This is a genomic window from Actinomyces israelii (assembly GCF_030253495.1).
GTDB classification, from domain to species: domain Bacteria; phylum Actinomycetota; class Actinomycetes; order Actinomycetales; family Actinomycetaceae; genus Actinomyces; species Actinomyces israelii.
Genome location: NZ_CP124548.1, coordinates 2,005,368 through 2,063,038 on the forward strand (window position 1 = coordinate 2,005,368; position 57,671 = coordinate 2,063,038).

At 72.3% G+C, this 57,671-nt stretch carries 49 protein-coding genes and 1 riboswitch (2 of these 50 cut by a window edge); of the genes, 37 read left to right on the plus strand and 12 right to left on the minus strand.

Translation table 11 applies throughout. The features are described 5' to 3' along the window. The 10 genes from AIF0345_RS08230 to AIF0345_RS08275 form a co-directional block, all read left to right on the plus strand. Positions 1-4,904, plus strand: partial view of a type I polyketide synthase gene (locus tag AIF0345_RS08230; RefSeq protein WP_285297910.1) — the 3' portion only. Its footprint begins 4,564 nt before the window's first position; only the last 4,904 of its 9,468 coding nucleotides appear in the window; its start codon lies off the left edge, out of view; the stop codon is at positions 4,902-4,904. 124 nt (positions 4,905-5,028) lie between these two features. Beyond that, on the plus strand, positions 5,029-5,523 hold the full coding sequence (gene acpS, locus AIF0345_RS08235; RefSeq protein WP_285295852.1) for a holo-ACP synthase AcpS: 495 nt from the start codon (positions 5,029-5,031) through the stop codon (positions 5,521-5,523). A 108-nt stretch (positions 5,524-5,631) separates the two neighbouring features. Further along, a complete protein-coding gene (gene dhaK / locus AIF0345_RS08240; RefSeq protein WP_268917150.1) occupies positions 5,632-6,636 on the plus strand; it encodes a dihydroxyacetone kinase subunit DhaK in 1,005 nt (334 codons plus the stop codon). After that, the gene (dhaL, locus tag AIF0345_RS08245; protein WP_285295853.1) at positions 6,633-7,286 is read left to right on the plus strand and encodes a dihydroxyacetone kinase subunit DhaL; all 654 of its coding nucleotides are present in this window, start codon (positions 6,633-6,635) and stop codon (positions 7,284-7,286) included. The genes dhaK and dhaL overlap by 4 nt, the downstream gene beginning before the upstream one ends. After that, positions 7,283-7,690 (plus strand): PTS-dependent dihydroxyacetone kinase phosphotransferase subunit DhaM, encoded by a 408-nt coding sequence (locus AIF0345_RS08250; RefSeq protein ID WP_268917152.1) that lies wholly within the window; start codon positions 7,283-7,285, stop codon positions 7,688-7,690. The genes dhaL and AIF0345_RS08250 overlap by 4 nt, the downstream gene beginning before the upstream one ends. Positions 7,691-7,823: 133 nt before the next feature. Beyond that, entirely contained in the window at positions 7,824-9,305 is a 1,482-nt protein-coding gene (gene putP / locus AIF0345_RS08255; protein WP_043559571.1) for a sodium/proline symporter PutP, read from the plus strand. Positions 9,306-9,400: 95 nt separating this feature from the next. Then, positions 9,401-9,543, plus strand: a riboswitch (FMN riboswitch). A 149-nt stretch (positions 9,544-9,692) separates the two neighbouring features. Then, on the plus strand, positions 9,693-10,571 hold the full coding sequence (locus AIF0345_RS08260; RefSeq protein ID WP_273166340.1) for an ABC transporter permease: 879 nt from the start codon (positions 9,693-9,695) through the stop codon (positions 10,569-10,571). A gap of 92 nt (positions 10,572-10,663) precedes the next feature. Continuing rightward, the gene (locus tag AIF0345_RS08265) at positions 10,664-11,674 is read left to right on the plus strand and encodes an ABC transporter substrate-binding protein (RefSeq protein ID WP_285295854.1); all 1,011 of its coding nucleotides are present in this window, start codon (positions 10,664-10,666) and stop codon (positions 11,672-11,674) included. Positions 11,675-11,750: 76 nt separating this feature from the next. Continuing rightward, positions 11,751-12,986 (plus strand): PASTA domain-containing protein, encoded by a 1,236-nt coding sequence (locus AIF0345_RS08270; protein ID WP_285295855.1) that lies wholly within the window; start codon positions 11,751-11,753, stop codon positions 12,984-12,986. Then, entirely contained in the window at positions 12,983-15,511 is a 2,529-nt protein-coding gene (locus AIF0345_RS08275; RefSeq protein WP_285295856.1) for a GDSL-type esterase/lipase family protein, read from the plus strand. The genes AIF0345_RS08270 and AIF0345_RS08275 overlap by 4 nt, the downstream gene beginning before the upstream one ends. Here the strand turns inward: AIF0345_RS08275 and hisG are convergent. Both hisG and AIF0345_RS08285 read right to left on the minus strand, forming a co-directional pair. Next, positions 15,454-16,299 (minus strand): ATP phosphoribosyltransferase, encoded by an 846-nt coding sequence (gene hisG / locus AIF0345_RS08280; protein ID WP_043559560.1) that lies wholly within the window; start codon positions 16,297-16,299, stop codon positions 15,454-15,456. The genes AIF0345_RS08275 and hisG overlap by 58 nt on opposite strands. A gap of 82 nt (positions 16,300-16,381) precedes the next feature. After that, the gene (locus tag AIF0345_RS08285; protein WP_043559559.1) at positions 16,382-16,645 is read right to left on the minus strand and encodes a phosphoribosyl-ATP diphosphatase; all 264 of its coding nucleotides are present in this window, start codon (positions 16,643-16,645) and stop codon (positions 16,382-16,384) included. Positions 16,646-16,820: 175 nt separating this feature from the next. Here AIF0345_RS08285 and AIF0345_RS08290 point away from each other — a divergent pair, with 175 nt between their 5' ends. From AIF0345_RS08290 to AIF0345_RS08315, 6 genes are all read left to right on the plus strand, one after another. Beyond that, positions 16,821-17,585, plus strand: a complete 765-nt coding sequence (locus AIF0345_RS08290) for a DeoR/GlpR family DNA-binding transcription regulator (protein WP_285295857.1) — start codon at positions 16,821-16,823, stop codon at positions 17,583-17,585. Positions 17,586-17,628: 43 nt separating this feature from the next. Continuing rightward, positions 17,629-19,044 carry a PTS galactitol transporter subunit IIC gene (locus AIF0345_RS08295; protein ID WP_285295858.1) on the plus strand — a complete coding sequence of 472 codons (1,416 nt, stop codon included), beginning with the start codon at positions 17,629-17,631 and terminating at the stop codon, positions 19,042-19,044. A 35-nt stretch (positions 19,045-19,079) separates the two neighbouring features. After that, positions 19,080-20,171 (plus strand): galactitol-1-phosphate 5-dehydrogenase, encoded by a 1,092-nt coding sequence (locus AIF0345_RS08300; RefSeq protein ID WP_285295859.1) that lies wholly within the window; start codon positions 19,080-19,082, stop codon positions 20,169-20,171. Between the two features lie 37 nt (positions 20,172-20,208). Further along, complete coding sequence (locus AIF0345_RS08305; RefSeq protein ID WP_285295860.1) at positions 20,209-21,180, plus strand: 1-phosphofructokinase family hexose kinase; 972 nt, start codon at positions 20,209-20,211, stop codon at positions 21,178-21,180. Next, a complete protein-coding gene (locus AIF0345_RS08310; protein WP_285295861.1) occupies positions 21,167-22,018 on the plus strand; it encodes a class II fructose-bisphosphate aldolase in 852 nt (283 codons plus the stop codon). The genes AIF0345_RS08305 and AIF0345_RS08310 overlap by 14 nt, the downstream gene beginning before the upstream one ends. A 70-nt stretch (positions 22,019-22,088) precedes the next feature. After that, the gene (locus AIF0345_RS08315; protein ID WP_285295862.1) at positions 22,089-23,627 is read left to right on the plus strand and encodes a xylulokinase; all 1,539 of its coding nucleotides are present in this window, start codon (positions 22,089-22,091) and stop codon (positions 23,625-23,627) included. A gap of 60 nt (positions 23,628-23,687) precedes the next feature. Here the strand turns inward: AIF0345_RS08315 and AIF0345_RS08320 are convergent, their stop codons facing one another. After that, the gene (locus tag AIF0345_RS08320) at positions 23,688-24,848 is read right to left on the minus strand and encodes a DUF3866 family protein (RefSeq protein ID WP_285295863.1); all 1,161 of its coding nucleotides are present in this window, start codon (positions 24,846-24,848) and stop codon (positions 23,688-23,690) included. Between the two features lie 63 nt (positions 24,849-24,911). Here AIF0345_RS08320 and AIF0345_RS08325 point away from each other — a divergent pair, with 63 nt between their 5' ends. The 9 genes from AIF0345_RS08325 (at position 24,912) to AIF0345_RS08365 (ending at position 35,766) form a co-directional block, all read left to right on the plus strand. Then, positions 24,912-25,865 (plus strand): helix-turn-helix transcriptional regulator, encoded by a 954-nt coding sequence (locus AIF0345_RS08325; RefSeq protein ID WP_285295864.1) that lies wholly within the window; start codon positions 24,912-24,914, stop codon positions 25,863-25,865. 1 nt (position 25,866) lies between these two features. Continuing rightward, a complete protein-coding gene (locus AIF0345_RS08330) occupies positions 25,867-26,943 on the plus strand; it encodes a helix-turn-helix transcriptional regulator (RefSeq protein ID WP_285295865.1) in 1,077 nt (358 codons plus the stop codon). 4 nt (positions 26,944-26,947) lie between these two features. Continuing rightward, positions 26,948-27,211 carry a Sec-independent protein translocase subunit TatA gene (gene tatA, locus AIF0345_RS08335; RefSeq protein WP_285295866.1) on the plus strand — a complete coding sequence of 88 codons (264 nt, stop codon included), beginning with the start codon at positions 26,948-26,950 and terminating at the stop codon, positions 27,209-27,211. A gap of 54 nt (positions 27,212-27,265) precedes the next feature. Further along, positions 27,266-28,168, plus strand: coding sequence for a twin-arginine translocase subunit TatC (gene tatC, locus AIF0345_RS08340; protein WP_285295867.1), 903 nt, complete (start codon positions 27,266-27,268; stop codon positions 28,166-28,168). Positions 28,169-28,214: 46 nt separating this feature from the next. Beyond that, the gene (locus AIF0345_RS08345; protein ID WP_285295868.1) at positions 28,215-29,162 is read left to right on the plus strand and encodes a diacylglycerol/lipid kinase family protein; all 948 of its coding nucleotides are present in this window, start codon (positions 28,215-28,217) and stop codon (positions 29,160-29,162) included. A 92-nt stretch (positions 29,163-29,254) separates the two neighbouring features. Further along, entirely contained in the window at positions 29,255-32,155 is a 2,901-nt protein-coding gene (locus tag AIF0345_RS08350; protein ID WP_285295869.1) for a DEAD/DEAH box helicase, read from the plus strand. A gap of 144 nt (positions 32,156-32,299) precedes the next feature. Beyond that, a complete protein-coding gene (locus AIF0345_RS08355; RefSeq protein WP_285295870.1) occupies positions 32,300-33,238 on the plus strand; it encodes a DUF808 family protein in 939 nt (312 codons plus the stop codon). Between the two features lie 132 nt (positions 33,239-33,370). Beyond that, positions 33,371-34,930 carry an apolipoprotein N-acyltransferase gene (gene lnt, locus AIF0345_RS08360; protein WP_285297911.1) on the plus strand — a complete coding sequence of 520 codons (1,560 nt, stop codon included), beginning with the start codon at positions 33,371-33,373 and terminating at the stop codon, positions 34,928-34,930. Between the two features lie 29 nt (positions 34,931-34,959). Beyond that, entirely contained in the window at positions 34,960-35,766 is an 807-nt protein-coding gene (locus AIF0345_RS08365; protein WP_285295871.1) for a polyprenol monophosphomannose synthase, read from the plus strand. A 27-nt stretch (positions 35,767-35,793) separates the two neighbouring features. Here AIF0345_RS08365 and AIF0345_RS08370 read toward each other — a convergent pair whose 3' ends face one another. Next, the gene (locus tag AIF0345_RS08370) at positions 35,794-36,147 is read right to left on the minus strand and encodes an RNA polymerase-binding protein RbpA (RefSeq protein ID WP_043559525.1); all 354 of its coding nucleotides are present in this window, start codon (positions 36,145-36,147) and stop codon (positions 35,794-35,796) included. 194 nt (positions 36,148-36,341) lie between these two features. Here AIF0345_RS08370 and AIF0345_RS08375 point away from each other — a divergent pair, with 194 nt between their 5' ends. Beyond that, positions 36,342-37,466 (plus strand): 6-phosphofructokinase, encoded by a 1,125-nt coding sequence (locus tag AIF0345_RS08375; RefSeq protein ID WP_268917169.1) that lies wholly within the window; start codon positions 36,342-36,344, stop codon positions 37,464-37,466. A 142-nt stretch (positions 37,467-37,608) separates the two neighbouring features. After that, a complete protein-coding gene (locus AIF0345_RS08380; RefSeq protein ID WP_285295872.1) occupies positions 37,609-38,259 on the plus strand; it encodes an alpha/beta fold hydrolase in 651 nt (216 codons plus the stop codon). A 519-nt stretch (positions 38,260-38,778) separates the two neighbouring features. Here the strand turns inward: AIF0345_RS08380 and AIF0345_RS08385 are convergent. Further along, on the minus strand, positions 38,779-39,405 hold the full coding sequence (locus AIF0345_RS08385) for an HAD family hydrolase (RefSeq protein WP_052374581.1): 627 nt from the start codon (positions 39,403-39,405) through the stop codon (positions 38,779-38,781). Positions 39,406-39,664: 259 nt separating this feature from the next. Here AIF0345_RS08385 and AIF0345_RS08390 point away from each other — a divergent pair, with 259 nt between their 5' ends. The 7 genes from AIF0345_RS08390 to AIF0345_RS08420 all read left to right on the plus strand — a co-directional run bounded on the left by AIF0345_RS08390 (position 39,665) and on the right by AIF0345_RS08420 (position 46,691). Next, complete coding sequence (locus tag AIF0345_RS08390) at positions 39,665-39,970, plus strand: nucleotidyltransferase family protein (RefSeq protein ID WP_268917172.1); 306 nt, start codon at positions 39,665-39,667, stop codon at positions 39,968-39,970. 197 nt (positions 39,971-40,167) lie between these two features. Further along, positions 40,168-40,305, plus strand: coding sequence for a hypothetical protein (locus AIF0345_RS08395; RefSeq protein ID WP_268917173.1), 138 nt, complete (start codon positions 40,168-40,170; stop codon positions 40,303-40,305). 120 nt (positions 40,306-40,425) lie between these two features. Then, complete coding sequence (locus tag AIF0345_RS08400) at positions 40,426-41,493, plus strand: LacI family DNA-binding transcriptional regulator (protein ID WP_268917174.1); 1,068 nt, start codon at positions 40,426-40,428, stop codon at positions 41,491-41,493. A gap of 101 nt (positions 41,494-41,594) precedes the next feature. Further along, complete coding sequence (locus tag AIF0345_RS08405; RefSeq protein WP_268917175.1) at positions 41,595-42,923, plus strand: ABC transporter substrate-binding protein; 1,329 nt, start codon at positions 41,595-41,597, stop codon at positions 42,921-42,923. Between the two features lie 6 nt (positions 42,924-42,929). Beyond that, a complete protein-coding gene (locus AIF0345_RS08410; RefSeq protein ID WP_043559512.1) occupies positions 42,930-43,886 on the plus strand; it encodes a carbohydrate ABC transporter permease in 957 nt (318 codons plus the stop codon). After that, complete coding sequence (locus tag AIF0345_RS08415) at positions 43,879-44,718, plus strand: carbohydrate ABC transporter permease (RefSeq protein WP_043559508.1); 840 nt, start codon at positions 43,879-43,881, stop codon at positions 44,716-44,718. Before AIF0345_RS08410 ends, AIF0345_RS08415 begins: the two co-directional genes overlap by 8 nt. 56 nt (positions 44,719-44,774) lie before the next feature. Beyond that, positions 44,775-46,691, plus strand: coding sequence for a cellulase family glycosylhydrolase (locus AIF0345_RS08420; RefSeq protein WP_268917176.1), 1,917 nt, complete (start codon positions 44,775-44,777; stop codon positions 46,689-46,691). 64 nt (positions 46,692-46,755) lie between these two features. Here AIF0345_RS08420 and AIF0345_RS08425 read toward each other — a convergent pair whose 3' ends face one another. Beyond that, a complete protein-coding gene (locus AIF0345_RS08425; RefSeq protein WP_285295873.1) occupies positions 46,756-47,190 on the minus strand; it encodes a hypothetical protein in 435 nt (144 codons plus the stop codon). Positions 47,191-47,332: 142 nt separating this feature from the next. Between AIF0345_RS08425 and AIF0345_RS08430 the strand changes: the two genes are divergently transcribed. Together AIF0345_RS08430 and AIF0345_RS08435 are read left to right on the plus strand one after the other, a co-directional pair. Then, positions 47,333-47,965, plus strand: coding sequence for an SGNH/GDSL hydrolase family protein (locus AIF0345_RS08430; RefSeq protein WP_285295874.1), 633 nt, complete (start codon positions 47,333-47,335; stop codon positions 47,963-47,965). 99 nt (positions 47,966-48,064) lie between these two features. Continuing rightward, complete coding sequence (locus AIF0345_RS08435; RefSeq protein WP_268917207.1) at positions 48,065-49,084, plus strand: LacI family DNA-binding transcriptional regulator; 1,020 nt, start codon at positions 48,065-48,067, stop codon at positions 49,082-49,084. 75 nt (positions 49,085-49,159) lie between these two features. On the opposite strand, the gene AIF0345_RS08440 is transcribed toward AIF0345_RS08435, so the two are convergent. The 4 genes from AIF0345_RS08440 to AIF0345_RS08455 form a co-directional block, all read right to left on the minus strand. Next, positions 49,160-51,247: a PTS beta-glucoside transporter subunit IIBCA gene (locus tag AIF0345_RS08440; protein ID WP_285297912.1), complete on the minus strand. Its 2,088-nt coding sequence runs from the start codon at positions 51,245-51,247 to the stop codon at positions 49,160-49,162. Positions 51,248-51,453: 206 nt separating this feature from the next. Then, positions 51,454-53,004: a glycoside hydrolase family 32 protein gene (locus tag AIF0345_RS08445; protein WP_285295875.1), complete on the minus strand. Its 1,551-nt coding sequence runs from the start codon at positions 53,002-53,004 to the stop codon at positions 51,454-51,456. 96 nt (positions 53,005-53,100) lie between these two features. Beyond that, positions 53,101-53,337 carry a hypothetical protein gene (locus AIF0345_RS08450; protein WP_268917180.1) on the minus strand — a complete coding sequence of 79 codons (237 nt, stop codon included), beginning with the start codon at positions 53,335-53,337 and terminating at the stop codon, positions 53,101-53,103. Further along, positions 53,334-54,572, minus strand: a complete 1,239-nt coding sequence (locus AIF0345_RS08455) for an inorganic phosphate transporter (RefSeq protein WP_285295876.1) — start codon at positions 54,570-54,572, stop codon at positions 53,334-53,336. Before AIF0345_RS08455 ends, AIF0345_RS08450 begins: the two co-directional genes overlap by 4 nt. Before the next feature lie 305 nt (positions 54,573-54,877). Between AIF0345_RS08455 and AIF0345_RS08460 the strand changes: the two genes are divergently transcribed. Beyond that, a complete protein-coding gene (locus AIF0345_RS08460) occupies positions 54,878-56,470 on the plus strand; it encodes an Hsp70 family protein (RefSeq protein ID WP_285295877.1) in 1,593 nt (530 codons plus the stop codon). A gap of 82 nt (positions 56,471-56,552) precedes the next feature. On the opposite strand, the gene AIF0345_RS08465 is transcribed toward AIF0345_RS08460, so the two are convergent. Beyond that, entirely contained in the window at positions 56,553-57,494 is a 942-nt protein-coding gene (locus tag AIF0345_RS08465; protein ID WP_268917182.1) for an aldo/keto reductase, read from the minus strand. Between the two features lie 87 nt (positions 57,495-57,581). Then, positions 57,582-57,671, minus strand: partial view of a MerR family transcriptional regulator gene (locus AIF0345_RS08470; protein ID WP_285297913.1) — the 3' portion only. It continues 429 nt past the right edge of the window; only the last 90 of its 519 coding nucleotides appear in the window; the start codon falls outside the window, past its right edge — the gene reads right to left on this strand; its stop codon occupies positions 57,582-57,584.

Consider the following 57,671-nt stretch of genomic DNA (forward strand, 5'->3'; position numbering starts at 1 on the left):
TGGGAGCGCTGCGCCCCAACCAGGCGGGCATTAAGGCGGCCGACGTCGAGGACTACGTCGACCAGATCTCCCGGACCAGCGGCGAGTTCCTCCAGATCGTCAACTACAACCTCGCCGGCGTGCAGTACGCCGTGGCGGGCACCATCAAGGGGCTGGACGCCCTGGCCGCCGACTCGCGAGCCAGGGCCGAGGCGCGCGGCGGCAAGAACCCGTTCATGCTCGTGCCCGGCATTGACGTGCCCTTCCACTCCAGGGTCCTGCGCCCCGGCGTGCCCGAGTTCCGCGAGCGCCTGGCCGCGCTCGTCCCGACCGACCTGGACGCCGACCGCCTGGTGGGCCGCTACGTGCCCAACCTGGTGGCGCGCCCCTTCGAGCTGACCCCCGAGTTCGCCCGCGCGATCCTCGACGTCGTGCCCTCCGAGCCGGTTCGGGCCATTGTCGAGGACTGGGCCGCCTGGCAGAAGCGGCCCGTCGAGCTGGCCCGCCGGCTGCTCATCGAGCTGCTCGCCTGGCAGTTCGCCTCCCCGGTGCGCTGGATCGAGACTCAGGACGTCCTGCTGTCCGCCCCCGATCAGGGCGGCCTGGGCGTGGAGCACATTATCGAGGTCGGCCTGGCCGCCTCCCCGACGCTGGCCAACCTGGCCTCCAGGACGCTCATGCTGCCCCAGCACCACGGGCGCCACGTGACGGTCCACAACGCCCGCCGCGACGAGGCGCGCGTCCTGGCCACCGACACCGACCCGGCCGTGGAGCCGGAGGAGGAGAGCTTCGAGCTGCCGACCGGCGAGCAGGCCGCCCCCGTCGAGGCCGCCGCACCGGCTCCCGTCGAGGCGTCCGCCGCGCCGGCGGAGGCCCCGGCCGCGCCGCCGGCCGCCTCCGGTCCCGTGGACGACCTGCCCTTCACCGCCACGGACGCCCTGACCGTGCTCCTGGCGCACGCCGCGCGCATCCGGCCCGAGCAGATCGGCGCCACCGACACCACCGAGACCCTGACCAACGGCGTGTCCTCGCGGCGCAACCAGCTGCTCATGGACATGGGCACCGAGCTCCAGCTCGCCAGCATCGACGGCGCCGCGGACGCCGACATGACGGCGCTGGCGGCCACGGTCGCCAAGGGGGCCCCCGGCTACAAGGCCTTCGGCCCGGTCCTCACCGACGCCGTCCGCACCGCCCTGGGCCGCCTCCTCGGCCCGTCCGGCGTACGCCCCGCGCGCGTCGCCGAGCGCGTCACGGGCACCTGGGGCCTGGGCGAGGGGTGGGTCTCCCACGTCACCGCCGAGCTGTTCCTGGGCACCCGCGAGGGCGCCTCCATGCGCGGGGAGGACCTCGCCTCCCTGGGGACCTCGGCCCCGGTTGGCAGCGCCGGCGCGGTGGACGCCCTCATCGACAGGGCCGTCCAGGACGTGGCCTCGGCCCACGGCGTCTCCGTGGCCAGGCCCAGCGCCGCGGGCGGCGCCGGGGGCGCGGTGGTGGACTCCGCCGCCCTGGACGCCTTCGCCGCCGCCGTCACCGGCGCCGACGGCGTGCTGGCCACCACGGCGCGCACCGTGCTGTCTGCCCTGGGCCTGTCGGAGCGGGTCACCGTCCCCGCCGACGCGGACGACGAGGCGGCGGCCGCGCGCGCCCTGGTCGAGGCCGTCGACGCCGAGCTGGGCGCCGGCTGGCTGCGCTCGGTCACGCCCGCCTTCGACGCCGACCGCGCCGTCCTCATCGACGACCGCTGGGCCACGGCGCGCGAGGACCTGGCCCGCCTGGGCAACGGCGAGACGCCGCTGGACCGGGCGCGCGCGCTCCTGGCCCCGGAGCGCTTCACCGGACTGGGGCGGGCCGTCGCCGACCAGGCCGCCTGGTGGGTGCGCGCCCTGCGCGAGGCCGGCGCCCCCGAGGCCGCCGAGCGCGCGGGCATTGCCGAAGCCATCGCGACCGCGGCGGCGCGGCCCCCCGTGGCCGGCGCCGACTCGGTCCGCTGGGCCGACGACGTCGCCGTCGTCACCGGCGTGGCCCCGCGCTCCATCGCCGCCGCGGTCGTCGGCGAGCTGCTGGCCGGCGGCGCCACCGTGGTGGCGACCAGCTCGCGCCTGACGCACGAGCGCCTGGCCTTCGCCAAGGACCTGTACCGCGAGCACGCCGCCGCCGGCGCGCGCCTGTGGATGGTCCCGGCGAACCTGGCCTCCTACCGGGACGTGGACGCCCTGGCCGACTGGATCGGCCACGACCAGGTCATCACCTCCGGCGGCTCGACCAGGCTCGTCAAGGAGGCCCTTGTCCCGACCCTCCTGTTCCCCTTCGCGGCGCCGCGCGTGTCCGGGACCCTGGCCGACGCCGGCCCCGACACCGAGTCGCAGACGCGCCTGCTGCTGTGGAGCGTGGAGCGCACCATCGCGGCGCTGAGCGCTATCGGCACCGACACCCATGTGGACCACCGCCTCCACGTCGTGCTGCCCGGCTCGCCCAACCGCGGCACCTTCGGCGGGGACGGCGCCTACGGCGAGGTCAAGTCCGCCCTGGACGCCATCGTCAACCGGTGGCGCTCCGAGCGGGCCTGGGCGCAGCGAGTGACGCTCGCCCACCCGCGCATCGGCTGGGTGCGGGGCACCGGCCTCATGGGCGCCAACGACCCGCTCGTGGCGGCCGTCGAGGCCGCCGGGGTGCGCACCTGGGCCACCCCGGAGATCGCCGCCGAGCTGGTGGGGCTGTGCACCACCGACGTGCGCGCCCAGGCGGCCACCGCCCCGGTCCTGGCGGACCTGACCGGGGGCCTGGGCGAGGGCGTGGACCTGGTCGCCCTGCGCGAGCAGGCCGTGGCCCAGGCGGCCGAGAACGCGGACGCCGCCGACGGGGAGCCGGCCCCGGCCACCATCAAGGCCCTGCCGACCCCGGTGGTGCCCACCCAGCCGACCGCCCCCCACTGGGGCGGTGTGGACGCCTCCCTGGACGACATGGTCGTCGTGGTGTCCACCGGCGAGGTCTCCACGTGGGGGTCGGGGCGCACGCGCCGCGAGGCCGAGCTGGGCATGAGCGGCGGCGACGACGTCGAGCTGACCGCCGCCGGCGTGCTGGAGCTCGCCTGGGGCATGGGCCTGCTCACCTGGCACGACTCGCCGAAGGCCGGCTGGTACGACGCCGACGGCGAGATGGTCGAGGAGTCCGACATCCTCGAGCGCTACCGCGACGAGGTCGTGGCGCGCTGCGGCATCCGCGAGTTCGTCGACGACGGGGTCATCGCCCCCGACGCCGAGGAGGACGTGGCCGTCTACCTCGACCACGACATCACGCTGACCGTGGCCGACGAGGCCACCGCCCGCACCCTGGAGGCGACCGACCCCGAGCACACGCTCGTGGCGCCCGACGCCGAGACGGGGGAGTGGACCGTCACCCGCCTGGCCGGGTCGCTCGCCCGCGTTCCGCGCCGTGCGGCCCTGTCGCGCACGGTCGGCGGCCAGTTCCCGGTCGACTTCGACCCGCAGCGCTGGGGCATTCCGGCGGCCATGGCCGAGGGCATGGACCCGATCGCCTCGTGGAACCTCGTCACGGCGGTCGACGCCTTCCTGTCGGCCGGCTTCTCGCCCGCCGAGCTGCTGGCGGCCGTCCACCCCAGCGACGTCGCCTCCACGCAGGGAACCGGCTTCGGCGGCATGGACGCCATGCGCAAGATGTTCGTGGGCCGCCTGCTCGGCGAGGACCGCCCCAGCGACATCCTCCAGGAGGCCCTGCCCAACGTCGTGGCCGCGCACGTCATGCAGTCCTACATCGGCGGCTACGGGTCGATGGTCCAGCCGGTGAGCGCCTGCGCCACCGCCGCGGTGTCCATCGAGGAGGGCTGGGACAAGATCGCCCTGGGCAAGGCCGACGTGGTCGTCGCCGGCGCCATCGACGACATCTCGGTGGAGTCCGTGGTCGGCTTCGGCAACATGAGCGCCACCGCGGAGGCGGCCGCCATGTACGCCAAGGGCATCTCCGCCCGCCACTTCTCCCGGGCCAACGACCGCCGCCGAGGCGGCTTCGTGGAGGCCGAGGGCGGCGGCACGGTGATCCTGGCGCGCGCCTCCGTGGCCGCCCGGCTGGGGCTGCCGGTCGCCGGCGTGATCGGCTTCGTGTCCTCCTACGCCGACGGCGCCCACACCTCCATCCCGGCGCCCGGCCTGGGCGCCCTGGGGGCCGGGCGCGGCGGGGGGGACTCCCGCCTGGCGCGCTCCCTGCGCGCCCTGGGCGTCGAGGCCGACGACATCGCCGTGGTCTCCAAGCACGACACGTCCACGGGCGCCAACGACCCCAACGAGTCCGAGCTGCACACGCGCCTGGCGCGCGCACTGGGCCGCTCCGAGGGCAACCCGCTGGTGGCCGTCTCCCAGAAGACGATCACCGGTCACGCCAAGGGCGGAGCCGCGGTCTTCCAGGTCTCCGGCCTGGCCGAGATCCTCGCCACCGGCGTGGCCCCGGGCAACGCCAGCCTCGACGTGGTCGACGCGCCGCTGGCCAAGGACGCCTTCTGGGTCTGGCCGCGCACGCCCATCCGCCTGGCCGGGCGCGGCGGGGAGTCCGGACGCGTTCCGGGCGCCGGCCCGGTGCGCGCGGGCCTGCTGACCTCGCTGGGCTTCGGGCACGTCAGCGGCCTGATCGCCCTGGTCCACCCCGGCGCCTTCGAGTCCGCCCTGCGCCAGTCGGGCGGCCAGGAGGCGGTGGACGCGTGGCTGGCCGGCGCCAACGCCCGCCTCGCCGCGGGCACGCGCCGTCGTCGGGCCGGCATGATCGGCCGGGCGCCGCTGTTCGAGCAGGTCGAGGGCCGCCGACTCGGCCAGGAGACCGGGCACCGCGACCCGCACGAGGTCGAGGCCGCCATGCTCCTGGACCCCCGGGCGCGGCTGGGCGCCGACGGCGTCTACCACGCCGGGGAGAGCGCCTGACCCGCTCCCACCCGTCGGCGGTGGTGGGCGGGAGCGCGGCCGCGGGCCCGCCCACCACCGCCCTTCGCCGAGATCGGTAGGTCTCCGGCGCGAGATCGGTCGTACGACCCATGGAGGTGTTGCTGTGACGGCCCCTGCTCTGCCGCCCCTGCCCGACTGCGGCGCCCGCGTGCTCGGGGTGGGCCTCGACCTCGTCCACGTGCCCGGCGTCGTCGAGCAGCTGGCGGTGCCCGGCACCGTCTTCGCCGAGCGCGCCTTCACCGCCCGCGAGCGCCGCGAGGCCAGGCGCCGCGCCGAGACGAGCCGCTCCCACGAGGCCGAGCACCTGGCCGCCCGCTGGGCCGCCAAGGAGGCCTTCGTCAAGGCCTGGTCGACGGCCGTCAACGCCCTCACCGGGCGCGTCTGCCCCCCCGTCCTGAGAATCGAGGAGGTCGACTGGCGCGGCATCGAGGTCGTCAACGACCGCTGGGGGCGCCCCTCGCTGCGCCTCGGCGACGCCGTCGCCGGCGCGGTCGAGGCGAGCCTGGGGGAGGGGGCCGACCGGCCGGGCCGGTGGCCGGTCTCCCTGACCCACGACGGCGGCTGGGCGGCCGCCGTCGTGCTGGCCCTGACCGGCTGAGAGCCCGCACGGGCCTTCGCGCCCGCCGCACCGGCGCACCGCACCCGGTCAGCAGGACCCCGAGGATCCTTCCTGTGACCGGGGACTCATTCGACGTACCATTGGTGCATGAAGAAGCTCATCAATGCCGCCGACGCCGTCGTCGCGGACGCCCTGGCCGGCATGGCCGCAGCCCACCCGAACACGCTCCGCGTCGATCTCGACCGGCGCATCGTCTACCGCGCAACCCCCAAGGACGAGGGCAAGGTCGCCATCGTCTCCGGCGGCGGCAGCGGCCACGAGCCCCTTCACGGCGGCTTCGTGGGCGCCGGCATGCTGGACGCCGCCTGCGCGGGCGAGATCTTCACCTCGCCCGTGCCCGACCAGATCGCCGCCGCCACCGCCGCCGTCGACCGCGGAGCCGGCGTCCTCCACATCGTGAAGAACTACACCGGCGACGTCATGAACTTCGAGATGGCCGCAGAGCTCGTCGCCGCCGAGTCCGGCACCCCGGTCGCCACCGTCGTCACCGCCGACGACGTGGCCGTCGAGGACTCCCTCTACACGGCAGGTCGCCGCGGCGTGGGCGTGACCGTCATTGTTGAGAAGGTCGCCGGAGCCGCCGCCGAGGAGGGCAGGAGCCTCGACGAGGTCGCGGCCCTCGCCCGCCGGGTGAGCGAGGGCGGCCGCTCCATGGGAGCGGCCCTGACCTCCTGCACCGTTCCCGCCAACGGCAGGCCCTCCTTCGACCTGGCGGACGACGAGATGGAGATCGGCATCGGCATCCACGGCGAGCCCGGCCGCCGCCGCGAGAAGATCGCCTCCGCCCGCGAGATCGCCGAGCGGCTCGCCGGGCCGGTCCTGGCCGAGCTGCCAGCCGGCGACGGCACCGGCGTCATCGCCCTCCTCAACGGCATGGGCGCGAGCCCCCTCATCGAGCTGTACGTCATGTACGCCGAGGTCGCCGGGCAGCTGGAGGCGGCCGGCGTCACCGTTGAGCGCAGCCTGGTCGGCAACTACATCACGAGCCTTGACATGGCCGGCTGCTCCCTGACCCTCGTGCGCGCCGACGAGGAGATCCTGCGCCTGTGGGACGCCCCGGTGTCCGCTCCCGGCCTGCGCTGGGGGCGATGACCATGGCGCCGACCGGACTGACCGAGCTGACCGCGACCGACCTGGCGGCCTGGGTCCGCCGCGCCGGCGACCTCATCGCCGAGCACGCCGATGAGCTCACCGAGCTGGACGCCGCCATCGGCGACGCCGACCACGGGGCGAACATGAAGCGGGGCATGGAGGCAGCCATGGCGGCTGTGGCGGCCCCGGTCCCCGGCACCGCGGACGCCGTCCTGAAGAAGGCCGCCACGGCGCTGATCTCCAAGGTCGGCGGCGCCTCGGGGCCCCTGTACGGCACCTTCTTCCTGCGCATGGCCGCGGCGACCGCCGGGCGCAGCGCCCTGGACCTGGACGCGCTCACCGCCGCCGTCGAGGCCGGCGTCGGCGGCATCATGCAGCGGGGCAGGGCCGAGGCGGGGGAGAAGACCATGCTCGACGCCTGGCTGCCGGCCCTGGAGGCGCTGCGCGCGGGCACGAGCATGCAGGCGGCGCTGCGGGAGGCGGCCGCGGCCGCCGACGCCGGTCGGGCGGCCACCGAGCCGATGCTCGCCAGGAAGGGGCGGGCCTCCTACCTCGGGGAGCGCTCCATCGGGCACGTCGATCCCGGGGCCTCCTCCACCGCCCTGATCGTGCGCGCCCTCGCAGACGTCGCCGACGGGACCGCCTCGTGACCGGCCTCGTCCTGGTCTCGCACTCCGCCGAGCTCGCGCGGGCGGCTCTCGGGCTCGCCGCCGGACTCGTCCCCGGCCTCGACGTACGGGTCGAGCTGGCCGCCGGGCTGCCCGACGGCGGTCTGGGCACCGACGCGACCGAGGTCGCCGCCGCCATCGGGAGGGCCGACGACGGCGGGGGCGTCCTCGTGCTGGCGGACCTGGGCAGCGGGATCATGAGCGCGGAGACGGCCCTCGAGCTGGTCGACCCGGGCCTGGGCGCCCGGGTGCGCCTGAGCCCGGCGCCGTTCGTCGAGGGCCTCATCGGCGCCTACGCGGCCGCCGGCATCGGCAAGCGGCTCGACGACGTCGCCGGCGAGGCCGAGGCCGCCACCGAGGCCAAGCGCATCCAGATGACGCACTAGGGGCGAGGGGGCCGCCCGGGCCGCGGCGCCCAGGTGATGCAGAAGAACTACACCCCCAATGAAGACAGGCTGTACCCGCGGCCGCACATCGACTAAGGTGAGTAGGACTAACGTCCCTACGTAGAGGAGAGCCATGTCTCCCACGACCTTCTCCGCCATCTCCATGATCATCTACTTCGTCGGCATGATCATGATCGGCCTGTGGGCCTATGCGCGCACATCCGATCTCGACGACTACATGCTCGCCGGACGCGACCTCAACCCCTTCGTGGCCGCCCTGTCCGCGGGCGCCTCGGACATGTCCGGATGGCTGCTCATGGGGCTGCCCGGCGCCCTGTACGCCTCGGGGCTGATGGAGTCCTGGATCGCCGTCGGGCTGACGGTGGGGGCCCTGGTCAACTGGCTCACGGTGGCGCCGCGTCTGCGCAGCTACACCGAGGTGGCCGGCAACTCCATCACCATCCCCAGCTTCCTGGACAACCGCCTGCACGACTCCCGTCGCCTCATGCGCTGGACCAGCGGCCTGATCATCCTGGTGTTCTTCACCTTCTACGTCTCCTCCGGGATGGTGGCCGGCGGCACCTTCTTCGAGTCGTCCTTCGGCATGGACTACCGCCTGGGCATGACACTGGTCGCCGCCATCACCGTGATGTACACGCTGGTGGGCGGCTTCCTGGCGGTCTCCTGGACCGACCTGGTCCAGGGGCTCATGATGGTCGCGGCGCTCGTCGCGGTCCCCGTCGTCGGCATCATCCGCCTGGGCGGCATCGGCGCCACCATTGACGCCGTCAGCGCGGTCGACCCGCGCTACTGGGCGATGGCCGGCGCCACCACCTCGGTCATCGGCGTCGTCAGCTCGCTGGCCTGGGGGCTGGGCTACTTCGGCCAGCCGCACATCATCGTGCGCTTCATGGCGATCCGCTCCCCGCGCGAGGCGGTGCAGGGCGCCGTTATCGGCATCAGCTGGATGCTCTTCGCGGTGCTCGGCGCCATCGGCACCGCCGTGGTGGGGGTGGCCATGTATCAGCGCGACAGCAGCCGGCTGGACAACCCCGAGGCTGTCTTCATCTCGCTGGGCCGGCTCCTCTTCCACCCCTTCGTCGCGGGCTTCATGCTCGCCGCGATTCTGGCCGCGATCATGTCGACCATCTCCAGCCAGCTGCTGGTCACCTCCTCGGCCCTGGTCGAGGACCTCTACCGCATCGTGCGCAAGAAGGAGCTCTCCCCCGGCCACCTGGTCATCGCCTCGCGCACCGCCGTGCTCATCGTCGCGCTGACCGCCGCCGCCATGGCGTGGACGCCCAACGACACGATCCTGGCCCTGGTGGCCTTCGCCTGGGCGGGCTTCGGGGCCTCCTTCGGGCCGACCGTCCTGCTGTGCCTGTACTGGCGGCGGCTGACGGCGCTCGGCGCGGTCGCCGGCATGATCACCGGGGCGGTCGTGGTCGCCGTCTGGGGCAGCCTCGACGGCGGCCCCGGCGGGATCCTCGACCTGTACGAGCTCGCTCCGGGCTTCGCGGCCAACCTGCTCGTCGCCTGGGCCGTCTCGCGCGCCGGCCGTCCGGACCCCGGGGTCGAGGCCGAGTTCCGGGCCGCCGTCGCCGGAGCCCGCTGACCCGCCCGGCCGCGGCGTACCGGCCCTGCGTGTGACCCGCCCGTCACCGTGGCGTGTTGTCCTACTCACTGCCATCGGCTAGGGTCGCTGCCAGCAACGTGCTCCGGGGTCGGTGAAAGTCCGAGCCGGCGGTGATAGTCCGCGACCCGGTTGCACCGGCCCGTCGGGACGGCGCAACCGGTTGAGCCGGTGGAACTCCGGCACCGACGGTGAAAGTCCGGATGGGAGGAGGCACGCGGCACTCGGCCCGGGGCGCTCCCCGGAGCCCCCGGCTCGCCCGCGCGGGCCGCCGGTGACGCTCGAGTGCCGAAGGGGCGCGAGCCTGCGGCCGCCCACCACCCCGGAGCCCCCGGGGCGCCTGCTCCGGGTGACCGGAGAGGACACCGCGTGAGCACCGCCATCGCCCATCGCCCAGCACCCCGGTTGGCTCAGATGCTGGCCGACGGCCGGACGGGCCCCGGCCGGGCCGCGCCGCCGACGTCGGAGCGCCCCGCCCGGCCCCGTCGGGCTCCCGGCCCCGCACTCGCCCTGGGCCTGGCGATCCTCGCCGCCTGGTGGGCCGTGACGCGCGCCGGCCTCGTCATGCCCGTCTTCCTGCCCGGTCCCGCCGACGTCGTCCGCCGCCTGTGGCTGGGCGTGAGCCAGGGCGGCCTGCTCGGCTACGCCCGGGTGACCCTGACCGAGGCCGCACTGGGCTGCCTGGCCGCGGCCGCACTGTCCCTGCCCCTGGCATGGGCCCTGTTCCACTGGCGCCCGTTCTCCCGCGCCGTGCTGCCCTACGTCGCCGCCTCCCAGGCGGTGCCGGCCATCGCCATCGCCCCGCTGCTGGTCGTGTGGATCGGCTACGGCACCGCGCCGACCGTGGTGCTGTGCGTCCTCATGGTCTTCTTCCCGATCACCGTGACCGTCCTGCTCGGCCTGCGCGGCCTGGACGCCGACGTCATCGACGCCGCCCGCCTCGACGGGGCCCACGGCGCCTCCATGGTCGCCTACATGGAGCTGCCCATGGCGCTGCCCGCCGTCCTCTCCGGCCTGCGCACCGGCTTCACCCTGTCGATCACCGGAGCGGTCATCGGGGAGATGACCATGGGCGGCAAGGGCCTGGGCATGGTGCTCGCCTCCCAGCGCCAGAGCGTGGACACCACCGGGCTGTTCTCCACCATCGTCGTCCTGTGCGTCATGGCGACGACCATCCACTGGTGCCTGCACGAGCTCGAGCGCCGCAGCCGCGTCGTGGACTCCCTGCGCGGGCGCCGGGCGACCTGAGGCCCGGCCCCGGCCGCCCGCGCGCCGACAGCACGCGCCACCCCCTCCACCGCACCTGTCACAGTCAACGCACTCATCGGAAAGGCACCACCATGATCCCCCTGTCCCGCCGCCATCTGCTGTCCACCGCCTCCCTGGGTGCGCTGGCGGGCCTCGCCGCCTGCGGCTCCGGCACTGGCGCCCAGAAGGCGTCCGCCGACGCCGCCGGAGGCCTGGTCATCGGCCTGACCTACACGCCCAACATCCAGTTCGCCCCCTTCTACATGGCGGTGGCCGACGGCCAGTACGCCGCGGACGTCTCCCTGCGCCACCACGGCGAGCAGGAGGGCCAGTTCGACGCCCTCCTGGCCGGCACGGAGCAGATCGTGGTCGGCGGCGCGGACGAGGCGGTCGTGGCCGCCTCCAACGGGAACGGCCTGGTCGTCATCGGCGGCTTCTACCAGCGCTACCCCGGCTGCGTCATCGTGCCCGAGAGCTCCGACATCACCGACCTGGCCGCCCTGAGGGGCCGATCCATCGGCACCCCCGGCAGGACGGGGGAGACCTGGTACACCGTCCTGGTGGCGCTGTCCACGGCCGGGCTCAGCCAGGACGAGGTCAGCATTCAGGAGATCGGCTACACGCAGCAGGCGGCCCTGGCCTCGGGCAAGGTCGACGCCGTCGCCGGGTTCTCCAACAACGACGCCGTCCAGCTCGTCCAGAACGGCACCCCCGTGCGCACCCTCGCCATCAGCGGGGACGTGCCGCTGGTGGGCGCCTCCCTGGTCACCACGCCCGACGTCCTGGACGCCCGCCGCGAGGAGCTGACCGCCGCCGTCACGGCCTCGGCCACGGGCATGACGGCCTTCGTGGAGGACCCGGACGCCGCCGTCGAGGCCGCCAAGGAGTACGTGCCCGACCTGGCCGACACCACCCAGGCCGCGCACGCCCGCGAGGTCGCCGTGGCCACCGGCGAGCTGATCCGCCCCGCCGCGGACACCGCGGTCGGCTCTCTGGACCCGGGCAGGGTCGCCGCGACGATCAGCTTCCTCGGCGACCACGGGCTCCTGGGCGAGAGCACGCCGACGACAGAGGCGGTCTGCGACCCGCTGACCGCGCAGTAGCCGGAGCGCAGCCGGGCCCGCGCTGTCACAGAACTAAGACTGGTCCCGCGGGTGTGGGGCAGGCCATGCTGTGGTGGTGTCCACCCCAGCATCCGAGCCGCCCCGTCTGCCCGCCACCCCGGATCCCGCCCCGCAGGCGGAGCCCGTCCAGGATGAGGGCCCCGGCGCCTTCCCCGCACCGGGACCCGGCGACGGCCCGCCGGGGCCGCCCCCGGCGCCGGCCACACCACCGGCGGCCGCTCCCGCCGAGGCCGCGCCGCCGGTCCCCTCGGAGCCGCTCCCGGCCGGCGACTCCGAGCAGGCCGCAGGCGCTAAGCCCGGGCGGGGGCGGCCCCGGTCGCTCAGGCTGCGCGTCGCCCTCATCGGTCTTCTGTGCCTGTCCCTGGGGCTGTTCGGCTCCGGCGTGCTCGTCGGGTGGACCGCCGGGGACAGGATTCAGGCGACGCGCGCCGGCGCCGCGCCCGACGTCGTCGAGGTGCCCGCCATCGACGCCGACGCCGACGCCAAGGTCCCCGACCTGCGCGGACTGACGCTGTCCGACGCCAAGCAGGCGCTTGCCGACATGTCGCTCGACCCCTCGGGAGTGACAGTGGTCGAGACCGAGTGGGCCGGAACCACCGGGCTGGTGGTCTCCCAGGACCCCGTCGTCGGCGAGCCGCTCACGCAGGCGCTGACGCTGACGGTGTCCAAGAAGGCGAAGGTGCCCAAGGTCGTCGGTCTGAGCCGTTACGACGCCGTCGCCGCGCTGCGCGCCCTGGGCTCCGAGCCCCGCGTCGAGGAGAAGTTCGACGCCACGGCGGCCACGGGCTCCGTCCTGGAGGTCAAGCCCGGGGAGGGGGCGGACCTGCCCTCGGAAGTGACCCTGACGGTCGCCCAGGCCGGCTCGTCCATCTACCTGTCCAAGCTCGACACCGCGCACGACTCGAGCCGCTCGGGATCCTGCTCGACGCGGGACACGTTCTTGGCGGGCACGAAGTACACCGAGGCGCTCCAGTGCTCCAGCCGCTCACGCGGCGAGGAGACCAGCTACGCGTGGCTCCTGGAGAGGCACGGGTCGGCCCTGTCCGCAACTGTCGGCGTCTCCGACGACGCCAGCCCCTCGGCGAGCGCACGGATCAGGGTCCTGGGCGACGGCGCCGAGCTCGCCAGCACGTCGGTCTCCTACGGCCAGACCCAGCCGCTCAATATCGATGTCACCGGGGTCCTACGCCTGGAGATCGTCACGAGCTCGGACAACGGGGCGGACGTCTACCTGGGAGACGCCATCATCAAGGGCACCGACTCAGAGATCAACCAGCTGGAGACGAAATGACACGCACGCGCAGAACGCGGACGGTCTTCGCCGCGCTCGTCGTCTGCCTCGCCCTGGGCACGGCGCTCCTGACCCCGGCCACCGCGGTCGGCGACAACAGCACGTCCGCGCCCCGGCCGAGCGCCTCCCAGTCGAGCACCGCCCCGGCACCCGGCGCCCCGCCGTCGGACGCCTCCCCGGAGGGGCCGCTGGTCGTCGTCTTCGACGTGTCCGGCTCCATGAACGAGCAGGACTCCAGTGGCCGCAACAAGCTGGAGGCGGCCAAGACGACGATGACGGCGATGCTGCGGGCCTACGCGGACTCCGGAACGGACATGGGGATCTGGACCTATCCCGGCGGCACGTCCAGCCAGGGGTGTGCCGCCGGGGGCTGGATCCCCGGGGTGCAGCCCGGGGTCACGCGCGATCCCATGACGCTGGACTCCAGGATCCGCAATCTCACCGCCGACGGCGACACCCCGACGGGCCCGGCCCTGCGCGCCGTCGTCGACCGCCTCAAGCAGGAGGGCTACAGCTCGGCGACCCTGCTGCTGGTCTCCGACGGCGAGTCCAACTGCGGGCCGCCGCCGTGCGACGTGGCCCGGGAGGTCCTGTCCGAGGGCTTCTCCCTCCAGGTCCCCTCGATCGGCTTCACCATCTCCGAGGAGGGCCGCCAGGAGCTGGAGTGCATCTCCCAGGCGACGTCGTCGACCTACCACGACGCGGACAGCGCCGACCAGCTCATTGACGAGCTGTCCAAGTACGAGAGGCAGGACATCGAGCTGAGCGTCTCCGCCCCCACGCGCATCCGGGCCGGGGGCAACGCCGAGCTGACCGCCACCATCACCAACCCGTCCAACGACACCGCGACCGGGCTCACGGCGGTGGTCGCCATGCGCGAGGGCGACTCGCGGGAGATCTTCCCGACGATCCTGGCCCCGCAGCGGCGGCTGCCGAACCTGGCCGCCGGCGAGTCCGTGTCCGTGACATGGGTCGCCACCGCCCGAACCGACCGGACCGGGAGCGCGGACTGGCGGATCCTGGTCGGCTCCCAGGGGCAGGGCTCCGTCCTCGAGAGCGGCACCATCGAGGTCAGCGACCAGGACCTGACGGTCGACGACGCCGGAGAGCTGCTCCGGGACATCTCGGGCCCGGTGGCGGTCCTGGGGGACTCCTACTCCGCGGGAGAGGGCGCCGGAGACTACCTGAGCACGGGAAACCCCGCCTGCCACCGGTCGACGAGCACCTACGGGGCCCTCCTGGGCGGGCAGAGCACGGTCCTCATCTCGTGCTCCGGGGCGGTCACGGCCGACGTGCGCTGGAGGTACCAGCATCCCGAGGAGAAGCCGCAGGTGGAGGCGCTGGGGGACCTCTCCGACGCGCCCGGACTGGTCTACATGACCATCGGCGGCAACGACATCGGCTTCGAGGACATCGTCAAGAGCTGCCTGTTCGCGGACTGCGCCGCCAACTCCGCGTGGATGAGGACGAAGCTGGCCTCGATCCAGAACTTCCAGCACGATCTGGAGGAGACCTACCGGGCTGTCCTGGAGACCGCGAACTCCGACTCATTCGTGCGCGAGCGCGACGGGGCGGTCGCCCCGCTGGTCATCTCGCCCTACCCCGACCTGCTGTGGGGGACCCAGCAGGGGCAGTGCGACGCGCTGCTGTCACCCACCGAGATCGCCTTCGGGCGGGCGGTGATCCAGACGCTCAACCGCACGGCGCGCCAGGCCGTCGAGTCGCTCTCGGCGCAGGGCTACCCGATCTACTACGCGTCCGACGTCGTCGACTTCGCCCAGCCCAACCACACCATCTGCCACGACGACTCCTACTTCGTCCGGCTCACCCCGGGCGACCTGACGGGTCATGCGCTCTCGGGAAGCACTCAGGAGCTCGCCCACCCCAACGCCCTGGGCTACCGCGCCTGGGCCGAGTCGCTCATCGCATGGTCCCAGACCGAGCAGGCGCGGGTGGTCAACACGACCATGCCCACGTCCCGGTCGCAACGATTCGCGACCATCGGAGCGTTCCTCGCCGGAGTCGACGACTCGCTCACGATCAGCGCCGAGCACGAGGTCCGGGGAACGCTCGAAGCGCCCGACGAGGACGGGAGGGCGCCGTCGTCCTCCACCGGACAGGTCACGGCCGTCCGCACCGGCGACACCCTCAACATCTCGGTCTCCGGCGTCCAGCCCGGAGCGAGCGTCACCGTCACCGTTCACTCGGCCGCCCAGTCGCTGGGCACCCTCGTCGCGGACGAGAACGGCACCGCGACGGGAGCCGTCACCCTCCCCACAAACCTGGCCTCGGGACGGCACACCGTCGTGGTCGAGGGCCTGGACTCGGAGATGCGCTACGCGTCCTTCGAGACGCCGGTCGAGGTGCGCGGCGCCGTCAGCTGGACGTTCTGGTGCCTGTGCGCGCTCACAGCCGCCCTGATCATCGGCGGCGGCTGGGCGCTGTACTCAGTGGCCCGCTCGCGCCCTCACAGCCGGCAGGCCAGGAGCGAGGACACGAGGATCGCGCGGGCCCCCGCCTCGTAGAGCTCGTCCATGACCCGGTTCACCTCGGCGCGCGGCACCATGGAGCGCACCGCCACCCAGTCGGGGTTCTGCAGGGGCGAGACCGTGGGCGACTCCAGGCCCGGGGTGAGCGCCGCGGCCAGGTGCAGCCTGCTCATGGGCACATCGTAGTCCACCAGGACGTAGGAGCGGGCGCGCAGCACCCCCTCCAGGCGGCGCACGAGCGTGGCCAGGCCGGGCGCGTCCCGGTAGCGCTCGGTGGTGATGAGCACGGCCTCGCTGGCCAGGATCGGCTCGCCGAAGGTCTCCAGGCCCGCGGCGCGCAGCGTCGTGCCGGTCTCGACCACGTCCGCGATGAGGTCGGCCACGCCCAGCTGGACGGAGGACTCCACGGCCCCGTCGAGGTGCACGGTCTGGGCGTCCACGCCCTGGGCGGCGAGGTAGCCGCGCACGAGCACGTCGTAGGAGGTGGCTACGCGCCGCCCCTCCACGTCGTCGAGCGAGCGCATGGTCCCGGCCGGGGCGGCGAAGCGGAAGGTCGAGCGGGCGAAGCCCAGAGGCAGGTGCTCGACGGCCTCCACCCCGGAGTCGAGCAGCAGGTCGCGGCCCGTGACGCCGGCGTGGACGGCGCCCTGGCCGACGTAGACGGCGATGTCCCGGGGCCGCAGGAAGAACAGCTCGACCTCGTTGGCCTCGTCCAGCAGGACGAGCTCGCGCCCGGTGCGGCGGGTGCGGTACCCGGCCTCGGTGAGCATGGTGGCGGCGGGCTCGGACAGGGAGCCCTTGTTGGGCACGGCGATGCGCAGCACAGTGATCCTTGATCCTTACGTCGGTCCTTGCGGTGGTGAGCGGCGGGGGAGCGCCCCGGCTGCTCAGAAGCACTCGGAGGCGTCAGAGGTACCTGTAGACGTCGGCCAGGGTGTAGCCCTTGGCGACCATCATGACCTGGAGGTGGTAGAGCAGCTGGCTGAGCTCCTCGCAGGCCGCCTCGTCGGACTCGTGCTCGCAGGCCATCCAGGACTCGGCGGCCTCCTCGACCAGCTTCTTGCCGATGAAGTGGACGCCCCGGTCCAGCTCGGCCACGGTGCCCGAGCCCGCGGGTCGGGCGGCGGCCCTGTCCTGGAGCTCGGCGAAGAGGTCCTCAAAGGTCTTCATGGCGCCCAGGGTAGTGCAGGGCGGTGCCGGACGGCGCTCGTCTCACATGAAGTGGACGACCGCGCCCCGTGGCCGGGAACCGGGCGGAGAAGCCTCTTGACACACGACTGGGCGAATGCAAAATTAAGTTTGCAAACGCAAAGCCGCTCGGCGGCGACCCGCGAAGGAGACGCCCATGAACGCACGCCAGGAGAAGATCCTCGCCCGCCTGCGCACGCAGCAGTCCCTCACCATCGCCGAGCTGACCACCGTGCTCGGCGTCTCGCGGGAGACCGTGCGCAAGGACCTCTACGAGCTCGAGCAGCAGGGCCTGCTCACCAAGGTCCGTGGAGGCGCCGTGCTCACCGCGGCCAACATGGAGACCGCCTACCCGCTGCGGCGCACCGTACGCACAACCGTCAAGGACGCCATCGCGCGCGCCGCGGTCGAGCTCATCGCCCCCGGGGACACCGTCTTCCTCGACTACGGCACCACCACCTTCGCGATCGCGTCCCGGCTCGCGCAACAGGTCGAGGACCTGACCGGCATCACCGCCGTCACCTGCTCGATCCCCATCGCCCGGCTGCTCGCCGAGACCCCGGACATCACCGTCATGCTGCCCGGCGGCGTGGTGCGGGGCTCCGAGCACTCGCTCCACGGCCCCCTCGCCACCCGCAACCTGCGCGCCCTGCACTTCGACATGTGCTTCCTGGGCTGCTCCGGAGCCGACCCGGTCAACGGCTTCACCTCCATCCACGCGCTCGAGGCCGAGGTCTCCGCCCTCGCCGTTGAGCGCTCCGCCGCCACAGTCGTCGTCGCCGACCACACCAAGCTCGGCGCCGTCGCCCCCAACGTCACCGCCACCAGCGACAGGCCCGCCCTCCTGGTCACCGACACCAGTGCCGACCCGCAGCTTCTCGCCGGCTTCCGCTCCCGCGGGCTCGACGTCCGCGTCGTCTGACACCTCCTCACCCACCCGGTCATTTCAACGAAGAGAGACCCTCATGCAGTTCTTGCACGCGATCATCGACCTCGGCCCCTCCGTCATGCTCCCGCTCATCGTCATGGTGCTCGGCCTCCTGCTGCGCCACGGCATCGGCAAGTCCGTCTGGGCGGGCCTGACCGTCGGCGTCGGCTTCGTCGGCATCAGCATGGTCATCAGCCTGCTCACTGAGACGATGGGGCCCGCGGCGCAGTCCATGGCCGACCGCTTCGGCCTCACCCTCACCGTCATCGACGTCGGCTGGCCGGGCTCGGCCCCGATGGCCTGGGCGACGACGATGGGCCTGCTGGCCATCCCCATCGCCATCGTCGTCAACATCCTCATGCTGATCGCCAGGATGACCAATGTCATCAACGTCGACATCTGGAACATCTGGCACCTCGGATTCACCGGAGCCATCGTCCACATCGCCACGGGCTCCCTGCTGCTGGCCGGCCTCGCCGTGGCCGTCCACGCCGCGATCTCCTACAAGCTCGGCGACATCTTCAGCCCTGTCACCGACAAGTACTTCCACCTTGAGGGGATCGCCATGCCCCACGGCTCGCCAGTCCTCATGGGCCTGATCGCCGTGCCCGTCGAGGACCTCATCGAGCACACCCCGGGCCTGCGCCGCATCAACGTCTCCAGCGAGAAGATGACGGAGAGGCTCTGCCCCCTCGGGCGCCCCGTCGTCATCGGCGCGGTGCTCGGCCTGCTCATCGGCTTCCTCGCCGGCTACCCCGTCGGCGAGGCCGCCACGCTCGCCATCCGAATGGGCGCGGTCATCGTTCTCATGCCCATGGTGGTCCAGCTCATCGTCAACGGCATGGTCCCCATCGCCAAGACCGCCGAAGGCGTCCTCCAGCGTAGGTTCAACAACCCCGCCTACCGCATCGGGATGGACCCCGCCCTCCTTCTGGCCGACCCGCAGGTCGTCTCCGCCGGCATCCTGTTCGTGCCCCTCACCCTGCTCATCGCCGTCGTCGTCCCCGGCAACGTCGTCCTGCCCTTCGGCGACCTGGCCACGATCGCCTTCTTCGTCGCCATCGCAGTCGGCATCCACCACGGCAACATCTTCCGCACCCTCATCTCGGGCACGGTCATTATGGCGGGCACGATCTGGATCTCCTCCCACATGGTCGACCTCCAGACCCGCCTCGCCACCGACACCGGCCTGCTGGGCAACGCCGACCGCGTGGCCAGCCTCGATCGGGGCGGCAACCCCGTCACCTACGTCCTGGCCAACCTCCTGTCCGGCAGGGTCGGTGCGGGCGTCATCGTCGTGCTCGTCCTCATGGTCCTCGCCTTCGGCTACTCCTTCCTCAAGTACCGCCGCGGCACCCTCTTCACCCCCCGGGAGGGCGACCCCGCGGCGCCCGATCCCGACGCGGCCCACAGGCCCGCCGAGAAGCCCGCCGCCGACGGCTCCGCCGCCTGACCGGGCCCGTCCAGCACCCGCGAAAGGCCGTCGCAATGACTCCACCGACCACCGTCAACCGCCTCCTGTCCGTCACCGGCGTCGCCGAGATGCCCCTCGTCGAGGAGCCCCTGGCTCCCCCCGCCCCCGGGGAGGTGACCGTTGCCGTCGCCTACTGCGGAATCTGCGGCTCCGACTTCCCGCGCTACTTCGACGGCGGCGTCCACTCCTTCCCGCAGGTGCTCGGCCATGAGTTCTCCGGGGTCGTCGTCGCCCTCGGCGAGGGCGTCGCCGGCGTCGCCCTCGGCACCCGTGTCGCCGTCGCGCCGCTCAGCCCCTGCCACAGCTGCGAGGCGTGCGCCGCCGGCCACTACTCCCTGTGTCCCAGGTACACCTTCATCGGCTCCCGCCGGCAGGGGGCGCTGGCCACCTACGTCAACGCCCCCGCCGCCAACCTCGTCCCCCTGCCCGACGGCATGCGCCTGCGCGACGCCGCCCTGGTCGAGCCGCTGACCGTCGCCATCCACGGCCTCGAGCGCGCCGACTACACCGGTGTCGACCGCGCCGCCGTCTTCGGCGCGGGCGTTATCGGCCTGCTCGCCATCCAGACGCTCAAGGCGCGTGGCGTCAGGCACGTCACCGCCATCGACGTGCAGCCGGACAAGCTCGACCTCGCCCGTCGCCTCGGAGCGGACGAGGCGGTGCCCGGCTCCGACCTCGCCGCCCGCCTCGCCGACCGGTCCGCCGCCCCCGGGGTCTGCCTGGAGACCGCGGGTCACCCCGTCACCCAGGTCCAGGCCGTCCAGACCGTGGCCCGCGGAGGCCAGGTCGTCTACATCGGCACCTGCACCCGCCCCGTCGCCTTCGAGGCGGAGCAGTTCGAGCTCATCCTGCGCGGCGAGCTGGGCATCACCGGATCCTGGATGTCCTACTCGGCGCCCTTCCCCGGCCACGAGTGGACCCAGGCGGTCGAGCTCCTCGCCTCCGGGGCGATCGACGCCGACGCGGTCGTCTCGCGCGAGTTCCCGCTCGACTCCGGCGCCGCCGCCTTCGACGCGGTCCGCGGCGGTCGCGGAGCGCTTCTCAAGGTCCTCTACGCCGTTGGCGGCGAGAACGCCGGGGCAGCCGATCTCGACGGCATCCGATGACGACCCGCAGCGGTCCGCCTCGAGAAGGAAGATCCTCATGATTATTGTTATCACACCAAATCCAGCCATCGACATTACCTATGAGGTGGCGCACCCGCGACTCAACCAGGTCAACCGCGTCACAGGCGTCGTGCGCAGACCGGGCGGCAAGGGACTCAATGTGGCCTCCGTCCTCCGGCAGACCCGCGAGGCCGATGGCGCCCCCGGGCGCCGCGTCCGGATCTCCGGCTTCCTCGGCGGCCGGCAGGGCGAGGAGATGCGCGAGCTGCTCGGCGACTGGGACGCCGAGCAGGCGTGGCTCGACCTCGGCCCGGGCTGCCCCACCCGCGCGACGGTCATCGTCCGCGACGCCGACGGCGGTGCGACGGGCCTGTACGAGCCCGGAGCCCCCGTCTCCCCCGCGGACTGGCGGGCGCTGACGGACACCGCTCTTGAGGGGGCGGGCCGGGGCGACGTCCTCGTCGTGTCCGGATCCTGTCCGCCGGAGACCTCCGCCGAGGACCTCGGAGCCCTCCTGCGCGCCGCCCGGGGGAGGGGCACGCGCGTCATCCTCGACACCTCCGGGCCGCTGCTGGTGGCCTGCGCGGGACTCGCCGACGCCGTGAAGCCGAACCGCGAGGAGCTCGCCCAGGCGACCGGCGAGACGAGCCCCGCCGCGGGCGCCGTCATCCTCCTGGAACGGGGCGTGCGCGCCGTCATGGTCTCGGACGGGCCCCGTGGCATGAACCTCTACGTCCGTGGCCAGGACGGCCCGACCGTATGGCATGCCGACGCCCCCGACGTCCCCGTCATCAACCCCACCGGAGCCGGCGACTCCGCGGTGGCCGCGATCGCCGCCTTCATGGACGCCCGCCCCGAGGCCGACCCGATCGACGCCCGCGCGCTGGGGGCCGCCGTCGCCCTGTCGGTCGCCGCGGTGCGCACGCCCGTCGCCGGTCTCGTCGACCTGGAGACCTACACCACCCTCCTTCCGACCATGAAAGTAGAGACTCACCATGTCACTGACTGACCTCGCCTCCGTCGCCGAGACCGCCCGCTCCGAGGGCGCGGGCCTCGGAGCCTTCAACGTGGTCCTTCTCGAGCACGCCGAGTTCTTCGCCGAGGCCGCCGAGCGCGCGGGCCGCCCCATCGTCCTCCAGATCAGCGAGAACACCGTGAAGTACCACCGCGGGCGCCTGGCCCCCATCGCCAAGGCGACGCTGGCCGTCGCCGAGGCCGCCGCGGTGCCGATCGTCGTCCACCTCGACCACGCGGAGTCCACCGACCTCATCGAGGAGGCCGTCGACCTCGGCCTCACCTCCGTCATGTACGACGGCTCCAGGCTGCCCTTCGACGCCAACGTCGCCACGACGACCCGCATGGTGGAGCACTGCTGCGCCGCCGGCGTCTCCGTTGAGGCCGAGCTCGGCGAGGTCGGCGGCAAGAACGGCGTCCACGCTCCCGGCGCGCGCACCGATCCCGGCGACGCCGCCCGCTTCGTCGCCGCCACCGGCGTGGACCTGCTGGCCGTCGCCGTCGGCTCCTCCCACGCCATGACCGAGCGCTCGGCCCTCCTCGACGACGAGCTCATCTCCCGCCTCGCCGCCGCGGTCCCGGTGCCGCTGGTCCTGCACGGCTCCTCCGGCGTGTCGGACGAGGGCCTGCGGTCGGCCGTCAGGGCCGGCATCACCAAGGTCAACGTGTCCACGCACTTCAATGTCGTCGCCGCCGGCGTCGTTCGCGATGTCCTCGCCGCCGACCCGGAGCTGGTCGACCCCCGCAGGTACATCGGCCCGTCCGTCAGGTCCGCCGCCGCCGAGGCCGAGCGCCTGCTCACCTGGTACGCCTCGGCCGCCCGCCGGCCCTGATCCCGGTACCGGTCGTCCCCGCGCCCACCAACCACTGTCAGCCCGAACCTCTTGCCCAACGGAGTGCACCATGAGTTCCACGAGTTCCACTGCAATCACACCCAGCAGCACCGCCAAGGACGTCCTCATCGGCATTGACGTCGGCACATCCTCGACGAAGGTCGCCGCCTTCACCAGAGACGCCGCCGTCCTGGCCGACCAGACCCGCGACTACCGCCTCGTCGTCGATGCCCCCGGCTTCGTCGAACAGGATCCGAACGAGTGGTGGGAGGCCATCACCCTGGCCACTCGGGCCGTCGTCGAGACGGTCGGCGCACACCGCGTCGCCGGCGTCGGCGTCTCCGGCCAGTCCTGGTCGGCCGTCCCCGTCGATGCCGACGGCACGGTGCTCGCCAACACCCCCATCTGGATGGACACGCGCAGCCAGAACATCTGCGACGACCTCGTCGCGCGCGTCGGCGCTGACCGCATCCTCGCAGTGTCGGGCAACCGGCTCGCCCCCACCTACACCACCGGCAAGATCATCTGGTTCCAGCGCAACCGGCCGGAGGTCTACAGGGCGGCTCGCTGGTTCCTCCAGTCCAGCTCCTTCATCGTCCTGCGCCTGACCGGCAGGGTCTCCCAGGACGTCTCCCAGTCCTACGGCATCCACGCCTGGGACACCGCCACAGGCGAGTACGACCAGACGCTGGCGGCCGAGCTCGGCCTCGACCTCACCAGGCTCCCGCAGGCGGTGCCCTGCCACGAGGTCGTCGGGACCGTCACCGCCGAGGCCTCCGCCGCGACCGGGCTGGCCGCGGGCACGCCGGTCGTCGCCGAGGGTCTCGACGCCGCCTGCGGGACGCTCGGGGCCGGCGTCATGAGGGTGGGACAGACCCAGGAGCAGGGGGGCCAGGCCGGCGGCATGTCGATCGTCACCGACTCGCCGGTGCGCGACGAGCGCCTCATCCTCTCCCGCCACGTCGTGCCCGGCACCTGGCTCTTCCAGGGCGGCTCCATCGCCGGAGGCGCCTCGCTGAACTGGGCGCGCAACACCTTCGGCGGCCCGCAGGACACCTTCAAGAAGATCGACACCGACGCCGAGGGCGTCCCGGTCGGCTCCGACGGAGTGTGGTTCCTGCCCTACCTCCAGGGCGAGCGCGGCCCCATCTGGGACTCCGACGCCCAGGGGCTCCTCTTCGGCCTCGGCTTCGGCACCACGAAGGCCGCGATCTGGCGGGCCGTCATGGAGGGCGTCGCCTTCTCCCTCCTCGACAACGTCACGGTCGCGGAGGAGGCCGGCGCCGAGACCGGCGTCCTGTACTCGGTCGGCGGCGCCGCCGGCTCGCACCTGTGGACGCAGATCAAGGCCGACGTCCTCGGCAAGGAGATCCGTGTTCCCGCCGCGAGCACGGCCAGCTGCCTCGGCGCCGCCGTCCTCGCCGGAGTCGGCACGGGCCTGTACGAGTCCTTCGACGACGCCGCCCGCTATCTCGGCAGAGTCGAGCGCCGCCACACGCCGAACCCGGCGAACACGGCGCGGTACCGCGAGCTCTTCAGAATCTACAGGGAGCTGTACACGAGCCTGGCGCCCACCATGCACAGGGCCGCCGACCTCAAACGGGCCTGAGCGCCCCGCCGCATGAGGCTCCGCCGCCCCGGCCGGACCGGGACGGCGGAGCCCAGCCGCTCAGCCGGCCAGGAGGCCCGCCGCGTGCCGGCCCGCGGCGGCGGCGGCGAGGAAGGCCGCGGCGTCCTCGTGCAGGCCGCGCCCCATGGTCGACATCCGCACCCCCGTGTCCCGCTGCGCCGCCTCCAGCGCCTCCAGGAGCCCGTCCACGCCCACCTCGACGTACCGGTGCCGGGCCCCCACCGGGCGCGGACCGCACAGCCCGCGCGCCTGGGCGGCCACCCGCTCTCCCAGCGGCCCGGGCAGAGCGGGGACGACGACGTCGGCCGCGGCCAGCGCCACCCGCCCGTAGGCGGTCAGCGAGTGGTGCGACACACCCCGGTGGCGCGCCCGCGCATCGGCCTGCGAGACCCGCAGGCAGACGACGGCCCGCCCGCCCAGAGCGGCCACCGCGTTGACGGCGTCGCCGCAGGCCACGCCGGAGAAGCCCCACGGTGTGTCGGTGCCCAGGTTGCCGGGCCCCTGAGCGAGGACGATCAGGTCGGCCCCCAGGATACGACGGGCGGCCAGCAGGGCGTTGTGCACCGAGACGGCCTCGACGTCACCGCCCCACGCCTGGCCGGCGCTCACCGTGCCGGCCAGCCAGCCAGCCCCCCGCAGGGCGGCCGCGGTCCGCGAGTAGGGCAGGGGCAGGGCCCCGCCGTCGGTCATGACGTAGACGGCGCGCACCGGTGCGCGCGCACCACCCGTTGCGCGAGCGCCGGCGAGGACGGCCGGCAGGCTGGAGTGCAGGTCCGCAACGACCACCGGCGTCCCGCCGAGCACGAGGTCGTCGACGGGGGAGGCCAGCAGCCCGTGGTGCTCGGTGCCCTGCTCGTCCACCCCGGCCACCACGACCTGGTCGGGCATGTAGCGGGCCTTGACCAGGTGCCCGGCACGGGCGGAGTCCTCGGGCAGGACGTCGAGCCGGGCGCACACCATGGCGTGCCCGCCGGTACCCAGCTCCCGGTCCAGGGCGGAGACCTCCAGGCGCACCCGCTCACCGGGCTCCGGAGCCCCCGTGAGGGTCTCATAGGCGACGGCGCGCAGCTCCTCGCCGGCCGTCATGGCGGTCGCGCCCGCCGGCGCCGCGCCGACGCGCACGTCCAGCTCGACGCACCGCCTGCCCACCGCCCCCCAGCTGCGCCGCAGTGCCAGGACCGTGCCGTCACGCCACATCATGGACCCACCGTACCGGGCCGGCGGGCGGCCCGACGGGCGCGCGGCTGCGCCTACGCTGTGACCGTGAGGAGCACGCCCGCCCAGAGGATCCCCGCCGAGGAGCGGCAGATCAACCTGCTGCTGGCCCTGCGCAACACCGCGCGCGGCATGACGGCGGCCGAGGTGGTGGCCACGGTGGCCGGCTACGACGGGCGCGGGGGCGAGAGCGCCCGCCGCATGTTCGAACGGGACAAGACAGTCCTGCGCGACCTCGGCATCACGATCACCGCCACCGCCCGAGGCGGGAAGAGCCGCTACTCCATCGCCGAGGACGACTACGCCCTGCCCGAGGTCGCCCTGACCGTCGGGGAGGCGGCGGCCATCGACCTGGCGGCCTCCGCCTGGCGCTCGGGCGCCCTGACCGCCACCGCCCGCCGCGCGCTGACCAAGATCCGCGCCGTCGTCGCCGAGGATCCCCGAGCCAGTGCGCTGGTGGATCTCACGGCCGACCTGGCCGGGGAGGAGATCCCGCCGTCTCTGGCCGCCGCCGTGGACGAGCGGCGCGTCGTCTCCTTCGACTACACCTCGGCGTCCTCGGGCACCACCCGCGCCCGCACCGTCGAGCCGCACCGGCTGCGGATGAGCGAGGGCGCCTGGTACCTCGACGCCTTCGACCGCGGCGCCGCAGCGCCCCGGACCTTCCGGCTGGCGCGGATCGCGGGGGAGGTCGCGGCGGTCTCCGGGCCCGGCGCGTTCCCGCCGCCGCAGGACGACGGGCCCGGGCCCCGCGAGGCGCTCATCGCCGTCGCCCCGGGCAGGGCCCTGCAGCTGCGGTCCCAGGCGACCGCGTTCGCCGACGGCGACGGCGCGCCACCCGGGTGGGACGTGCTGACCGTGCCCTACGCAGACCGCTTCGCCTTCGCGGGCTCGCTGGCCGCGCTGTCCGACGCCGTGGTGGTCGTGGGCCCGGCGCAGCTGCGCGACGACGTCGTGGCCCACCTCGCCGGGGCCGCGGCGCTCGCGCCGGAGGGCCGGTGACATGGCCCGACGCGCCTCCACCGACCGGCTCATCCGGCTCCTGTCCCTGCCCGCCTGGGTCGCCGACAACGACGGCGCGACCCTCCGGGAGGCGGCCGCGCACTTCGGCGTGACGCCCGAGACGATTCGCGCGGACGTGGAGACCCTGTGGGTCTCGGGGCTGCCCGGCGGCATGCCGGACGACCTCGTCGACTTCTCGGCCACGGCCTTCGAGGCGGGACGCCTGAGCCTGGCCCAGCCGCTCGGGCTCGACCGGCCGGTGCGCCTGTCTCGCCAGGAGGCGATCGCCCTGCTCCTGTCCCTGCGGGTGCTCGGCCGCGTCCTGGCCGATGACCCCGCCTCGGCGGCCGCCCTGCGGGGCGCCCGGAATGCGCTGCGGGCGGCCATCGGCGACGGCGCGACCAGCGGCGGGACGGCGCCGACCGAGCAGGACCCCGCATCGGCGGCGCACCCGCGCTCCCCGGTGCTCCAGACCGTCCGGCGCGCCCTGGCCGAGCAGCGGCGGCTGCGACTGACCTACGTCTCGGCCACCGACACCCGGACGGTGCGCGAGGTCGATCCGCTCGAGCTCACCACCGACGGCGCGCACCTGACGCTGCGCGCCTGGTGCCTGAGCGCCGCGACGGAGCGCTCCTTCCGGCTGGACCGGATCCTGGAGGCCGCCTGCGGTGAGACGCCGTCGGCCTCTCACCGCAGGCGCCGCCGGCCGACCAGGCCCGACGCCCGGCCCACGGCCGTCCTCACCCTGGCGCCCGGCGGGCGCTGGCTGGTGGAGCGGCTGGTCTGCGAGAGCGTCGCCGAGCGGGCCGACGGCGCCCTGAGGGCCGTGGTGCGCGGGCGCGACCGGACCTGGCTCATCGGCCTGGTGCTCTCCGCGGGCAGGCACCTGGTCGCCGTCGAGCCGCCCGACCTGGCCCGGGACGCGGCGGCCGCGGCCGCCCGCGCCCTGGCCCGCTACGGCGCGCGCCGCGTCCGCCCCGGGGCGAATGTGGGGCCCACCTCAGACGGCGGTTCGGGGAGGGGTCCGGCTGAGGCTAGACTCAAACCGTATCGACACACCCGCCTACCCAAGGAGTAGCGCTGTGAAATTCTCGCCGACGCACATCGTCGTCCTGCTCGTCCTGGTCCTGCTCGTCTTCGGCGCCAACCGCCTGCCGGATATCGCCCGGAGCGTGGGGCAGTCCATGAAGGTCTTCAAGAAGGAGGTCAAGGAGCTGCGCGACGAGGATGAGGACAAGCAGCCCCCCGCGCAGATCCAGCAGCCTCAGGAGGGCACCTACTACACCCAGCCCACTCAGCCCGGCCAGAGCGCCGCGCAGAGCCCCGAGGGATCAGCCAAGCAGTGATCCCCGGTCATTCATTCTGAGCAGTTCTGAAGATCCGGCTTGAAGGAGGTCGAGGTGCCCAGGCTCCCGAAGATCAGGAGGCGCAGGGACAATCCCGAGGCGATCATGTCGATCGGGGACCACCTGCGCGAGCTGCGCAACCGCCTGTTCATCTCCGCCATCGGGGTCCTGGTCATGGCCGTCGTCGGCTACATGATCTACAGGCCGATCTACAACATCATCACCTACCCGATCAACCAGGCCAATGCGAACGGCGCGGACCTGAAGGTGAACTTCCCGACGATCCTGGCCTCCTTCGACCTGCGCCTGCGCATATCCATCTGGGTCGGCGTGCTTCTGGCGTCCCCGCTGTGGATGTATGAGTTCTGGGCCTATGTCGGCCCCGGCATGACCCGTAGGGAAAAGGCCTACACGTGGGCATTCGGCGTCACGGGGCTGGTCCTGTTCCTGTCCGGATGCGCCCTGGGCATGTGGATCATGCCCCACGCCGTGCAGATCCTGACCAACTTCATCCCCGACTGGGGCTCGTCCGCCGGAATCATCGACTCATCGACCTACCTCTCCTTCTACCTGCGCCTGATCCTCGTCTTCGGCGCGGCCTTCCTCCTGCCCGAGCTGCTCGTCGCCCTCAACCGACTGGGCCTCGTGAAGGGCAGGACACTTCTCAAGGGCTGGCGATGGGCGGTCGTGGGCATCTTCACCTTCATGGCCTTCGCCAACCCCCTGCCCGACCCCTGGTCCATGATCTTCATGGCGCTGCCGATCACCGGCCTGTACTTCCTGGCCTGCTTCATGTCCATCCAGCACGACAAGCGCGTGGAGAGGAGGCGCGCCAAGCTCGACGCCGAGCTCGACGCCGCCCTGGCCGAACCCTCAGCGCCCTCAGCGCCCTCAGTGCCCTCTGCCCCGGCGACCCGGTCGGCGGCCCAGCCGCCCGAGCGCGCCGACAGGGCCTGAGCCTCTCGGCCGCCCCGGCTGCCCGTCATCCCGCCCGACACCCTTCATGCGCATCGCCCTGGTCGCCAACCCGACGTCCGGACGCGGACGTCACGGCGGCGCCGCCCACGCCGCCGTGACGGCGCTGGTCACCGCCGGGCACGACGTCGTCGTCGTCCACGGCTCCTCCTACGACGAGTCGCGGGCGAACGCGACGGCGCTGCTCGAGCACGACGGCGGGCCCGACGCCCTGGTCGTGGTCGGCGGGGACGGCACCGTCCACCTCGGTCTCGACGTCGTCGCCACCACGCACGTGCCCCTGGGCATCGTGGCGGTGGGAACCGGCAACGACATCGCCCGCCATCTCGGCCTGCCCGGCCGCAACGTGGCAGCCGCCGTCGAGGTCATCGACGCCGCCCTGCGCGGGGCCGGGCGCATCGCCCGCCTGGACGCCATCCACGCCGCCCGCCCCGACGGCTCGCCCGTGCCCGCCGAGCACGAGTGGTCGCTGGCCGTCGTCTCCGCGGGCCTGGACGCCGCCGTCAACGCCCGGGCCAACACGCTGGCCTGGCCCTCGGGGGAGGGCCGCTACCTGCGCGCCGTCGTGGGTGAGCTGGCGGGCCTGGCCCCCTACGGCTACCGGCTCACCACCGACTCGGGGACCTGGGAGGGGGCGGCCCTGCTGGTCGCGGTCGCCAACACCCGTTACATCGGGGGCGGCATGGACCTGTCTCCCGATGCGGACGCCACCGACGGCCTGCTGGACGTGCTGCGCCTGGACCCGGTGGGGCGGCTGCGGCTCCTCGGCCTGCTGGCGCGGCTCTTCTCCGGCGCCCACCTGGGCGACCCGGCCGTCCGCCTCGAGCGCTCTCGCGCAGTCACCATCGAGACCCTGCCGCCCGGGGCGGGGCTGCGCACCCCGCCGTGCCCCATGGCCGACGGCGAGGCCATCGCCGGCCTGCCGCTGCGGCTGGAGGCCGTCCCCGGTGTCGTCTCGGTGCTGCTGCCGCGCTGAGAGACGGGGCGCGCACGCGACCCGGCTCCGCGCGGTGGTCGGGCTGCGGAGCGGGGCAGCAGCACCCATGGGCTGCCCGTAGGCTTGACGCCATGAGCTCGCCCGCCGAACGCTACGCCGCCGCACGACGCCGACAGGCGGCCTCTCGCAGCGAGCTGGCCCGCTTCGCCGACACCTACGAGTTCCCCCTCGACGACTTCCAGGTCCGCGGGTGCGAGGCGCTCGAGCGCGGCGAGGGCGTCCTCGTGGCCGCGCCCACGGGCGCAGGCAAGACCGTCGTCGGCGAGTTCGCCATCCACCTGGCGCTGGCCAAGGGCCTCAAGGCCTTCTACACCACCCCCATCAAGGCGCTGTCCAACCAGAAGTACCTCGACCTGCTGGCCCGCTACGGCGCGCAGCGCGTCGGCCTGCTGACCGGGGACACCTCCGTGAACCCTCACGCCGACGTCATCGTCATGACCACCGAGGTCCTGCGCAACATGCTCTACTCGGGCTCCCGCGACCTAGGCCGCCTCGGCTTCGTGGTCATGGACGAGGTGCACTACCTCGCCGACCGGTTCCGCGGCCCGGTGTGGGAGGAGGTCATCATCCACCTGGCGCCCGAGGTGCAGGTGGTCTCCCTGTCGGCGACCGTCTCGAACGCCGAGGAGTTCGGCGACTGGCTCGGGCAGGTGCGCGGCCGCATCGCCGTCGTCGTCTCCGAGCACCGTCCGGTGCCCCTGACCCAGCACATGATGGTCGGCCGGCGGCTGCTCGACCTCTACACCGTCACGTCGGTGCCGCCGGGCGGCGACGGCCCGCTCGCGGCCCAGCCGCCGCTCAACCCCGACCTGCTCAAGGCCCTGGCCAGGGCCCGCCGCGCGGCGGCCGGGGAGGCGAGCGCATCCAAGTCCGGCCGCGGCGGCCCGGCCTCCCAGCCGTGGCGGCGGGGGAGGAACCGGCAGGGCGGTCGGGCGCCGCGCCGCGGCGAGGGCGGCGCCCGCGTCGCGCGCCTGCGCCCGCCGTCACGGGTCGCGGTCATCACGGCGCTCGAGCAGGCCGATCTTCTGCCGGCGATCGTGTTCGTGTTCTCGCGCGCCGGCTGCGAGCAGGCCGTCCACCAGAGCGTGGAGGCCGGAATCGACCTGACCACCGAGTCCGAGGCGGCCCGGATCCGCGAGGTCATCGACCGGCACACGGCCGAGATCCCCAGGAGGGACCTGGGGGTGCTCGGGTTCCGGAGCTGGGCGCACGCCCTCCAGCGGGGCGTGGCCGCCCACCACGCCGGCCTCCTGCCCGTCTTCAAGGAGACCGTCGAGGAGCTCTTCAGCGCCGGGCTGGTCAAGGTCGTCTACGCCACCGAGACCCTGGCCCTGGGCATCAACATGCCCGCCCGCACCGTCGTCCTGGAATCCCTGCGCAAGTGGAACGGGTCGGCCCACGTCACCCTCAGCCCCGGGGAGTACACCCAGCTGACCGGCCGGGCGGGCCGGCGCGGCATCGACGTCGAGGGGCACGCCGTCGTCCTGGCCGCCGACGAGATCGAGCCCGCCTTCGTCTCCTCGCTGGCCTCCCGGCGCACCTACCCGCTCGTGTCGGCCTTCCGCCCCACCTACAACATGGCCGTCAACCTGCTCGGGCGCACCTCGCGCGCCCGGGCCCGCGAGGTGCTGGAGTCCTCCTTCGCCCAGTACCAGGCCGACCGCGGCGTCGTCGAGCTCGCCGCCCAGGCCCGCAGGAAGCGCCGAGCCCTGGCCTCCCTGGAGAAGCAGATGAACTGCCGCCTCGGCGATTTCGCCGAATACATGCAGCTGCGCCAGAGCATCGCCGAGGCCGAGGCCGAGCTGTCCCGGCGGGGCCGCACCCAGCGCCGCGACGAGACCGTGCGCACCATGAGCTCCCTCGGCCGCGGCGACATCATCATCCACCGCAAGGGACGCCGCCACAAGCACGCCGTCGTCCTGGACCAGGGCGTAGACCGCTCCGGCACGCCCGTCCTGACGGTCCTGGGGGAGGACTCGCGGGTCCTGACCCTGTCGCCGGAGACCACCCCCGAGGGCGTCCTCAGGGTCGGCTCCCTCAAGGTCGCCCCCGGCGTGGACGTGCACAGGCCCCGGGACCGCGAGCGCCTGGCGGAGCGCCTCCTGGACGTCCTGCGCTCGGGGAACGTGGAGCAGGCCCGGATCCGGCGGCGCCGGCGGCGAAAGGACGAGGACGAGCAGGCCACCGGGCGCCTGGAGGATCTGCGCCACCAGATGCGCGCCCACCCCTGCCACGCCTGCCCCGACCGTGAGGAGCACGCCCGCACGGGACGCAAGTGGGTGCGCGCGTCCGCCGAGGCCGACCGGCTCCAGGCCCGGGTGGACAGTCGCACCGGCACCATCGCCCGCCTCTTCGACGCCGTGTGCGAGGTGCTCACCGAGCTCGGCTATCTCGAGCCCGTCGACCGCGGCCACCCGGAGCGCGACCTGCGGGTCACCGACGCCGGCCGGGTGCTGGCGCGCGTCTACGCCGAGCGCGACCTGCTCATCTCCGAGTGCCTGCGGTCCGGCCTGTGGGAGGGGCTCGAGCCCGCCGACCTGGCGGCCGCGGTGTCGGCATGCGTGTACGAGCCGCGGCTGGCGGTGCAGTCCATCGGCCTGCCCGCGGCGCCGTGCTCCCGCCTGGGGGCGGTGCTGCGTCAGGAGATCCACCTGTCGCGCTCCATCAACGACCTGGAGGCCCTGGCGCACATCGAGTCCTCCAGCGGCGCCGAGCCCGCACTGGCGGGGGCTGTGAAGGCGTGGGCCGAGGGCGCCGACCTGGCCGAGGTCCTGGAGGCCTGCGAGCTGACCGCCGGCGACTTCGTGCGCTGGTCCAAGCAGCTCCTCGACGTGCTCGGGCAGCTCGCCTGCCTCCTGCCCGCCGAGGACGCCGCGCCCGAGCGGCGGCGGGCGCTCCAGGCGCTGTCGACCGGGGCCGCCCAGGCGAGCCTGGACGTCAACAGGGGAGTGGTGGGCTGGTCCGCGGTATGAGGGACGTGAGGGGGACCCGGCCGGGCAGGACCGCCGCGTCCTCCCTGCGGGCCGGTCGCCCCGTGGGGAGGACGCGGCGGGTAGTCTCGCTGTGGCCGGGCCCCCGCTCGGAGCAGTCTCACCACGACAGGACACCCGCGCCCCATGTCAGGTTTCTTCGCCCTTCTCGATGACATCGCCGCGCTCGCCAAGCTGACGGTCTCAACCATCGACGACACGGCCTCCCTGGCCGTCAAGGCCTCGGCGAAGGTCTCGGCCGCCACCGTCGACGACGTCGCCGCGACACCGCAGTACGTCACCGGCATCACCCCGGACCGCGAGCTGCCCATTATCAGGAAGATCACCGTCGGGTCCCTGCGCAACAAGCTCCTCATCATCCTGCCTGCGGGCCTGCTGCTGACGGCGGTGGCGCCAGCCCTCCTGCCCGTCGTTCTCGTCATCGGCGGGGCCTACCTGTGCTTCGAGGGAGGGGAGAAGCTCCTGGGGCTCCTCCTGCACCCCGGCGGTGCTGAGAAGGCCGCCGAAAAGGCAGCCGAGGACGAGGGCCCGGCGGACGAGGCGTCCATTATCAAGCGCGCCATCACCACCGACTTCGTCCTGTCCACCGAGATCATGCTGCTCGCGCTGGCCGAGGTGCAGGGGGAGTCCTCCACCAGGCGCGTCATCGTCCTGGTCATGATCGCCCTGCTCATCACCTTCGCCGTCTACGGGCTGGTCGGGGCGCTCATCAAGCTCGACGACGCCGGGGCGCACCTGGCCGTCAAGGGCCGCACCCGGGTCTCGCGGTCCTTCGGGCGCGCCGTGGTCTCCGCCGCGCCGGCGCTCTTCACGGGCCTCGGGATCGTCGGCACCGTGGCCATGCTGTGGGTCGGCGGGCACATTCTGGCGACCAACCTGGCCGAGATCGGGTTCGGCCCGCTGCACCGCACCATTGAGCGCGCCGAGGAGCTCAGTGGCAACCCGGTGCTGTCCTGGGTCGCGGGTACCGCCGTCTCCTGCTTGATCGGGACGGCGGCCGGCACCGCGCTCGCCCTGGCATGGCACGGCACCCGGCTGGCCGCGCACCGCCGCAGCCGCGCCTGAGGCGGGGCGCCCGGTGCCTCTATGCTTCAACCTGTGACACCGCCCAAGCGCACGAGCGACAGACCGCGCACCGCCGGCACCGCCGACTCGCCCTTGGACGGGCCCGGCCGCCCCCGGGCGGTGCGCGCCCTCATGCCCGTCCTGGCCGCCGCACTGGCGGGCCTGGCGGTGACCGCCGCCTTCCCGCCGATGGGCCTGTGGTGGGCCGCGCCGGTCGGCGTTGCCGTGCTCATGGGTGCCCTCCGGGGGCGGGGCGCAGGAGCGGGCGCCGGACTGGGGCTGGTCTTCGGGATCGCGCTCTTCGCGCCGCTGCTGCACTTCACCGCCGTCGCCATGGGAAACCCGATCGGGTGGGCGGCGCTCACCCTCGTCCAGGCCCTCTACACCACGGCCCTGGGCGCCGCATGGGCGCTGGTGGGCCGCATACCCGCCCTGGCCGCGGACGGCCCCGGGGCGGGCCGCGCGGCCGTCGCACGAGCCGCCTCCTTCACGGTGCTGTGGTGCGGGGTGGAGGAGCTTCGCTCGAGCTGGCCGTGGGGCGGCTTCCCCTTCGGCAGGCTCGCCTTCGCCATGGCCGACGCCCCCATGCTCCCCTTCGCCGCCTACGGCGGCTCCATCGGCCTGACGCTTCTGGTGGCGCTCATCGGAGCCTGCCTGTTCGAGGCCGCCCACGCCCTGCGCGCCCGGGCGCTCCTGCCCGCCCTGGTGGCGGCGGCCTGCGCGGGCCTGGTCCTGACCGCCCCGCTGGCCCTGCCCGTTCACAGCGCCGCCGAGGACGGGAACCTGCGGGTGGGCGCCGTCCAGGGCGATGTCGCCAAGGACTTCGAGGACGCCTTCAACCGGGCCCTGGAGGTCACCGGCAACCATGCCCGGGCCACTGACCGGCTCGCCGCCGACGTCGGAAGCGGCAACCTCGACGTCGTCATCTGGCCGGAGAACGCCGCTGACCTCGACCCGCGCACCCACCGCTCGACCGCCACCATGATCGATGCCTCCGCACAGACCGTGGGCGCCCCGATCATGGTGGGCGCCGTCCTGTTCGAGGACGACGTCCGCTACAACGACATGGTCGTGTGGACCCCCGGCCGGGGCGCGGGAGCCTACTACCGCAAGCACCGGCCGGTGCCCTTCGCCGAGTACGTCCCCCTGCGCGACCACATCAGACGGCTGACCGCCGAGGTCGACCGCATCGGCACCGACATGGCCCCGGGAACCGGGCCCCAGACCCTCACCGTCCGCGCTGCCGCCCAGGACCGCGACATCACCCTGGCCATGGGCATCTGCTTCGAGGTCGCCTACGACAGCATCCTGCGAGACGGCGTGCGCCAGGGGGGCGAGCTGATCGTCATCCCCACCAACAACGCGAGCTTCCTGTCCTCCTCCGAGGCCGCCCAGCAGCTCGCCCAGGGGCGGGTCCAGGCCGTCGTGCACGGACGCAGCGTCGTCCAGGTCTCCACGGTGGGCATCACCGCGATCATCAGCCCCCGGGGCGTCGTCGAGCAGCAGACCCGGCCCTACACCCAGGCCGCCCTGGTCGCCGACGTCGGCCTGCGCACCTCGACCACGCCGGCCGACACCCTGGGCGACTGGCCGGGGCGCGTCCTGTGCGCCGTCGCGGCTGCGCTGGCGGCAGCCGGTATCGTGTTCAGCGCTACGCGCCGTCGTCGCGCTGCCGGAAACCGCCGGCGCTGAGACCCGCCCACCAGGATCGGAGAAGAACTGTGAAGGCCCTCGTCGTCATACCCACCTACAACGAGATCGACTCCCTGCCCGGGGCCCTCGACCGTGTACGTGGGGCCGTGCCCGAGGCGCACATCCTGGTAGTCGACGACAGCTCCCCCGACGGCACGGGCAAGCTCGCCAATGCGCGGGCCCAGGTCGACGACCGCATCCACGTCCTGCACCGCACGGAGAAGAGCGGCCTGGGGCCCGCCTACCTGGCCAGCTTCTCCTGGGGGCTCGCCTCAGGCTACGAGCTGATCTGCGAGATGGACGCCGACGGCTCCCACCGCGCCGAGGACCTCGCCCTGCTCATCCAGCGCGCGGAGATGGCCGACGAGCCCGACCTCGTCATCGGCTCGCGCTGGGTCTCCGGCGGCGCCACCCGGGGCTGGGACGCCAGGCGCGTGGCCCTGTCCCGCGGGGGCAACCTCTACATCAACGCCATGCTGGGCCTGCGGGTCAGGGACGCCACGGCCGGCTTCCGCGTCTACCGGGCATCGGTCCTGCGCCGCCTGGACCTAGGCAAGGTGGAGGCGCTCGGGTACGGCTTCCAGGTCAATATGACCAAGCTCGTCGCCGACATCGGAGGGCGCATCGTCGAGATGCCGATCACCTTCCTGGAGCGCGAGGCGGGCCACTCCAAGCTCTCCGGCGGGATCTTCACCGAGGAGCTGAGCCTGGTGACCAAGTGGGGGCTGGTCAAGCGGGGCGGACAGCTGGCCGATGCGGCCCAGAGGCTGGGCGACCGCATCGGCCGGGCGCGAGCGGGCAGGCGCCGGCGGCCGGCGAACCGGCGTCGGCGCTGAGGCGCAGCCGGTCGGCCGCGACCGGCATCAGAAGCGCTCGCGGTAGATCTCGCCCGAGCGCAGCATCTCGAGCCGCTCGCCGAGGAGGACCTTGAGGTCGTCGATCTCGCGGCGCTCGAGCAGCATGTCCCAGTGGGTCCGGGGAGCCTTCTTGGGCTCGTCGGGCTCGGGCTCCTCCTCGCCGCGCAGCGCGGCCACCTGGCCGCACTCCGGGCACTCCCAGGTCTGGGGGACCTCGGCCTCCAGCGCCATGGGGACGACCACGACGTGCGCGAGCGGGCACTCGTAGCTGATCATCTGCCGCTCGGCGAACTCGACGCCCTCCTCGGACTCCATCGACTTCGCGCCGATGGTCATGCCCCGCAGTGCGCGGTCTGCCATGCTGTTGCCTCTCTCGTGCTCGATACTCGTGCCGGGCGCGCCCGGGCCCGTGGCACACCGGGCTCAACGCCGATCGGCGCCCTGACATTCCCGGGGCGGGTGTCGGCGCTGAGAGCGTCCGGGGCAGGAGTCTACCGGGGCGCGCGTGCCGTGCCGCCAGCCGCGCGCACCCCTCCAGGCGGCATACTGTCCTCATGGCTACCAAGCGCATCGGCATCCTGACCGCCGGCGGAGACGCCCCTGGACTCAACGCCGCGATCCGCGGCTTCGGAAAGGCGGCGATCCAGGAGCACGGCTGGAGGCTCATCGGGTTCCGCGACGGCATGCGCGGCCTGGCGGAGAACCGCTTCACCGAGCTCGACGGCGCCTCGCTGTCCGGCATCCTGACCACCGGCGGCACCATGCTGGGCACGAGCCGGGACAAGGTCCACCGCATGGTCGTGGACGGCCAGGCCCGCGACATGGTCCCCACCATCGTGGAGAACTACGACAAGGACGAGCTGGACGCCCTGGTGTGCCTGGGCGGCGGCGGGACCGCCAAGAACGCCAAACGGCTCGTGGACGCCGGTCTCAACGTCCTGCACCTGCCCAAGACCATTGACAACGACATTGTCGAGACCGACACGTCCTTCGGCTTCGCCACGGCCCTGGAGATCGCCACCGAGGCGGTGGACCGCCTTCACTCCACCGCGCACTCCCACCACCGCATCATCCTCACCGAGATCATGGGGCACCGGGCCGGGTGGCTGGCGCTGGGCGCGGGCATCGCCGGGGGAGCGGACGTCATCCTCCTGCCGGAGATCCCCTACGACGTGGAGGCGATCGCGGGCAAGATCGAACGCCGCCGCTCCCGCGGCTCGACCTTCTCCGTGGTCGCGGTCGCCGAGGGCGCGCTCAACCGCGCGGACGCCCAGGAGCTGGCGCACGCGCAGGCGCTGATCAAGGACGCGTCCTCCCCCGACCTCAAGGCGCTGGCCAAGAGGAACGTCAGGACCCTGGAGGCCTCGCACCGCGCCAACACCTTCACCCTGGCCGAGCAGCTCGAGGCGGCCACGGGCCTGGAGGCGCGCGTGTCCATCCTGGGCTACGTCCAGCGCGGCGGCACCCCCAACGCCGCCGACCGGATGCTCGGCACTCGCCTGGGAGTGGCCGGCGCCAATGCGATCGCCGACGGCAGGTTCGGCGTCATGGTGGGCGACCGCGGCCGCGGGACGGAGCTGGTCCCGCTGAAGGACGTCGCCGGGAGGATCAAGCTCGTCCCGCAGGATCACGAGTGGATCCGGGCGGCCCGGGCCGTGGGCACCGCCCTGGGGGACTGATGCCTCCCGGGCCGGGAGCGCAAGGGCGCCCCGCGCGCACCCGGTTCGCGACGGATGCCACCTCTGGGCCCGGGAGCGGCACGGTCCTGGCCGACGCCGACCGCGGCCGCCCCGAGGTCCTCCGGCCCCCGGGCGGGCCCAGGTGACGGCGGCCCGCCTGGCCGACGGGGTCCGCCTGCGCCGCTGGCCGGGCCCGGTGCCCGACGAGCCGGCGGGTCTGTGCCTGGTCGTCCCGGGCCGGGGCTACCCGGCCACCATGCCGCTGCTGTTCTGGCCGGCCACCGCGCTCGTGGAGGACGGGTGGGCGGTGGCGGTCCTGGAGTGGGGCACGCCGCCTACTGACCCCGCCGCGCTCGAGGCCCTCGCCGAGGCCGCCCTGTCCTGTACGCTGGCCGGGGCGCCTCTGAAGCAGGCTGACCTCCCCCTGCTCCTGGTGGCCAAGTCCCTGGGGACCCGCCTGGCCCCGTGGGCGGGCCGTCACGAGGTGGCCGGGGTGTGGCTCACGCCCCTGCTCGACGACGTCCGGGTCAGGCGGGCCATTGAGACGTACCCGGCCCCCGGCCTCGTCGTCGGCGGGACAGACGACCCCCACTGGGACGGCGGCCCCACCCTCACCCCGGTGGCGGCGGACGTGCAGGTCTGGGCGGTCCCCGGCGCCAACCACTCGCTGCAGGTGCCCTCATGGCGCGCCTCGGTACGCACCCAGTGCGAGGTCACCGACCGTGTCCTGGCGTTGGCGCGCGGGCTGCCTGCCGGGCGCACTCCCAGCGGCCCAGGCGCGCAGGTGTCCTGACACTGGCACGCATTGCTCACCGGCCTCCGGCTCCCGCGCTGTCGGGCGCCCGGCCCGGCGTCGGCGGGGAAGTGGGCGGTTCGTATGGCGGCGCAGGCCGACCTGGACGCCGTGCGCGCCGCCGGGGTGGAGCGAGTCGTGGCCGGGGCCGTTGCGCGACCGGCTGGTGGCGGCGGGCGGCAGGCGCACGACGACGGCGCTGCTGGCCGAGTACGAGGCGTGCTCCGGGCCTCTGCCGGGCCCCGGCTGCCGCGAGTGGCTCGCCTCGCTCGGCGCCGAGTCTCCGCCGTCGACGACGACACGCTCGCGGTGTGCACGCGCTTCGAGGTCGTCGCCCGGCGCCCCGGGCGAGAGGGCGGGCCGTGTATAGCCCGCCGGCGGCCCAAAGCGGCTCACGCGGGGCCGAGCAGGCCGATCCAGTGCCGGCGGCGCAGCAGCCCGTCGCCCAGTCGACGGCGGTCCTCCAGCACCTCGGGGAAGGCGAGTAGACCGGCCGGCACGTGGACCGCACTGAGCCTCTCAGAAGAACGGGATGAGGTCGCGCAGGCTGGCCACCACCGCCGTGCCGTCCACCGCGTCCCGTAGGGTGAGCACGGTGCCGGGGGAGACCAGGAGCGCGGCGTTCATCCCCGCGTTGGCGGCCGCGACCGCGTCGATGGGCCGGTCGCCGACGCACAGCACCTGGGTCGGGTCCAGGCCGTGGCGTCGGGCGAGCAGCAGATTCATCTCCGGGCTGGGCTTGCGCGCTGGCCCGTCGGGGGCGCAGACCATGTCATCGAGGTCGAGCCCCAGGACGGTGACGAGCATGGTGGCGCTGGCGCGATCGCGGTGGGTGGCCACGAGGTTGAGGCCGCCCTTCTCCCAGACCCGTGCGATGAGCTCGCGGGCGCCGTCCATGACCGGGGCGGGGCGGGTGCGCCACCGCGTCTTGAGCTCCTCGTAGGCGCGCTCCAGATCGGCGCGCGGCACTTTACGTGAAACCGAGAGCGACTCGATGGCGTGCGCGATCGAGTGCTGCGTCAGGGCGCCGATCTCACGCAGGTGGGAGGGATCGGTGTCCCCGTAGGCCGCCCGGCTCAGGGTGCGCACCACCTCGGGGTAGGTGTCGATGAGGGTTCCGCCCATGTCCCAGATAATGTGCTTCATGTCAGTAGTGTCCCTGGATGCGGGGCGGATGTCAGCGCTACTGGCGAGCCACCGGAGGGCGGCACGTCGGGGAAGGACAAGGCGCCACCGATCAGCGGTGTGAGGATCGAGGCCGCCGGCCCCGAGGTGGGGTGGTCTTGGCCCTGGTGCCGCTTGCGATTTCGGGGCCGGCCCTCGTCCTGCTCAGGAGGCGGTTGGAGGCTCGGGCGATCGAGCGGAGCGCAGACGAGCCCGGTTCGGCGTATGCGATAATGACGGGATGAATTTGCCTTTCAGTCTCGACTCGGACACGGTCGTTCGACTGTGCGAGCGCTACGGCGTTGCGCGCCTGCAGATCTTTGGTTCCGTACTCACCGACCACTTCGATCCTGAGTCCAGCGACGTTGACATACTGGTCACCTACAAGCCAGAGGCAGAACGGACGTTCCATGCCTTCTTCTCGCTTCGCAATGGCCTGGAGAATGCAGTCGGAAGGCCAGTTGATCTGGTTGATGCCAACAACCTGCACAACCCCTACATCATTCGAACGGTCATGACATCGGCGCAGGACATCTATGCTGCCTGAAAATTCTGCCTAACTGTGGGATGCGTTGAACGCGGCCCGCAAGGCTCAACTTATCGTTGCCGATACAAGTCGAGAAACATATCTGGCCGACTGGATGCGCCAGGCCGCAGCCGATCTGTTGACCATATTCGTGTCTGGGTTATGCTCCAACAGGATATCGAGCCTTTGATCAAATCTTTGGACGCGCTACTCCCCGAGTGAGTTCTTCCGCTATCCTGCTCAGGAGGCAGTTGTCGGAGACGCGCGTCCGCGATGGGAAGTGCTTCCGCAGCCACGAGATCGGGAGCGCCTCCGGCCGGCAGCCCGGGAGCGTCGTCCTCACCACCCTGCGATGATCGTTGATATCATGAGGCTGGGACGGAGGTTGTGCACATGGCAGCAGTAGTCGTACGGAACCTGGATGGCCGTGCGCATGCGCGCCTGCGGCAGTCGGCACGGCCTTACGGCAAGTAACCGTGCCCGCCCGGCCGACCATCTCCGACCTCGCCCGCGAGCTGCGCCTCTCGATCTCCTCGGTCTCCTGCGCGCTCAACGGCCGGCCGGGGGTCAGCGAGAAGACGCGGCGGCGCGTCATCGCGTACGCCGCCCGGGTCGGGTACCGCCCCAGCCTGTCGGCGCGCGCCCTGTCCCGCTCGCGCGCCGAGGCCCTCGGGATCGTGGTGCGCGACGAGCTCTCCGTAATCGGCACCGAGCCCTACTACCTCCGGTTCATCGCCGGAGTCGAGTCGGTCCTGCAGGACACGAGCGTCGAGCTCACCATCAAGCTCATCGACGCGGGCATCGACGAGGAGCTCGCGATCTACCGGCGCTGGGCCGCGGAGCGACGCGTCGACGGCGTCATCCTCCTCGACGAGCCCGTCGAGGACCCCCGGGTCCCGCTGCTGCGCGAGCTGGACCTGCCCGCGGTCATTCACGGGACGGCTCCGACCATGCACTCGGGCGCGCCCGCGGTACTGGTCGACGACGCCAGGGACGCGGTCACCGTCGTCGACCACCTTCACTCCCAGGGGTGCCGGCACATCCTTCACGCGCTCGGCCCGCAGAGGCACCGCCACGAGCTCCGCCGCCGCCAGTGCGTCGCGCAGCGCTGCTCGGAGCTGGGGATCCTCTGCACAACGATGATCGGCACCTACACGATCGAGCACGGCGAGCGGGCCGCTCAGGCCCTCGTCGCCTCCCGCGAAGGCCGACCCGACGCCATGATCGCCGCGAACGACCTCATCGCCGTCGGGGCCGCGCGCAGGCTCGAGGCGCTCGGCGTGAGCGTGCCGGACCAGTGCCGCATTGTGGCGTGGGACGACTCGGTCCTGTGCGCGGTCAGCACGCCGACCATCACCGCGCTCGACCGCCACCCGGAGCGGTACGGGGCCGACTGCGCCTCCATGCTCCTGAGCCTGCTGTCCGCGGGGGACTCGCCGGGCGGCGAGGACTCCCGTCTCCTCGGGCGGACCGATGCCGGCTCTCCGCTCATCGCCCGGCAGTCAACGCTGCGGGCCGCACCCGCGCCCGCGGGCGACTCATAGCCGTGACCCTTGACTCGCCAGGCGATATCGCATACCGTCTAACCGAAGCGCTTCGGTTGACTATCCATCGCCGAAGGCCCCTAGGTTTCAAGGAGGAAACCATGGTTCACACCCTCACCCGTCGCGGCTTCGTCCAGGCGTCGAGCCTGGCCGCCGCCCTTGCCGCCATCACCGCCTCCTCCGGCTGCTCGGGATCGTCGTCGTCCGGCGGAGACTCGAAGACGCTCACGTACTGGGCCTCGAACCAGGGCACCAGTATCGACGCCGACAAGGAGGCGCTCACCCCGCTGCTGGAGACCTTCACCGAGGACACGGGCATCACCGTCAACCTGGAGGTCATCGGCTGGAACGACCTGCAGACCCGCATCCAGACGGCCGTCACCTCCGGCGACGCCCCGGACGTGGTCAACATCGGCAACACCTGGGCCGTCTCGCTCCAGGCCACGGGCGCGTTCCTGGAGCTCGACGACGAGGCGATGACCGCCGTGGGCGGGGCCGACAAGTTCGTCGCCACCGCCCTCGAGACCTGCGGGGCCGCCGAGACCGTGCCCACCTCGCTGCCGCTCTACGGCCTGGCCTACGGCCTCTACTACAACCGCAGGATGTTCTCCGACGCCGGGCTGGAGCCGCCCAGGACCTGGGAGGAGATGGTCGAGGCGGCCAAGAGGCTGACCAGCGCCGCCAACGGCGTCTACGGACTGTCCCTGGCCGCGGGCAGCTACACCGAGAACGCCCACTACGCCTTCATCAACGCCGCGCAGAACGGCAGCGACCTCTTCGACGACCAGGGGAGCCCGACCTTCACCGGGCAGGGCGTCGTCGACGGCATCCTGCGCTACCTGGACCTCATGCAGACCGACAAGGTGGTCAACACCTCGAACGCCCAGTACGACAACGGCACGGACTCCGTCGCGGACTTCGCCAACGGGAAGGCGGCGATGATCATCAACCAGAACAACGCCGACACGACCATCGCCGCCAACGGCATGACCTCCGACGCATTCGGCGTCGTCCCCTACCCGGCGCCCAAGGCCGCCGCCGCAGACGTCGCCAGCCATGTCGCCGGCATCAACATCTCGGTCTTCGCCGGCACGAAGAACCGGGACGGGGCGCTCCAGCTCGTCAAGTTCCTCACCGAGCCCGCCCAGCAGGCCACGCTCGGCAGCGCGTTCACGACGCTGCCCGTCCTCAAGGACGAGGCCCCGACCTTCACCGAGGACCAGGAGGAGATCACGACCTTCACCGAGGTCTACGAGAAGCGCTCGAAGCCGCTGCCGCTCGTGCCCGCGGAGGACCAGTTCGAGTCGACGGTCGGGCAGGCCATGAACGACATGTTCGCGAAGATCGCGACCGGCTCCGTCCTGACCGCCGACGACGTCCGCGCCGCTCTTCAGAGCGCCCAGGACTCCGTCTCCGCCGCCATCGGCTGACCGGTCATGAGCACGCGCGCTGCCGGCGCGCGGGCCGGGCGCCTCCGGGACCGCCCGGCCCGCAAGCAGGGCTGGTACCTTCCCTACCTCATCATCCTTCCGGCCGTCATCTTCGAGCTCTTCATCCACGTCGTCCCGATGCTCACCGGCATCTGGATGAGCTTCAAGAAGCTGACCAAGTTCTTCATCAGCAACTGGGCCGCCGCCCCGAACGCCGGCCTCGACAACTTCCGCAAGGTCCTGGACATGTCGAGCTCGACCGGCCAGGGATTCCGCAGCTCTCTCCTCGTCACCTGCGCCTTCACCGTGCTCGTGGTCGGGATCTCCTGGGGCCTGGGAATGCTCGCCGCCGTCGTCCTCCAGCGCCCCTTCCGGGGCAGGGCGGTCGTCCGCACGCTCTTCCTCATCCCGTACGCCCTGCCGATGTACGCCGGTGTCATCGCGTGGAACTTCATGTTCCAGAAGGACAACGGCGCCATCAACCACATTCTCGTCGACAACCTGGGGATCCTCGACGAGGGCGCCTTCTGGCTCATCGGCGGCAACGCGTTCGTCGCCCTGGTCGTCGTCGCCATCTGGCGGTGGTGGCCCTTCGCCTTCCTCATGCTCATGGCGGGGCTGCAGTCCATACCGGACGACGTCTACGAGGCCGCCTCCCTGGACGGCGCCCGGCGGTTCCGCCAGTGGTGGTCCATCACCCTGCCGATGCTCCGCCCGGTCAACCTCGTCCTGCTGCTCAACATGTTCCTGTGGACATTCAACGACTTCAACACCCCGTACGTCCTGTTCGGCACCTCCCAGCCGGCGGCCGGGGACCTCATCTCCTTCCACATCTACAACGCCTCCTTCCTCACCTGGAACTTCGGCGCGGGCTCGGCGATGTCGGTCCTCCTGCTTCTGGCCCTGCTGGCGGTCAGCGGGCTCTACATCGCCTACCTGAACAGGAGGTCGGAGGATGCGTGACACGGCGGCCTTCAAGGCCCTGAGGCTCGTGGTCGTCGTCCTGCTGAGCCTTTTCGTGCTCCTTCCGCTCTACGTGATGGTCAGCTCCTCGCTCAAGCCGCTCCAGGACGTCCAGGGGGACTTCACATGGTGGCCCACGAGCCTGACGGTCTCTCCGTTCCTGGACATGTGGAAGACGGTGCCGCTGGGGAGCTACTTCCTCAACTCGATCATCGTGTCGACCATTGCGACGCTCTTCAGCATGATCATCGCGGTCTTCGCCTCCTACGCCGTCTCCCGCTACCGGTTCCACGGCAGGACCCTGTTCACGACGACGATCCTGTCGACGCAGATGTTCCCGGGCGTGCTCTTCCTCCTGCCGCTGTTCATCATCTTCGTCAATATCAACACGGCGTTCGGGATACAGCTCGTCGGAACCCGCGGCGGGCTGATCCTCACGTACCTGACCTTCTCCCTCCCGTTCTCCATCTGGATGCTCTCCGGCTACTTCAACGGCATTCCCCGCGAGCTCGACGACGCCGCCAAGGTGGACGGCTGCTCGCCCCTGGGGGCTCTTATCAGGGTGATCCTTCCGGCCGCCCGGCCCGGCCTGGTGGCGGTGGCCATCTACTCCTTCATGACGGCCTGGGGAGAGGTCCTCTTCGCCTCGGTGATGACGACCGACGCCAACCGCACGCTCGCGGTGGGGCTGAGGCTGTACTCGACCCAGACGGCGGTCTACTGGAACCAGATCATGGCCGCCTCGCTGGCCGTGTCCGTGCCCGTCGTCATCGCCTTCCTGATTCTCCAGAAGAGCTTCGTAGCAGGCCTGACGGCCGGCTCCGTGAAATAATCCCGCCCCCGAGGGCGCGACAGGAACGCGCCCCCGCCTATCACCCGAGGACCGCTATGCCCACCCGCCCCATGCACATGATCAACAGCTCCGGCCAGTCCCGGCCGTGGATCGGAGCCAACTTCTGGTCGCGCACAGGCGGTCCCAGAATGTGGTCGCGCTACGACCCCGGCATCGTTCGCGAGGAGCTCCAGGTCCTGCACGAGCACGGCCTGACAATGACGCGCTCATTCTTCTACTGGCCCGACTTCATGCCCGCTCCCGACACGATCGACGAGGGGGCCTGCGACCGGTACCGGGACTTCCTCGACGCACACCGGGAGGTGGGGATGGGAACGATCCCGACATTCATTGTCGGCCACATGTCGGGAGAGAACTGGGACCCGTCGTGGCGTCACGGCAGGGACCTCTACACGGATGTGTGGATGGTGGCCCGGCAGGCGTGGTACATCACGGAGCTGACCCGCCGTTTTCACGACCACCCGGCCGTCATCGGATGGCTCATCTCCAACGAGATCCCGATCTACGGGGGAGAGGGCGATGAGGAGGTCATAAGCGCCTGGGCCCTGCTCATGGTCGGTGCCGTGCGCGCGGGCGGCGGGCACCAGCCGGTGAGCCTGGGGGACGGCGCCTGGGGCGTCGAGACCACGGGGCACGACTCGGGATTCTCCTCGCTCACCTACGGCGAGCTGGTCGACTTCATCGGCCCCCACGTGTACCGGATGGAGAACGACCGGTTGCGTCAGCACCTCAAGGCCGCATTCGTGTGCGAGCTCGCCCAGGTCGCGGGCAAGCCGGTCATCATGGAGGAGTTCGGGCTGTCGAGCGACTTCGTCTCCGCGCGGGGGAGCGCGTCCTACTACCGCCAGCTGCTCCACTCCACGCTCGCGGCCGGAGCCTCGGGCTGGGTGGCCTGGAACAACACGGACTTCGACGACCTCAGGGAGCAGCGGCCCTACAGCCACCACCCCTTCGAGATGCACTTCGGCATCACCGACGCCGCCGGTGCGCCCAAGCCGCCGCTGGAGGAGCTGCGGATCTTCTCCGAGGAGCTGGCCGGGACCGACCTGGCCGGTCTCCGGCGCGCGCCGACCGCGACCGGGATCATCGTCCCGTCCTGCCTGACCGCCCGTTACCCCTTTACGACCGAGGAGGAGCGCGCGCTCATCGTCGACGCGAGCGAGCAGGCCTATGTCGCGGCGAAGGAGGCCGATCTCGCCCCGGGCATCGTCCACGAGCCCGAGGACGGCCTGGCCGGCGGCATCGAGAGCGGGTACGACCTGTACCTGGCGCCGTCGACCAAGCAGCTGGCCGCCGCCACCTGGCCCCGTCTGGTCGAGCTCGCGCGCGGCGGCGCCACCGTGTACGCGTCCTACTGCGCGGGCGAGACGACCGCCCAGCGCGGGCCCTGGTGGACCGGTCTCGACTGCCTGTTCGGGGTCGCCCAGGAGCTCACCTACGGGCTCAACGACCCCGTCGAGGACGAGACGGTGGAGATCACCTTCGTCGAGCCGCTCGGGCCGCTGCCCGAGGGCGCCACCCTGCGGTTCCGCGCCGCCGGCAACCGGGAGGCCCGCGCCTTCCTGCCCGTGCGCGCCCTCGACGGCGCCGACGTCGTCGCGCACGACTCGCACGGCCGTCCGGCGATCGTCGTCAAGCGCCACGGCCCGGGACGCGCGGTGCTGTGCACCTATCCGCTGGAGTACTTCGCCGCGCGCCTGGGGCGCGTCAACCCCGAGGACACGTGGCGGCTCTACGACGCGCTCGCCGAGCTGGCCGGCGTCCGGCGGCCCGCCCACGTCGAGGATCCGCGCGTCCTGGCCGACGTCCTGGTCGACGACGACGGCGGGGAGCTCGTCGTCGTCCTGTCGCAGCACGACGAGCCAGTCGAGCGGACCGTCATCCACGCGGACGGACGGCGCACGGCGGTCCGGCTCCCGGGGCTCGGAGCCACCATCCTTCATCGCCGATAATGCACATTATGACATTATATGACAATACAGGTGCAGGAGGAGGCGCCTGAGGACCCGCGGTCCCTCAGCCCCTGCGGTCGCCCGGCGCCGGGCGGTTCACCGACGAGCCGCGGGCCGGCGACGAGGTGAGCGTCCTGCGCGCCAGGCGGCGGGCCGTCCACGCCCCCCACAGCGCGCTCGCGGCGACGATCATGGTGAAGCCGCCCAGCGGCCACAGCACGACGGCGGCGAGGCCGCTGCTCAGCGCCACCATGAGCGCTCCAGCGACGAAGGCGACCGCCGCCCACACCAGCGCGGTGCGCCACACGGGCTCCAGGGCCCTGACGCTGGACGAGCCGAGCTCGACAGAACTCACGCGACAGCTCATGTGCACGAACATCGCGGGCCGCTCGCCCGCGCCGTCCCGGCCGGCGCCCGGGTCGTGCGGCGCCTCGATCGGCCTCCCGTCGGCGTCGATGTAGGTCACCGGGACCCCGTGCGCCCTGTCCTGCCCGCTCATGGCGGCAACACTATGAGCCCGACCTTCGGCGCTCCCCCGCATAGCCTGTGAACCTGCTGAGACACCTGGGACGTGTGGGACGAGAAGAGCCGCGGGCGCACGTCACCGCCCCCCGACCGGCCTGTGGTCGTATGGTCGGTGCGTGCCCTCCGTACCACGTCCGCAGTCCTTCCCCACCGCCGTCTTCCTCGGCGACTCGGTCACCACCGGGTGGCGGGCCGTCACCCACCCGCGCAACCGGTGGAGCTCCTTGGTCTGCGAGCACCTGAGATGGCGGGAGGTGAACCTCGCCGCCGACGGCATGGGCTTCTTCGCCCGCCGCGGAGGGCGCCTGCCCGGAGGCGACCGCGCTCCGTCCTGCCGCGACGCCATCTGCCTTGAGGCGGCGCTGCGCGCGGAGCCCGACATCCTCACCGTCAGCCTGGGCCTGAACGACGCCGCCTTCCTGCCCTCCCAGCTCGGCCTCGTGCGGCAGGCGGTCGACCATGACCTGTCGTTCCTCGCCGCGCGCCTGCGCGGCACGCCCGTCGTCGTCGCACCCTACTTCCCGGCGCTCGGCACCGGACCGCGCTTCGGCGTCGTCAGGCGCATGGTCCACGAGCGGGCCACAGAGCTCGGACTGACCTCGACCGATGCCATGAGCACTGCGATCAACGGCGAGCAGGACAGGCTCGCGATGGACGGCATCCATCCCGACGACGCCGGCCACGCCGCGATCGCACGTGCCATGATCAGCTATTATGAGGGTTTTGTGCCCGCGCTGTGCCACGCGTGACCTCGGCAATCCTGCCGCACGGTGACGCGGTCTTCACCAGATGGTGGCACCCTGGCATAGGCTTAGGCGGCATTTGTCTGATAACCCGAGGAGACCATGATGAGCTCGCGCCGAGAGCCGACCCTGGCTGACGTCGCTCAGGTCGCAGGCGTCTCCTTGACGACGGTCTCCCGCGTGCTCAACAACCGCGGCTACCTCAGCCAGGGGACCAAGGACCGCGTCGCCGACGCCATCGCCGAGCTCAACTACCGGCCCAACCAGGTCGCACGGGCGCTGCACGGCAAGTCCACCCACATCGTCGGGGTCATCGTCCCCACCGTGGCCCTGCCCTTCTTCGGCCAGGTGGCGGCCGAGATCGAGAACGCCCTGGCGGACCACGGCTACCGGATCCTCGTGTGCAACTCGATGGGCCGGGCGGACCGTGAGCGCGAGTACCTCGACCTGCTCGTCTCCCACCGCGTCGACGGCATTATCTCGGGCGCCCACAACGAGACCCTGCCCGAGTACCGCACGGTGCGCATGCCGCTGGTGACCGTCGACCGCCTCCTGTCCCCCGCGATCCCCAACGTCGCCTGCGACAACGAGGCGGGCGGGCGCGCGGCGACCGAGCACCTGCTGGCGCGCGGGGCGCACAGGCCCGCGCTGCTCACCTCGCGGACCGGGCCGCACAACCGCCGCGAGGCCGGCTACCTCGCCGTGCTGCTCGGAGCCGGAGTCGAGCCGGTGGTGCGCACGGTCGACTTCCACACGCCGGACTCCGAACGGGCTGGACTCATTGAGGCCGGCCTGGACTCCATGCCCGCCGATGTCGACGCCGTCTTCGCCACCGACGACCTGACGGCGGCCGCGGTCCTGGAGTGGGCCCGCAAGCGCGGCCGCAGCGTGCCCGAGGACTTCAAGGTCATCGGCTTCGACGCCACGGCGGCGGTGCGTCGGGCGCTGCCGGGACTGACCACCATAGAGCAGCCGATCGCCGACCTGGCCGCGTGCGCCGTCGACATCCTGCTCAGGCAGATCGACGCCCGCGCCGAGAGCGCCGATGACGTCGAGCCCCCCGCACCCAGGAGCCTGTCCCCCGCTCCCCTGCCCGTCCGGCTCCTGGTGGGCAACACGACCTGAGGCCGTCGGCCGCCACTCGGCGGCGGTGGCCCGTCCCTGTCCCGGGACGGGCCACCGCCGCCGTCGTGCCGGGAATCAGGAGGCGCTGGTCTCGCCGGCCGGCTCGGGGGTCTTCTCCTCGCTCTCGGCGGCGGGCTCGACGACGTAGAGCGCGTCGCCGCGTTCGACGTCGCCGGTGCGCTCATCGGCGATGCCGGCGAAGGACGCGCCGTTGGAGACCACGATCGGCGTCACCGTCTCGTAGCCGGCCTCCTTGACCGCGGCCCAGTCGACATCGACCAGGACCTGGCCGCGGCGGACCTTGTTGCCGGCCCTGACCTTGGGGCTGAAGTGCTTGCCGTCCAGCTCGACGGTGTCCATGCCGACGTGGATGAGCAGCTCGACGCCGCTGGCCGAGCGCAGCCCGTAGGCGTGACCGGTCGGGAAGGCGACGAGCACCTCGCCGTCGACCGGGGAGACGACCGGCCCCTCGGCGGGGGCGACGGCGAGGCCCGGGCCGAGCATGCCGGAGGCGAAGGTCTGGTCCTTGACCTCGGACAGGGGGACGGCGCGGCCCCGGATGGGAGAGGTGACGGAGAAGTCCGCCGCGGCCTCCTCCGGGATCTCGATATCGGCCTGCGCGGCCAGGATCTCGGCCTCGAGGGCGGCCTCGTCCACGTCGTCGGCCTCACCGGCGAGCGAGGCCCTGCCGCGGGTGGAGCCGTAGGCGAAGGCGGCGGCGAAGGCGACGATGAAGACGATCGCCTCGAGGAGGAGGTACTTGGGGATGTCCTCCGGGACGATGGAGGCGAAGCCCATGAAGCCGGCGGCGCCCAGGGCCTGGGAGTGGATGCCGAGCAGGGCGACCGCGGCACCGCCGAGGGAGGCGACGCCCATGCCGATGTAGAAGGGCCAGCGCAGGCGGAGGTTGACACCGAAGATGGCGGGCTCGGTGATGCCCATGACGGCCGAGGCGCCACCGGCACCGGCCAGGGCCTTCATCTTGGCGTCCCTGGCCTTGAAGAAGACGGCCAGCGTGACGGCGCCCTGGGCGACATTGGCCATGGAGGCGATCGGGAAGATGAAGGAGCCGGGGCCGCCGTTGCCCATCTCTGCGATGAGCGGCAGCTCGACGGCGGGGAAGGACTGGTGCAGGCCGGTCACCACGATCGGCGAGTAGACCATGCCGAACAGGAAGCCGCCGATCGGGCCCAGGGTGTTGTAGGTCCAGGCCAGGCCGTCGGTGATCCAGTCCGACAGCACGCGGGTGACGGGGCCGACGACGACGAAGGTGAGGAAGCCCGTCGCCAGCAGCGTGGCGAGCGGGGTCAGCAGGAAGTCGGTCGTGCCGGACAGGCGCTTGTGGAGCCACTTCTCAATGACCGACAGGATCCAGGCCACGCAGAGCACCGGGATGACCATGTTCTGGTAGCCGATCTTGTCCACGTGCAGGCCGAAGAGGCTCCAGTTGTCCACGGCGCTGGTGATACCGCAGCCGTCGGAGCCGATCACGCAGGACGTCGTCCCCTTGAAGATCCAGAAGTTCGCGCGCGCCGTGCTGTTGCTCATGGAGTCGGCCGGGAGCAGCGAGGTGGAGACCATGGCGGCGCCTATGGCGGCACCGAGGTAGACGTTGCCGCCGAAGCGCTTGGCCGCGGAGTAGCCCACGAGCACGGGCAGGAAGGCGAAGGCCGCCGAGGAGATCATGTTGATCAGGTCGGCGTAGTCGGCCAGCCAGGCCCAGCGCTGGACCAGCGACTGGCTGCCGAACAGGCCCTCGGCTGTCAGGACGTTGTTGAGCGCCATCATAAGACCGCCGGCGATCAGGGCCGGCAGGATCGGGACGAAGATGTCCGCGATCGTCTTGATGAACCGGGAGACTGGGTTGCCGCCCTTGGCGGCCGCCTCCTTCGCCTCGTCCTTCGAGACCTCCTTGACACCGCCCTTGGTGATCATCTCGGAGAAGACATTGTCCACGTCACCGGGACCGACAATGATCTGGAACATGCCTCCCGCGATGAAGGTCCCCTTGAGGTCGGGGTCCTTGTCGAGAGCCTTCTGGTCCACCTTGTCCATGTCGTTCAGGACAAGACGCAACCTGGTTGCGCAGTGCGCCGCTGCACTGATGTTCTCTGCGCCGCCGACATACGTCAGGACGTCTTTCGCCACTCGGGCGTGGTCCATCGCCACCCGGGTTTCCTTTCTCTGGGGCCTGGGCGCTCGGCGGTGAGCTCAGAGGGGAGATGACGCGTGGGAAACAACCGTGAGACCCGGGCGTCCAGACCTTGTGTCAAACGATCGTCATAGTATCGTTGAACAGTGGTTCGTTGCAAGCGTAAGTGAGAAGTCAGTCTCATGCGGGTGCCGGACCCCAGGGGCGTCCGGCGTCCTCAGTCGAGTGTCCGCGCCCCGGCCCGCCGCAGCCTCAGGACGCCGTCGGTCCTCACGGTGGCGCCCGAGGCGTCGGGAGGCAGGAAGCTGCGCAGGGTGAAGGCGATATCACCGTCGCCGACCAGGACCTCGGTGATCGAGCGGTCGTGGAGCACCTCCAGGCGCGGGCGAACCCGCTCGGGCAGCGTGACCCGCCGCCTCGCGCCGTGGATGGCGTACCTCGACGTCGTCCGGTCCACCACCAGCTGCGCGCCGGAGGCGGAGGCCACCAGGTCGATATCGACGCAGCACGACTCCTCCCCGATGCGCAGGCCCCACCGGCCGGTCTCCCCCGTCGCCTCGAGACTCTCCGCCTCCATCTCAAGGTGCCAGGAGCGATGCCCCCGGAGCTCGGCGACCCGGGCCAGCCCCGTCACCGGCACCCCGCCCAGACCACTCACCCCAGGTGCCGCCGCGTCGTCGGGAGGCGGAAGCGCCAGACGCTGGATGAGGCGGCCCGCGCGCAGGGTGAGCGCGCGGGGAGCCGTCATGGCGTGGACCCAGCCCCCGGAGTCGACGCTGGGCTGGTCGTCCTCGTCGGCGTTGCCGGCCCACCCCATGAGGAGCGCCGGCCCCGGCCGCGAGGGGTGCCTTGCGAAGACCTGCGGCGCGTAGAACTCGAAGCCCCGATCGACCTCTCGGATCTGGCCGTCGCACTCCTGCAGCTCGTTGCCCACCAGGCGCCCGACCGCGTAGACGCAGGGGAAGACGTTCTCGTACCCCTCCTCCTGGGGCCGAATGCCCTGGGGGCAGAAGATGAGGACGTCGCGCTCGCCGCCGGTCGTCTCGTCGGCCAGGCGGACAATGCCCGGGCACTCCCACATGTAGCCCAGCGAGTCGAGGGCGCCGTGCGCGTCGGGGAAGCGCAGCTCGCCCTCGAAACGCCATGCGGCCAGATCGGTGGACCGGTACAGCAGGGCCGCCCCCGTTGCGTCCAGGCGCTGCGCGCCCACGATCATCCGGTAGGCGCCCGGCGCGTCGGGGTCGCGCCACACCTGCGGGTCGCGGAAGTGGGCCGTGTAGCCGTCGGGGCGCTCGATAATCGGGTTGCCGGGCCACTTGGTGAAGCGGACCAGATCAGGACTGGTCACCAGCGCCTGGGTGGAGGTGCGCACGCCGGTCACCGGGTCCTTGAGGTTGCCCGTGTAGAACAGCTGGAAGCGGGCGCCGGCCGGCGCGCGGGCGGCCTCGTCGTCGTCGAGCACGAGGGCGCCGCCCGAGTAGGCGCCGGAGCGGTCGTAGGCGGAGTCGGGGACGATCGCGGGACCGTGCTGGCTCCAGGTGAGCAGGTCGGGCGAGGAGGCGTGCCCCCAGTACACGAGCTTGCGGCCGGGGTGAAAGGGACCGAGCTGGTAGAAGACGTGGTAGGCGTCCCCGTCGACGAGCAGCCCGTTGGGGTCGTTGAGGCGCCCGATGGGCGGAGCCAGGTGGATCAGGGGGTAGTCCGGGTCCCGGCTCGCACGGGACGAGGCGATCGTCTCCCGGGCGAGCGCTGCGAGGTCCTCCGCCATGAGCGAAGGGTAGCAAGCCCCGCCGTCGGAATCGACGGCCGTTGGCCGCCTGCTCGGATCCGTCAGAAACCCGCGCGCGGCGGCCGCGCTGAGACCTCAGTGGTAGTAGGGGATCATGAGCCACAGGCCGAAGAGGACGATGCCCAGGGCCAGCGCCAGGAAGAAGCCGGCCGCCAGCTCGGCGGCGCGCAGGCCCCTGACCTGCCCGGCCGTGCGCTTGAGCCGGGCCTCGCCGAGCATGCGGGCCGCCGAGGAGGTGATGGCCAGGACGAGGCCCGTGCCGAGCACGGTCACCGCCGCGACCAGCCCGAGGGACGCCCAGTCGATGCTCATGCGACGCTCTCCCTCTGCTGCGGCGCGGCGGTGGTGACCGTGGCCGCGCCGACGAGCTCTTTCTTGACCTCGTTGAGGGTCTTGGGGGCGCGGCCGAGCTCGGGGTCGGGCTGCTTGGCCACGACGACGGAGTCGGCGTCGTTGACGTTGGAGAAGTCGACCCGGTTGTGGCCGGCCTGGCGGATAATGATCCAGGCCCCGGCCAGGAGCAGGACGATGACGGCGATAGTGCCCGGGACGCCGCCCCTGACGGCGATCAGGGACGTCACCGCGCCCACCACGGCGGCGCAGGGCAGGGTGACGAGCCAGGCGATGCCCATCTTCCCGAAGGTCCCCCAGGACACCTTGGCCCCTCTGCCCACTCCGGTGCCCAGGATCGAGCCCGTGCAGATGTGGGTGGTGGACAGGGCGAAGCCCAGGTGGGAGGAGGCGAGGATCGCCACTGTTGAGGCGGTCTCGGAGGCGAAGCCCTGCGGCGGGTCGATGTGGACCAGTCCCTTGCCCATCGTGCGCATAATGCGCCAGCCCCCCGAGTAGGTGCCCAGGCCGATGGCCAGCCCGGCCGCGCCGACCACCCACCACTGGGGGCCGGTCCCCGTCTCCTGGTAGCCGGCGGCGATCAGGACCAGGGTGATGACGCCCATGGTCTTCTGCCCGTCGGAGGTGCCGTGGGCGAGTGCCACCATTGATGCCGAGATCCGCTGCCCGTTGCGGAAGACCGTCTGACTGAAGCGGTCGGTGGGCCGGGCGATGCGGTAGGCGATCCAGGTGGCCAGCGCCGACGCCGTCCCGGCCACGCAGGGGGCGATGATCGCGGGCAGGATGATCTTGGAGATCACCGTGCCCCAGTGCACGCCCTGGATGCCCGCGGCCATGATGACGGCGCCGATCAGCCCGCCGAAGAGCGCGTGCGAGGAGGAGGACGGCAGTCCGAAGAGCCAGGTGGCCAGGTTCCACAGGATCGCGCCGGCGAGGCCGGCGAAGACCATTGCGGGCGCCGCCTCGATGAGCGCGTCGTTGAACATGCCGTGAGAGATCGTCTTGGCGACCTCCGTGGAGATCATGGCGCCGATGACGTTCAGCACGGCCGCGACCAGGACAGCGCGCCTGGGAGTGAAGGCCCCGGTGGCGACGGATGTCGCCATGGCGTTGGACGAGTCGTGGAATCCGTTGGTGAAGTCGAAGACCAGCGCGGTCGCGACGACGACCACCACGATGAACAAGGTTGCAGTCATACTATTCTCGGTCGGGTGAGCGGATCTGGGTCCCGGGTGCGGCTGACGCCGATCGGGCCGGGGATCCGGACCGCACGGACGCGGTCCGCCTTCATTGTTACCAGCGGCCGACCCCGCCCGACAGCGAGATTCTGACTGTTCACCAACTGTTCACCCGGTCCCCCGACGGTGCCGGAGACGGCACCGCGGCATCCGTCGCCGCCCGACCCGCGTGAGCGGCCGCTCGCCGTCGGCGAAGCAAGACGAGGCCGACTCCCCAGCGCGCCCTGAGCGTTATATCGGGACAGCAACGATAGGGTCGGACCATGGCAGCCCGAAGTGGAAGCACACGCTCTTCCAAGTCCCGGAAAGGCCGCACCGCGGCCCCTTCTCACCTGGACCTCGGAATCGACCTGGGCACGACCAGAACGGTCGTCGCCCGCGCCGACCGGGGCAACTACCCTGTTCTGTCCTTCACCGATACGAACGGCGACTCCCACGACTACTACCCGTCCCTGACGGCGCTGACCGATGACGGCCTGGTGCACGGCTTCCGCGCGCGCCAGGCCGCCCGCGAGGGCGCTCCGCTCCTGCGCAGCCTCAAACGCACCCTGGCGGCGCCGTCGGTCAGCGCGTCGAGCACAGTGACCCTCGGCGACCGCACGCTGAGCGTCGGCGAGGTACTCGTGTCCTTCCTGACCGACCTGCGCCGGCAGATGGCCACCTCCGGGGTGCTCGACGGCGCCGACCCCGGCAGCGAGGACGCGCACGTGGTGGTCGCCGTGCCCGCGCACGCCTACGGGGCGCAGCGCCTGCTCACGCTCGACGCCTTCCGGGCGGCGGGGTTCCACGTGACCGCCATGCTCAACGAGCCCAGCGCCGCCGGCTTCGAGTACACCCACCGCAAGGCGTCCACCGTGTCCTCCCGGCGCACGCGCGTCCTGGTCTACGACCTGGGGGGCGGAACCTTCGACACCTCCCTGGTGGACGTCAACGGGCCCTCGCACGAGGTGCTGGCCTCCCGCGGGCTGGGCGACCTAGGCGGCGACGACGTCGACCTCATCCTGGCCCAGCTGGTGCTGGCGCGCGCGTCCGTGGACGAGGCCTCCCTGAGCGGCACCCAGCTCGGCGACCTGCTCGACCAGTGCCGCGACGTCAAGGAGGCCCTGGCGCCGCAGTCGCGGCGCATGGTCGTCCGCGTGCGCGACAACGACGTGGTGCTGCCCGTGGCGGACCTCTACGAGGCCACGACGCCCCTGATCCAGCGCAGCGTGGACGTGATGGCGCCCCTGGTCGGCAGGCTGGAGGACGGCGGCCCGGACCTGACCGACATCGCCGGGATCTACCTCGTCGGCGGCGCCTCGGGCCTGCCGCTGGTGCCCAGGATGCTGCGCGAGCGGTTCGGACGCCGTGTCCACCGCTCCCCCTACCCGGGGGCCTCCACCGCCATCGGCCTGGCGATCGCCGCCGACCGTGACGCCAACGTCCGGCTGACGGACCGGCTCTCGCGCGGCTTCGGCGTCTTCCGGGAGGCCGACGGCGGCACGCGCACCTCCTTCGACGCGATCCTGACCGAGGACTCCATCCAGAAGGGCGGCGGGGTCAGCGCCACCGTGGCCACACGCCGCTACCAGGCGGTCCACAACATCGGGCGCTACCGCTTCGTGGAGTGCGCGGGGGTCGACGACGACGGCGAGCCCCGCGGGGAGCTCGCGCCCTACGAGGACGTCCTGTTCCCCTTCGACGCCTCATTGCGCGATATCGACGACCTGTCCTCGATACCTGTGACGCGCACGGGCGGCGGCCCGCAGATGGAGGAGCGCTACGAGGCCGACGAGTCCGGCCTGGTGCGGGTGACGCTGACCGACCTCAGCGACGGCCACAGCCGCACCTACGTCCTCGGGCACCGCACCGCCTGAGGACCCCGGCACCCGGAGCCATGAGGGCGGGGGCGGGCCGGCCCTCGGGCACGGCCCGCTCTCATCCGCGTAGACGGCCTGTTCAGATGGCGCCCGACAGCGAGGTGAGCCGGTCGGTCTCCTCCGGTGCGAGCCGAAGAGTGAGCGCCGTCAGGATCGGGGCGAGCTGTTCGGTGGTGCGGGCCGAGGCCAGCGGGGCCACCACGCCGGGGCGGTCGCGCAGCCAGGTCAGCGCCACCGCGGCCGGCTGCGTGCCGTGGGCCGCTGCGATCTCGCGCAGCGCGTCGACGACGGCGAAGCACTCCGGGCGCATGTAGTCCGCCACCATCGAGGAGCGCGCGGTGGTGGCCGCCTCGCCCCGGCGGTACTTCCCGGTCAGGAAGCCCGCGGCCAGCGAGAAGTACGGGACGAGCCCCATGTCGTGGGCGGCCGCCGTCTCCCCTCGGTTTCCGGGCCCCTCGACGTCGCCGCGGTGGAGGAGGTTGTAGTGCGGTTGGAGCGCGACGGGCGCCTGTGCCCCCATGGACTCGGCGATGGCGCACCACTGCTCGATGCGCCGGGGGTCGTAGTTGGACAGCGCCACGTAGCGGGTCTTGCCGGCGGCGCGGAGCTCCTCGAAGACCGCCACGGTCTCCTCCAGGGGCGTGTCCGGGTCGTCGAAGTGCGCGTAGTAGAGGTCGACGTAGTCGGTGCGCAGGCGCGCCAGGGACTCCCCGAGGGCGGCGCGGACGTTGTCGGGCGCGAGTCCGGCCCGGTCCGGCTTGGTGGAGACCTTGGTGGCGATGACGACGTCGTCGCGGCGTCCGCGCCTGCGCAGCCATGAGCCGATGATCGTCTCGGACTCTCCCCCGGCGTTGCCGTCCGCCCAGGCGGAGTAGCCGTCGGCCGTGTCGATGAAGTTGCCGCCCTCGCCGGTGTAGGCGTCCAGGACGCGGCGCGAGGCCTCCTCGTCGGCCGTCCAGCCGAAGACGTTGCCGCCCAGTCCCATGCGGCTGACATCAAGATCCGAGCTGCCAAGTTTCATTGCGGAGCCTTTCTGCTCAGGTCGTGTAGGAACTGTGAGGTGAGGGCGCGGGGCGATCGGCACCGCCCGCCGCCGACACGCGCTCGCTCAGCCGAGCCGGCACTTGGCGGCGCGACGCTTGGCCAGCTCGTCCTCAATCACCGGGGGCCGGTTCGCATGGTCGACCGGGAACTCGGA

Excerpts from the sequence above, each read along its gene's own strand:
- AIF0345_RS08370 (WP_043559525.1), bottom strand. The coding sequence starts at position 36,147 with ATGGCAGACCGCGCACTGCGGGGCATGACCATCGGCGCGAAGTCGATG.
- AIF0345_RS08375 (WP_268917169.1), top strand. The coding sequence starts at position 36,342 with ATGGCTACCAAGCGCATCGGCATCCTGACCGCCGGCGGAGACGCCCCT.
- AIF0345_RS08455 (WP_285295876.1), bottom strand. The coding sequence starts at position 54,572 with ATGACTGCAACCTTGTTCATCGTGGTGGTCGTCGTCGCGACCGCGCTG.
- AIF0345_RS08275 (WP_285295856.1), top strand. The coding sequence starts at position 12,983 with ATGACACGCACGCGCAGAACGCGGACGGTCTTCGCCGCGCTCGTCGTC.
- AIF0345_RS08450 (WP_268917180.1), bottom strand. The coding sequence starts at position 53,337 with ATGAGCATCGACTGGGCGTCCCTCGGGCTGGTCGCGGCGGTGACCGTG.
- AIF0345_RS08440 (WP_285297912.1), bottom strand. The coding sequence starts at position 51,247 with ATGGACCACGCCCGAGTGGCGAAAGACGTCCTGACGTATGTCGGCGGC.
- AIF0345_RS08350 (WP_285295869.1), top strand. The coding sequence starts at position 29,255 with ATGAGCTCGCCCGCCGAACGCTACGCCGCCGCACGACGCCGACAGGCG.
- AIF0345_RS08315 (WP_285295862.1), top strand. The coding sequence starts at position 22,089 with ATGAGTTCCACGAGTTCCACTGCAATCACACCCAGCAGCACCGCCAAG.
- AIF0345_RS08285 (WP_043559559.1), bottom strand. The coding sequence starts at position 16,645 with ATGAAGACCTTTGAGGACCTCTTCGCCGAGCTCCAGGACAGGGCCGCC.
- AIF0345_RS08410 (WP_043559512.1), top strand. The coding sequence starts at position 42,930 with ATGAGCACGCGCGCTGCCGGCGCGCGGGCCGGGCGCCTCCGGGACCGC.
- lnt (WP_285297911.1), top strand. The coding sequence starts at position 33,371 with ATGCCCGTCCTGGCCGCCGCACTGGCGGGCCTGGCGGTGACCGCCGCC.
- AIF0345_RS08445 (WP_285295875.1), bottom strand. The coding sequence starts at position 53,004 with ATGGCGGAGGACCTCGCAGCGCTCGCCCGGGAGACGATCGCCTCGTCC.
- AIF0345_RS08345 (WP_285295868.1), top strand. The coding sequence starts at position 28,215 with ATGCGCATCGCCCTGGTCGCCAACCCGACGTCCGGACGCGGACGTCAC.
- dhaK (WP_268917150.1), top strand. The coding sequence starts at position 5,632 with ATGAAGAAGCTCATCAATGCCGCCGACGCCGTCGTCGCGGACGCCCTG.
- AIF0345_RS08265 (WP_285295854.1), top strand. The coding sequence starts at position 10,664 with ATGATCCCCCTGTCCCGCCGCCATCTGCTGTCCACCGCCTCCCTGGGT.
- AIF0345_RS08355 (WP_285295870.1), top strand. The coding sequence starts at position 32,300 with ATGTCAGGTTTCTTCGCCCTTCTCGATGACATCGCCGCGCTCGCCAAG.
- AIF0345_RS08435 (WP_268917207.1), top strand. The coding sequence starts at position 48,065 with ATGAGCTCGCGCCGAGAGCCGACCCTGGCTGACGTCGCTCAGGTCGCA.
- AIF0345_RS08465 (WP_268917182.1), bottom strand. The coding sequence starts at position 57,494 with ATGAAACTTGGCAGCTCGGATCTTGATGTCAGCCGCATGGGACTGGGC.
- AIF0345_RS08420 (WP_268917176.1), top strand. The coding sequence starts at position 44,775 with ATGCCCACCCGCCCCATGCACATGATCAACAGCTCCGGCCAGTCCCGG.
- AIF0345_RS08320 (WP_285295863.1), bottom strand. The coding sequence starts at position 24,848 with ATGATGTGGCGTGACGGCACGGTCCTGGCACTGCGGCGCAGCTGGGGG.
- AIF0345_RS08295 (WP_285295858.1), top strand. The coding sequence starts at position 17,629 with ATGCAGTTCTTGCACGCGATCATCGACCTCGGCCCCTCCGTCATGCTC.
- AIF0345_RS08330 (WP_285295865.1), top strand. The coding sequence starts at position 25,867 with ATGGCCCGACGCGCCTCCACCGACCGGCTCATCCGGCTCCTGTCCCTG.
- putP (WP_043559571.1), top strand. The coding sequence starts at position 7,824 with ATGTCTCCCACGACCTTCTCCGCCATCTCCATGATCATCTACTTCGTC.
- AIF0345_RS08300 (WP_285295859.1), top strand. The coding sequence starts at position 19,080 with ATGACTCCACCGACCACCGTCAACCGCCTCCTGTCCGTCACCGGCGTC.
- AIF0345_RS08425 (WP_285295873.1), bottom strand. The coding sequence starts at position 47,190 with ATGAGCGGGCAGGACAGGGCGCACGGGGTCCCGGTGACCTACATCGAC.
- AIF0345_RS08460 (WP_285295877.1), top strand. The coding sequence starts at position 54,878 with ATGGCAGCCCGAAGTGGAAGCACACGCTCTTCCAAGTCCCGGAAAGGC.
- AIF0345_RS08385 (WP_052374581.1), bottom strand. The coding sequence starts at position 39,405 with ATGAAGCACATTATCTGGGACATGGGCGGAACCCTCATCGACACCTAC.
- AIF0345_RS08290 (WP_285295857.1), top strand. The coding sequence starts at position 16,821 with ATGAACGCACGCCAGGAGAAGATCCTCGCCCGCCTGCGCACGCAGCAG.
- AIF0345_RS08305 (WP_285295860.1), top strand. The coding sequence starts at position 20,209 with ATGATTATTGTTATCACACCAAATCCAGCCATCGACATTACCTATGAG.
- AIF0345_RS08415 (WP_043559508.1), top strand. The coding sequence starts at position 43,879 with ATGCGTGACACGGCGGCCTTCAAGGCCCTGAGGCTCGTGGTCGTCGTC.
- AIF0345_RS08390 (WP_268917172.1), top strand. The coding sequence starts at position 39,665 with ATGAATTTGCCTTTCAGTCTCGACTCGGACACGGTCGTTCGACTGTGC.
- AIF0345_RS08310 (WP_285295861.1), top strand. The coding sequence starts at position 21,167 with ATGTCACTGACTGACCTCGCCTCCGTCGCCGAGACCGCCCGCTCCGAG.
- AIF0345_RS08405 (WP_268917175.1), top strand. The coding sequence starts at position 41,595 with ATGGTTCACACCCTCACCCGTCGCGGCTTCGTCCAGGCGTCGAGCCTG.
- dhaL (WP_285295853.1), top strand. The coding sequence starts at position 6,633 with ATGACCATGGCGCCGACCGGACTGACCGAGCTGACCGCGACCGACCTG.